General features: G+C 72.0%; 54 protein-coding genes (2 of these 54 cut by a window edge). 16 read left to right on the top strand and 38 right to left on the bottom strand.

Features of this window, described 5'->3' with window-relative positions:
* Together ACF1AG_RS00505 and hisI are read right to left on the bottom strand one after the other, a co-directional pair.
* Positions 1-905, bottom strand: the 5' portion of a protein-coding gene (locus ACF1AG_RS00505) for an anthranilate synthase component I (RefSeq protein ID WP_391809146.1). The gene continues 619 nt to the left of window position 1, outside the view; the window shows 905 of its 1,524 coding nt (coding positions 1-905); the start codon lies at positions 903-905; the stop codon falls past the left edge of the window.
* A gap of 11 nt (positions 906-916) precedes the next feature.
* Complete coding sequence (gene hisI, locus ACF1AG_RS00510) at positions 917-1,318, bottom strand: phosphoribosyl-AMP cyclohydrolase (protein ID WP_387794729.1); 402 nt, start codon at positions 1,316-1,318, stop codon at positions 917-919.
* 75 nt (positions 1,319-1,393) lie between these two features.
* Here hisI and ACF1AG_RS00515 point away from each other — a divergent pair, with 75 nt between their 5' ends.
* Both ACF1AG_RS00515 and ACF1AG_RS00520 read left to right on the top strand, forming a co-directional pair.
* On the top strand, positions 1,394-2,029 hold the full coding sequence (locus ACF1AG_RS00515) for a TIGR03085 family metal-binding protein (protein ID WP_359747481.1): 636 nt from the start codon (positions 1,394-1,396) through the stop codon (positions 2,027-2,029).
* Positions 2,030-2,057: 28 nt separating this feature from the next.
* Entirely contained in the window at positions 2,058-2,456 is a 399-nt protein-coding gene (locus ACF1AG_RS00520) for a VOC family protein (RefSeq protein ID WP_359601306.1), read from the top strand.
* A 3-nt stretch (positions 2,457-2,459) separates the two neighbouring features.
* Here ACF1AG_RS00520 and hisF read toward each other — a convergent pair whose 3' ends face one another.
* Genes hisF through hisD form a run of 8 tightly spaced genes read right to left on the bottom strand, consistent with a single transcriptional unit; the run spans position 2,460 to position 8,175 of the window.
* A complete protein-coding gene (gene hisF, locus ACF1AG_RS00525; protein ID WP_048456856.1) occupies positions 2,460-3,215 on the bottom strand; it encodes an imidazole glycerol phosphate synthase subunit HisF in 756 nt (251 codons plus the stop codon).
* A complete protein-coding gene (locus tag ACF1AG_RS00530; protein ID WP_359601307.1) occupies positions 3,212-3,616 on the bottom strand; it encodes a Rid family hydrolase in 405 nt (134 codons plus the stop codon). The genes hisF and ACF1AG_RS00530 overlap by 4 nt, the downstream gene beginning before the upstream one ends.
* Complete coding sequence (gene priA, locus ACF1AG_RS00535) at positions 3,613-4,338, bottom strand: bifunctional 1-(5-phosphoribosyl)-5-((5-phosphoribosylamino)methylideneamino)imidazole-4-carboxamide isomerase/phosphoribosylanthranilate isomerase PriA (RefSeq protein WP_359601308.1); 726 nt, start codon at positions 4,336-4,338, stop codon at positions 3,613-3,615. The genes ACF1AG_RS00530 and priA overlap by 4 nt, the downstream gene beginning before the upstream one ends.
* A 4-nt stretch (positions 4,339-4,342) precedes the next feature.
* Complete coding sequence (gene hisH, locus ACF1AG_RS00540) at positions 4,343-4,984, bottom strand: imidazole glycerol phosphate synthase subunit HisH (protein WP_359601309.1); 642 nt, start codon at positions 4,982-4,984, stop codon at positions 4,343-4,345.
* A gap of 4 nt (positions 4,985-4,988) precedes the next feature.
* On the bottom strand, positions 4,989-5,147 hold the full coding sequence (locus tag ACF1AG_RS00545; protein WP_033273033.1) for a hypothetical protein: 159 nt from the start codon (positions 5,145-5,147) through the stop codon (positions 4,989-4,991).
* A gap of 3 nt (positions 5,148-5,150) precedes the next feature.
* Positions 5,151-5,744, bottom strand: a complete 594-nt coding sequence (gene hisB, locus ACF1AG_RS00550; RefSeq protein ID WP_033273032.1) for an imidazoleglycerol-phosphate dehydratase HisB — start codon at positions 5,742-5,744, stop codon at positions 5,151-5,153.
* On the bottom strand, positions 5,741-6,853 hold the full coding sequence (locus tag ACF1AG_RS00555) for a histidinol-phosphate transaminase (protein WP_359747485.1): 1,113 nt from the start codon (positions 6,851-6,853) through the stop codon (positions 5,741-5,743). Before ACF1AG_RS00555 ends, hisB begins: the two co-directional genes overlap by 4 nt.
* The gene (hisD, locus tag ACF1AG_RS00560; RefSeq protein ID WP_359601311.1) at positions 6,850-8,175 is read right to left on the bottom strand and encodes a histidinol dehydrogenase; all 1,326 of its coding nucleotides are present in this window, start codon (positions 8,173-8,175) and stop codon (positions 6,850-6,852) included. Before hisD ends, ACF1AG_RS00555 begins: the two co-directional genes overlap by 4 nt.
* A gap of 192 nt (positions 8,176-8,367) precedes the next feature.
* On the opposite strand from hisD, the gene ACF1AG_RS00565 reads away from it, so the two are divergent.
* The 4 genes from ACF1AG_RS00565 (at position 8,368) to ybaK (ending at position 12,511) form a co-directional block, all read left to right on the top strand.
* Positions 8,368-9,945 carry an oxidoreductase gene (locus tag ACF1AG_RS00565; protein ID WP_359601312.1) on the top strand — a complete coding sequence of 526 codons (1,578 nt, stop codon included), beginning with the start codon at positions 8,368-8,370 and terminating at the stop codon, positions 9,943-9,945.
* A gap of 191 nt (positions 9,946-10,136) precedes the next feature.
* Positions 10,137-11,216, top strand: coding sequence for a hypothetical protein (locus tag ACF1AG_RS00570; RefSeq protein WP_359601313.1), 1,080 nt, complete (start codon positions 10,137-10,139; stop codon positions 11,214-11,216).
* Positions 11,217-11,227: 11 nt separating this feature from the next.
* On the top strand, positions 11,228-11,968 hold the full coding sequence (locus tag ACF1AG_RS00575; protein WP_359601314.1) for an LON peptidase substrate-binding domain-containing protein: 741 nt from the start codon (positions 11,228-11,230) through the stop codon (positions 11,966-11,968).
* Positions 11,969-12,010: 42 nt separating this feature from the next.
* On the top strand, positions 12,011-12,511 hold the full coding sequence (ybaK, locus tag ACF1AG_RS00580; protein WP_359601315.1) for a Cys-tRNA(Pro) deacylase: 501 nt from the start codon (positions 12,011-12,013) through the stop codon (positions 12,509-12,511).
* A 154-nt stretch (positions 12,512-12,665) separates the two neighbouring features.
* On the opposite strand, the gene ACF1AG_RS00585 is transcribed toward ybaK, so the two are convergent.
* From ACF1AG_RS00585 to ACF1AG_RS00595, 3 genes are all read right to left on the bottom strand, one after another.
* The gene (locus ACF1AG_RS00585) at positions 12,666-13,367 is read right to left on the bottom strand and encodes an AAA family ATPase (protein ID WP_359601316.1); all 702 of its coding nucleotides are present in this window, start codon (positions 13,365-13,367) and stop codon (positions 12,666-12,668) included.
* 34 nt (positions 13,368-13,401) lie between these two features.
* Positions 13,402-14,226, bottom strand: a complete 825-nt coding sequence (locus tag ACF1AG_RS00590) for an ABC transporter permease (protein ID WP_359601317.1) — start codon at positions 14,224-14,226, stop codon at positions 13,402-13,404.
* 86 nt (positions 14,227-14,312) lie between these two features.
* Positions 14,313-15,287, bottom strand: a complete 975-nt coding sequence (locus tag ACF1AG_RS00595; protein ID WP_391809147.1) for an ABC transporter ATP-binding protein — start codon at positions 15,285-15,287, stop codon at positions 14,313-14,315.
* A gap of 473 nt (positions 15,288-15,760) precedes the next feature.
* On the opposite strand from ACF1AG_RS00595, the gene ACF1AG_RS00600 reads away from it, so the two are divergent.
* Positions 15,761-16,165: a VOC family protein gene (locus tag ACF1AG_RS00600; protein WP_359601681.1), complete on the top strand. Its 405-nt coding sequence runs from the start codon at positions 15,761-15,763 to the stop codon at positions 16,163-16,165.
* Between the two features lie 181 nt (positions 16,166-16,346).
* On the opposite strand, the gene ACF1AG_RS00605 is transcribed toward ACF1AG_RS00600, so the two are convergent.
* Positions 16,347-17,552: an NYN domain-containing protein gene (locus ACF1AG_RS00605; protein ID WP_359601680.1), complete on the bottom strand. Its 1,206-nt coding sequence runs from the start codon at positions 17,550-17,552 to the stop codon at positions 16,347-16,349.
* Between the two features lie 220 nt (positions 17,553-17,772).
* Between ACF1AG_RS00605 and ACF1AG_RS00610 the strand changes: the two genes are divergently transcribed.
* Positions 17,773-17,940: a hypothetical protein gene (locus tag ACF1AG_RS00610; protein ID WP_191880940.1), complete on the top strand. Its 168-nt coding sequence runs from the start codon at positions 17,773-17,775 to the stop codon at positions 17,938-17,940.
* Between the two features lie 92 nt (positions 17,941-18,032).
* Here the strand turns inward: ACF1AG_RS00610 and dnaE are convergent, their stop codons facing one another.
* Positions 18,033-21,572 (bottom strand): DNA polymerase III subunit alpha, encoded by a 3,540-nt coding sequence (gene dnaE / locus ACF1AG_RS00615; RefSeq protein WP_359601679.1) that lies wholly within the window; start codon positions 21,570-21,572, stop codon positions 18,033-18,035.
* A 203-nt stretch (positions 21,573-21,775) separates the two neighbouring features.
* Between dnaE and ACF1AG_RS00620 the strand changes: the two genes are divergently transcribed.
* From ACF1AG_RS00620 to ACF1AG_RS00635, 4 genes are all read left to right on the top strand, one after another.
* Positions 21,776-23,122 (top strand): DUF2252 domain-containing protein, encoded by a 1,347-nt coding sequence (locus ACF1AG_RS00620; protein ID WP_359601678.1) that lies wholly within the window; start codon positions 21,776-21,778, stop codon positions 23,120-23,122.
* Between the two features lie 68 nt (positions 23,123-23,190).
* A complete protein-coding gene (locus ACF1AG_RS00625; RefSeq protein ID WP_359601677.1) occupies positions 23,191-23,898 on the top strand; it encodes a hypothetical protein in 708 nt (235 codons plus the stop codon).
* A gap of 94 nt (positions 23,899-23,992) precedes the next feature.
* Positions 23,993-24,805, top strand: a complete 813-nt coding sequence (locus ACF1AG_RS00630; protein ID WP_359601676.1) for a thioredoxin domain-containing protein — start codon at positions 23,993-23,995, stop codon at positions 24,803-24,805.
* A gap of 99 nt (positions 24,806-24,904) precedes the next feature.
* A complete protein-coding gene (locus tag ACF1AG_RS00635) occupies positions 24,905-26,587 on the top strand; it encodes an alkaline phosphatase D family protein (protein WP_391809148.1) in 1,683 nt (560 codons plus the stop codon).
* A 34-nt stretch (positions 26,588-26,621) separates the two neighbouring features.
* Here ACF1AG_RS00635 and ACF1AG_RS00640 read toward each other — a convergent pair whose 3' ends face one another.
* Positions 26,622-27,206, bottom strand: coding sequence for a dienelactone hydrolase family protein (locus tag ACF1AG_RS00640; protein ID WP_359601674.1), 585 nt, complete (start codon positions 27,204-27,206; stop codon positions 26,622-26,624).
* Positions 27,207-27,313: 107 nt separating this feature from the next.
* Between ACF1AG_RS00640 and ACF1AG_RS00645 the strand changes: the two genes are divergently transcribed.
* Entirely contained in the window at positions 27,314-28,438 is a 1,125-nt protein-coding gene (locus ACF1AG_RS00645) for a mechanosensitive ion channel domain-containing protein (protein WP_359601673.1), read from the top strand.
* A gap of 7 nt (positions 28,439-28,445) precedes the next feature.
* Here ACF1AG_RS00645 and ACF1AG_RS00650 read toward each other — a convergent pair whose 3' ends face one another.
* The 6 genes from ACF1AG_RS00650 to ACF1AG_RS00675 all read right to left on the bottom strand — a co-directional run bounded on the left by ACF1AG_RS00650 (position 28,446) and on the right by ACF1AG_RS00675 (position 33,931).
* Positions 28,446-29,189 (bottom strand): SDR family NAD(P)-dependent oxidoreductase, encoded by a 744-nt coding sequence (locus ACF1AG_RS00650; protein ID WP_387794725.1) that lies wholly within the window; start codon positions 29,187-29,189, stop codon positions 28,446-28,448.
* Positions 29,190-29,240: 51 nt separating this feature from the next.
* Positions 29,241-30,833, bottom strand: coding sequence for a Na+/H+ antiporter (locus tag ACF1AG_RS00655; protein ID WP_359601671.1), 1,593 nt, complete (start codon positions 30,831-30,833; stop codon positions 29,241-29,243).
* Between the two features lie 78 nt (positions 30,834-30,911).
* The gene (locus tag ACF1AG_RS00660) at positions 30,912-31,379 is read right to left on the bottom strand and encodes a GNAT family N-acetyltransferase (RefSeq protein ID WP_359601670.1); all 468 of its coding nucleotides are present in this window, start codon (positions 31,377-31,379) and stop codon (positions 30,912-30,914) included.
* A complete protein-coding gene (locus ACF1AG_RS00665) occupies positions 31,376-32,320 on the bottom strand; it encodes an RluA family pseudouridine synthase (protein ID WP_163085185.1) in 945 nt (314 codons plus the stop codon). The genes ACF1AG_RS00660 and ACF1AG_RS00665 overlap by 4 nt, the downstream gene beginning before the upstream one ends.
* Positions 32,321-32,417: 97 nt before the next feature.
* Positions 32,418-33,059 (bottom strand): signal peptidase II, encoded by a 642-nt coding sequence (gene lspA, locus ACF1AG_RS00670; RefSeq protein WP_359601669.1) that lies wholly within the window; start codon positions 33,057-33,059, stop codon positions 32,418-32,420.
* Positions 33,060-33,124: 65 nt separating this feature from the next.
* Positions 33,125-33,931, bottom strand: a complete 807-nt coding sequence (locus ACF1AG_RS00675) for a TraR/DksA C4-type zinc finger protein (RefSeq protein WP_359601668.1) — start codon at positions 33,929-33,931, stop codon at positions 33,125-33,127.
* A gap of 576 nt (positions 33,932-34,507) precedes the next feature.
* Here ACF1AG_RS00675 and ileS point away from each other — a divergent pair.
* The gene (ileS, locus tag ACF1AG_RS00680) at positions 34,508-37,657 is read left to right on the top strand and encodes an isoleucine--tRNA ligase (protein WP_387794724.1); all 3,150 of its coding nucleotides are present in this window, start codon (positions 34,508-34,510) and stop codon (positions 37,655-37,657) included.
* 227 nt (positions 37,658-37,884) lie between these two features.
* Here the strand turns inward: ileS and ACF1AG_RS00685 are convergent, their stop codons facing one another.
* The 16 genes from ACF1AG_RS00685 to rsmH form a co-directional block, all read right to left on the bottom strand.
* Positions 37,885-39,033 (bottom strand): DivIVA domain-containing protein, encoded by a 1,149-nt coding sequence (locus tag ACF1AG_RS00685; protein ID WP_387794723.1) that lies wholly within the window; start codon positions 39,031-39,033, stop codon positions 37,885-37,887.
* A gap of 55 nt (positions 39,034-39,088) precedes the next feature.
* The gene (locus ACF1AG_RS00690) at positions 39,089-39,376 is read right to left on the bottom strand and encodes a YggT family protein (RefSeq protein WP_033273006.1); all 288 of its coding nucleotides are present in this window, start codon (positions 39,374-39,376) and stop codon (positions 39,089-39,091) included.
* A 48-nt stretch (positions 39,377-39,424) separates the two neighbouring features.
* Positions 39,425-40,066, bottom strand: a complete 642-nt coding sequence (locus tag ACF1AG_RS00695; protein ID WP_387794722.1) for a cell division protein SepF — start codon at positions 40,064-40,066, stop codon at positions 39,425-39,427.
* Between the two features lie 128 nt (positions 40,067-40,194).
* A complete protein-coding gene (locus ACF1AG_RS00700) occupies positions 40,195-40,914 on the bottom strand; it encodes a YggS family pyridoxal phosphate-dependent enzyme (RefSeq protein WP_387794721.1) in 720 nt (239 codons plus the stop codon).
* A complete protein-coding gene (gene pgeF, locus ACF1AG_RS00705) occupies positions 40,911-41,648 on the bottom strand; it encodes a peptidoglycan editing factor PgeF (RefSeq protein WP_359601664.1) in 738 nt (245 codons plus the stop codon). Before pgeF ends, ACF1AG_RS00700 begins: the two co-directional genes overlap by 4 nt.
* Positions 41,645-42,841 carry a cell division protein FtsZ gene (gene ftsZ, locus ACF1AG_RS00710; RefSeq protein WP_387794720.1) on the bottom strand — a complete coding sequence of 399 codons (1,197 nt, stop codon included), beginning with the start codon at positions 42,839-42,841 and terminating at the stop codon, positions 41,645-41,647. The genes pgeF and ftsZ overlap by 4 nt, the downstream gene beginning before the upstream one ends.
* A gap of 289 nt (positions 42,842-43,130) precedes the next feature.
* Positions 43,131-43,925: a cell division protein FtsQ/DivIB gene (locus ACF1AG_RS00715; RefSeq protein ID WP_391809149.1), complete on the bottom strand. Its 795-nt coding sequence runs from the start codon at positions 43,923-43,925 to the stop codon at positions 43,131-43,133.
* Positions 43,926-43,950: 25 nt separating this feature from the next.
* The gene (murG, locus tag ACF1AG_RS00720) at positions 43,951-45,045 is read right to left on the bottom strand and encodes an undecaprenyldiphospho-muramoylpentapeptide beta-N-acetylglucosaminyltransferase (protein ID WP_359601661.1); all 1,095 of its coding nucleotides are present in this window, start codon (positions 45,043-45,045) and stop codon (positions 43,951-43,953) included.
* A gap of 6 nt (positions 45,046-45,051) precedes the next feature.
* Entirely contained in the window at positions 45,052-46,404 is a 1,353-nt protein-coding gene (gene ftsW, locus ACF1AG_RS00725; protein ID WP_391809150.1) for a putative lipid II flippase FtsW, read from the bottom strand.
* Between the two features lie 88 nt (positions 46,405-46,492).
* Positions 46,493-47,911, bottom strand: a complete 1,419-nt coding sequence (gene murD / locus ACF1AG_RS00730) for a UDP-N-acetylmuramoyl-L-alanine--D-glutamate ligase (protein ID WP_391809151.1) — start codon at positions 47,909-47,911, stop codon at positions 46,493-46,495.
* Positions 47,893-48,963 carry a phospho-N-acetylmuramoyl-pentapeptide-transferase gene (gene mraY, locus ACF1AG_RS00735; RefSeq protein ID WP_006131287.1) on the bottom strand — a complete coding sequence of 357 codons (1,071 nt, stop codon included), beginning with the start codon at positions 48,961-48,963 and terminating at the stop codon, positions 47,893-47,895. Before mraY ends, murD begins: the two co-directional genes overlap by 19 nt.
* Positions 48,963-50,393, bottom strand: a complete 1,431-nt coding sequence (gene murF / locus ACF1AG_RS00740; RefSeq protein WP_391809152.1) for a UDP-N-acetylmuramoyl-tripeptide--D-alanyl-D-alanine ligase — start codon at positions 50,391-50,393, stop codon at positions 48,963-48,965. Before murF ends, mraY begins: the two co-directional genes overlap by 1 nt.
* Before the next feature lie 4 nt (positions 50,394-50,397).
* Positions 50,398-51,918: a UDP-N-acetylmuramoyl-L-alanyl-D-glutamate--2,6-diaminopimelate ligase gene (locus ACF1AG_RS00745; RefSeq protein ID WP_359601657.1), complete on the bottom strand. Its 1,521-nt coding sequence runs from the start codon at positions 51,916-51,918 to the stop codon at positions 50,398-50,400.
* Between the two features lie 171 nt (positions 51,919-52,089).
* On the bottom strand, positions 52,090-54,048 hold the full coding sequence (locus ACF1AG_RS00750; RefSeq protein WP_359601656.1) for a penicillin-binding protein 2: 1,959 nt from the start codon (positions 54,046-54,048) through the stop codon (positions 52,090-52,092).
* 5 nt (positions 54,049-54,053) lie between these two features.
* Positions 54,054-54,560 carry a septum formation initiator family protein gene (locus ACF1AG_RS00755; protein WP_359601655.1) on the bottom strand — a complete coding sequence of 169 codons (507 nt, stop codon included), beginning with the start codon at positions 54,558-54,560 and terminating at the stop codon, positions 54,054-54,056.
* Positions 54,561-54,646: 86 nt separating this feature from the next.
* Positions 54,647-55,600 (bottom strand): 16S rRNA (cytosine(1402)-N(4))-methyltransferase RsmH, encoded by a 954-nt coding sequence (rsmH, locus tag ACF1AG_RS00760; protein ID WP_391809153.1) that lies wholly within the window; start codon positions 55,598-55,600, stop codon positions 54,647-54,649.
* Between the two features lie 413 nt (positions 55,601-56,013).
* Here rsmH and ACF1AG_RS00765 point away from each other — a divergent pair, with 413 nt between their 5' ends.
* Positions 56,014-56,562: a carbonic anhydrase gene (locus ACF1AG_RS00765; protein WP_359601653.1), complete on the top strand. Its 549-nt coding sequence runs from the start codon at positions 56,014-56,016 to the stop codon at positions 56,560-56,562.
* A 258-nt stretch (positions 56,563-56,820) separates the two neighbouring features.
* Positions 56,821-57,146 carry the 5' portion of a MoxR family ATPase gene (locus ACF1AG_RS00770; protein WP_359601652.1) on the top strand. The gene runs 742 nt beyond the window's last position, so the window shows 326 of its 1,068 coding nt (coding positions 1-326); it begins with the start codon at positions 56,821-56,823; its stop codon lies beyond the right edge, outside the window.

A 57,146-nucleotide genomic window follows, 5' to 3' on the forward strand; every position in this document is an offset into this window, starting at 1 on the left:
GAGCCGGCCACGTCGAACCCGTCGAACCGGAAGAGGTACATGTACGGCGACGGGTTGGTGGCGCGCAGCACCCGGTAGACGTCCAGGGCGCTCGCCGTGCAGGGCGTCTCGAACCGCTGGGAGGGCACCACCTGGAAGGCCTCGCCGGCGCGGATGCGCTCCTTGACGTCCTCGACGGCCTCCTGGAAGTCGGGGCCGCCCCACAGCGCGGTGTAGTCGGGCAGCTCGGACGGCGGCAGCGCGGCCGGGGGCTGGGCGACCGGGCGGGCGAGGTCGGCCTCCATGGCGTCGAGGCGGGCCACGGCGTCCGCGTAGGCCTCGTCGACGCCGGTCTCCAGGTCGTTGTGGTTGATCGCGTTGGCGATCAGCCAGACGGAGCCCTCCCAGTGGTCCATGACGGCGAGGTCGCTGGTGAGCAGCATGGTCAGCTCGGGCAGCTTCAGGTCGTCCCGCTCGCCGGGGCCGATCTTCTCCAGGCGGCGCACGACGTCGTAGCCGAGGTAGCCGACCAGGCCGCCGGTGAAGGGCGGCAGGCCGAGGTCCTGGGCGAGGTCGCGCGGGGTGTGCAGGGTCTGGAGGGTGGCGCGCAGCGCGGCGAGCGGGTCGCCGTCGACGGGGACGCCGACCGGCGGGGTGCCCTCCCAGTGGGCCTGCCCGTCGCGCTCGGTGAGGGTGGCGGCGGACCGGACGCCGACGAAGGAATAGCGGGACCAGGACCTGCCTCCCCCAGTGCTGAACGCCTGGGAGGTGCCCCCATCCGCGGACTCCAGCAGGAAGGTGCCGGGGCGCTCGGCGGCGAGCTTGCGGTAGAGCGCCACCGGGGTGTCGCCGTCGGCGAGGAGCTTGCGGGTGACCGGGATGACCCGGCGGTCGGTGGCGAGCTTGCGGAACGTCTCGAGGTCCATGGCGGCAGACCCTACTGATCGCCGGCGGGCACGCCGGTACCGGCGTCCTTCAGCAGCACGTCGGCGTCGAAGCAGGTGCGGTCGCCGGTGTGGCAGGCGGCGCCCACCTGGTCGACCTTGACCAGCACGGTGTCGGCGTCGCAGTCCAGGGCGACCGACTTCACCCACTGGAAGTGCCCGGAGGTGTCGCCCTTGACCCAGTACTCCTGGCGGCTGCGCGACCAGTAGGTGCAGCGGCCGGTGGTGAGGGTGCGGTGCAGCGCCTCGTCGTCCATCCAGCCCAGCATCAGCACCTCCCCGGTGTCGTACTGCTGGGCGATCGCGGGGAGGAGGCCGTCCGGGGTGCGCTTGAGGCGCGCGGCGATCTCGGGGTCGAGGCTGCTGGGCCGGGGCTGGCTGGTCATGGGAACCATTGTGCCGCGCGCCCCCGGTCCCCCTGCGCGGTCGTCCACTGTCCGGACGGGACGGCCCGCCGTAGGCTGGCTTGCATGTCGACCCATGCCAAGCGTGAACGGCTCCTCCTGGCCGACCTGCTGGAGACCGCGGGCCCGGAGGCCCCCACCCTCTGCGAGGGCTGGACCACCCGGGACCTGGCCGCGCACGTGGTGGTGCGCGAGCGCCGTCCGGACGCGGCGGGCGGCCTCCTGGTGAAGCAGCTGGCGTCGCGTCTGGAGCGGGTGACGGCGGAGTTCCTCGCGAAGCCGTACGACGAGCTGATCGGGCTGATCCGTACCGGACCGCCGCGCTTCTCGCCCTTCTCGCTCAAGCAGGTCGACGAGATGTCGAACGTGATCGAGTTCTACGTCCACGCCGAGGACGTGCGCCGGGCGCAGCCGGACTGGACGCCGCGCGAGCTGGACCCGGTGTTCCAGGACGCCCTCTGGTCGCGGCTCGAGCGCTCGGCGAGGCTGATGGGCCGCGGGGTGCCTACCGGTCTGGTGCTGCGCCGCCCGGACGGGCAGACGGCGGTGGCGCGCCGCGGGGCGCCGGTGGTGACGGTGACCGGGGAGCCGTCCGAGCTGGTGATGTTCGCGTACGGCCGGCAGGGCGCCGCGAAGGTGGAGCTGGAGGGCGACGAGAACGCGATCGCCCAGCTGCGCGCCACCAAGCAGCTCGGCATCTGATCGGCTCCGCTCCGGAAAGGCACGGCTCGTGATCAAGGTCGCCATGACGAGTGTGTACGTGGAGGACGTGGCCAAGGCGCACGCCTTCTACACCGGGGTGCTCGGCTTCGAGACCCGCACCCATGTGGACCCGGGCGGCGGCTCGCCGTTCGTCACGGTGGGGGCGCGCGAGGGCGCCCAGCCGGATCTGGAACTGCTGCTGGAGCCGGGCGACGGGCCGATCGCGGAGCCCTACCGCCGCGCGGTGCGCGAGGCGGGGCTGCCGTCGATCGTGTTCTCGGTGGACGACCTGCGCGCGGAGTTCGAGCGGCTGCGCGGGGAGGGCGTCCACTTCGTCCGGGAGCCGGAGAAGCAGGGCCCGGTGCTGACCGCGCTGCTGGACGACACGGTCGGCAACCTGATCCAGCTCACGCAGCCGCTCGGCTGAGGCTCACCGCACCGGGTGGCCGGCGTCCCTGAGGGTCTGCTTGACCTCGCCTATGCGCAGGTCGCCGAAGTGGAACACCGAGGCGGCCAGCACCGCGTCCGCGCCGGCTGCGACGGCGGGCGGGAAGTCGGCGAGCTTGCCGGCGCCTCCGGAGGCGATCACCGGGACCGTGACGTGCTTGCGCACGGCGGCGATCATCTCCAGGTCGTAGCCGTCCTTGGTGCCGTCGGCGTCCATGGAGTTCAGCAGGATCTCGCCGGCGCCCAGCTCGGCGGCGCGGTGCGCCCACTCGACGGCGTCGATGCCGGTGCCGCGGCGGCCGCCGTGCGTGGTGACCTCGAAGGTCCCGCCCTCGGTGCGCCGGGCGTCGACCGAGAGGACGAGCACCTGGCGGCCGAACCGCTCGGCGATCTCCCGGATGAGGTCGGGCCGGGCGATGGCGGCGGTGTTCACGCCCACCTTGTCGGCGCCGGCCCGCAGCAGCTTGTCGACGTCCTCGGCGGTGCGCACGCCGCCGCCCACGGTGAGCGGGATGAACACCTGCTCGGCGGTGCGGCGGACCACGTCGTAGGTGGTCTCGCGGTTGCCGGAGGACGCGGTGATGTCCAGGAACGTCAGCTCGTCGGCGCCCTCGGCGTCGTACACCTTCGCCATCTCGACGGGGTCGCCCGCGTCGCGCAGGTTCTGGAAGTTGACGCCCTTGACGACCCGGCCGCCGTCCACGTCCAGGCAGGGAATGACTCGGACCGCCAGGGTCATGAATCCACGGCTCCTCTGAATGCTTCGAGTTCCACTGAGACCAGTACGCGCGAGTCGACGAAGCCCTCGACCACCAGCAGCGTGGTGACCGGCCGGACCGCGTCGAACAGCTCCTTGTGCGCGCGGCAGGCCGCGTCGACGTCCCGCGCGTGGGCGAGATGGATACGGGTGCGGATCACGGACCCGGCGTCGAGCCCGAACTCCGCGACCGCCTCCAGCGCGCTTGTGAAGGCCGCCTTGGCCTGTTCGTACGGGTCGCCCTCCCCGTACAGCACGTCGCCCCGGAACGCGGTGGTGCCCCCGACCAGGACGAGGTCGCCGGCCGCGACGGCGCGCGCCGAGCCGAGGGTGTCCTCCCAGGGGTTCCCGCTCTGCACGCGCCGCACGGCTTCCGACGTCATCGGGACACAGCCTCCAGGGCCTCTTCCAGGGTGAACGCCTTGGCGTACAGGGCCTTGCCGACGATGGAGCCCTCGACGCCGAGCGGCACCAGCTCGGCGATCGCCCGCAGGTCGTCCAGCGAGGACACCCCGCCGGAGGCGACGACGGGGCGGTCGGTGGCGGCGCAGACGTTCTTCAGCAGCTCCAGGTTGGGGCCCTGCAGGGTGCCGTCCTTGGCGATGTCGGTGACGACGTAGCGGGCGCAGCCCTCCTTGTCGAGACGGTCCAGCGTCTCGTAGAGGTCGCCGCCGTCGCGGGTCCAGCCGCGGCCGCGCAGGGTGGTGCCGCGCACGTCGAGGCCGACGGCGATCTTGTCCCCGTGCTCGGCGATGACCTTGGCGACCCACTCGGGGGTCTCCAGGGCGGCCGTGCCGAGGTTGACGCGGGTGCAGCCGGTGGCGAGGGCGGCGGCGAGGGTGTCGTCGTCGCGGATGCCGCCGGACAGCTCCACCTTGATGTCCATCGCCCTGGTGACCTCCGCGATCAGCTCGCGGTTGTCGCCGGTGCCGAACGCGGCGTCCAGGTCGACCAGGTGCAGCCACTCGGCGCCGGAGCGCTGCCAGGCGAGCGCGGCCTCCAGCGGCGAGCCGTAGGAGGTCTCGGTGCCGGACTCGCCGTGCACGAGGCGGACGGCCTGGCCGTCGCGGACGTCGACGGCGGGGAGGAGTTCGAGGGTGGCCATGTCTCTACAGGGTTCCGATCCAGTTGGTGAGGAGCTGGGCGCCGGCGTCGCCGGACTTCTCGGGGTGGAACTGGGTGGCCCACAGGGAGCCGTTCTCCACGGCGGCCACGAAGGGCTTGCCGTGGGTGGTCCAGGTGACGAGCGGGGGCCGCATCGCCGCGTTGGTGACCTCGAACGACCAGTCGTGGACGGCGTAGGAGTGCACGAAGTAGAAGCGCGCGTCGTCGTCCAGGCCGGAGAACAGCCGGGAGTCCTCGGGGGCGTCCACCGTGTTCCAGCCCATGTGGGGGACGACGTCGGCCTGGAGCGGCTCGACGGAGCCGGGCCACTCGTCGAGGCCCTCCGCCTCGACGCCGTGCTCGATGCCGCGGGCGAAGAGGATCTGCATGCCGACGCAGATGCCCATGACGGGGCGGCCGCCGGCCAGACGGCGGTCGACGATCCAGTCGCCGCGGGCCTCCTTGAGGCCCTTCATGCAGGCGGCGAAGGCGCCGACGCCGGGCACCAGCAGCCCGTCGGCGTTCATCGCCGTGTCGAAGTCGCGGGTGATCTCGACGTCGGCCCCGGCGCGCGCGAGGGCGCGCTCGGCGGAGCGGACGTTGCCGAAGCCGTAGTCGAAGACCACGACCTTCCTGGTGGTGCTCAAGGTCTCACACCTCCATCTGCAGCAGGCCCGTGACGATGCACAGCGCGGCGCCGACGGACATCAGCGTGATCAGGCTCGTGGGCATCTTCTGCTTGACGAAGGAGATGATCCCTCCGACGAAGAACAGGCCGACGACGATCAGGACGGTGGACAGTCCGTTCATGGTCTACAGCGCGCCCTTCGTGGAGGGCAGGATGCCGGCCGCGCGCGGGTCGCGCTCGGAGGCGTAGCGCAGGGCCCGGGCGAGGGCCTTGAACTGGCACTCCACGATGTGGTGGGCGTTGCGCCCGTAGGGCACGTGCACGTGCAGGGCGATCTGCGCCTGGGCGACGAAGGACTCGAGGATGTGCCGGGTCATCGTCACGTCGTAGGAGCCGATCATCGGCGCCATGTTCTCGGGCTCGGTGTGCACGAGGTAGGGGCGGCCGGAGAGGTCGACGGTGACCTGGGCGAGGGACTCGTCCAGCGGGACCGTGCAGTTGCCGAAGCGGTAGATGCCCACCTTGTCGCCGAGCGCCTGCTTGAAGGCGGCGCCGAGCGCGAGGGCGGTGTCCTCGATGGTGTGGTGGGAGTCGATGTGGAGGTCGCCCTCGGTCTTCACCGTGAGGTCGAACAGACCGTGCCGGCCGAGCTGGTCGAGCATGTGGTCGTAGAAGCCGACCCCGGTGGAGATCTCGGTCTTCCCGGTGCCGTCGAGGTCGATCTCGACGAGCACGGAGGTTTCCTTGGTGGTGCGTTCCACGCGTCCTACGCGGGTCATGCGCTGTGCTCCTTCTTGATCTCACGTACCGCGTCGAGGAACGCGTCGTTCTCGGCCGGGGTGCCCGCGGTGACCCGCAGCCATCCCGGTACGCCGTTGTCCCGGACCAGGACGCCCCGGTCGAGGATCTGCCGCCATACGGCGTGGGAGTCCTGGAAGCGGCCGAACTGGACGAAGTTGGCGTCGGAGTCGGTCACCTCGTAGCCCAGGGAGCGCAGTGCGGCGACCAGCCGGTCGCGCTCCGCCTTCAGCTGCTCGACGTAGCCGAGCAGGGTGTCGGTGTGCTCCAGCGCGGCCAGCGCGGTCGCCTGGGTGACCGCCGACAGGTGGTACGGCAGCCGCACCAGCTGGACGGCGTCGACGACGGCGGGGTGCGCGGCCAGGTAGCCGAGGCGCAGTCCGGCGGCGCCGAACGCCTTGGACATGGTGCGGGAGACGACCAGGTGGGGGCGTCCGTCGAGCATGGGCAGCAGCGAGTCGCCGTGGCTGAACTCCACGTACGCCTCGTCGACGACCACGATGGACGGCTTCGCGGCCTGCGCGGCGTCGTACAGGGCGCGCACCGCGTCGGCGGGGACCGCGTTGCCGGTGGGGTTGTTGGGGGTGGTGACGAAGACGACGTCGGGCCGGTGCTCGGCGACCGCCTTCTCGGCGGCGGGCAGGTCGAGGGAGAAGTCGTCGCCCCGCGGGCCGGAGATCCAGCCGGTGCCGGTGCCGCGCGCGATCAGGCCGTGCATCGAGTACGACGGCTCGAAGCCGAGCGCGCTGCGGCCGGGTCCGCCGAAGGTCTGCAGCAGCTGCTGGATGACCTCGTTGGAGCCGTTGGCCGCCCACACGTTCTCCAGGGCGACCGGGTGGCCGGTGGTCTTCGTCAGGTATTCGGCCAGCCCGGTGCGCAGCTCGACCGCGTCCCGGTCGGGGTAGCGGTTGAGGTGCCGGGCGGCCTCGCGGACCCGCTCGGCGATCCGCTCGACCAGCGGCTCGGGCAGCGGGTAGGGGTTCTCGTTGGTGTTGAGCCGTACGGGGACGTCCAGCTGGGGCGCGCCGTAGGGGGACTTGCCGCGCAGCTCGTCCCGCACGGGGAGGTCGTCGATGCTCACGTCGCTCACTTGTTCTCGGGCACCTTCCAGCCGAACCTGGCCTTGATCGCCGCGCCGTGCGCGGGCAGGTCCTCCGCCTCCGCCAGCGTCACCACGGTGTGCGCGACCTCGGCCAGCGCGTCCTCGGTGTAGTCGACGATGTGGATGCCGCGCAGGAAGGACTGCACGGACAGGCCCGAGGAGTGGCAGGCGCAGCCGCCGGTGGGCAGCACGTGGTTGGATCCTGCCGCGTAGTCGCCGAGGGAGACCGGGGACCAGGGACCGACGAACACCGCGCCCGCGTTGCGCACCCGGCCGGCGACCGCGGCGGCGTCGGCGGTCTGGATCTCCAGGTGCTCGGCGCCGTAGGCGTCGACCACCCGCAGGCCCTCCTCGACGCCGTCGACCAGGACGATCGCGGACTGGCGGCCGGCGAGGGCCGGCGCGATCCGCTCCTCGACGTGCTTGCTGGCCTCGACCTGCGGCTTCAGCTCCTTCTCGACCGCGTCCGCGAGGTCCGCGGAGTCGGTGACGAGGACGGCGGCGGCCAGCGGGTCGTGCTCGGCCTGGCTGATCAGGTCGGCGGCGACGTGCACCGGGTCGGCCGTGGAGTCCGCGAGGATCGCGATCTCCGTCGGGCCTGCCTCGGCGTCGATGCCGATCTTCCCGGTGAAGTAGCGCTTGGCGGCGGCGACCCAGATGTTGCCGGGGCCGGTCACCATGTTCGCGGGCGGGCAGGACCCGGTGCCGTACGCGAACATCGCGACGGCGGTGGCGCCGCCGGCCGCGTACACCTCGTCGACGCCGAGCAGCGCGCACGCGGCGAGGATCGTCGGGTGCGGCAGCCCGCCGAACTCGGCCTGGGCCGGGGAGGCGAGCGCGACCGACGGGACGCCGGCCTCCTGGGCGGGCACCGCGTTCATGATCACGGAGGACGGGTAGACGGACCGGCCGCCGGGCGCGTACAGCCCGACGCGGTCGACGGGGACCCACTTCTCGGTGACCGTGCCACCGGGGACGACCTGCGTGGTGTGGGTGGTGCGGCGCTGCGCGCGGTGGACGAGGCGGGCCCGGCGGATCGACTCCTCCAGGGCGGCGCGCACGGCCGGGTCGAGCTCCTCCAGCGCGCGTTCCAGCGCGGCGGCGGGCACCCGGACCTGGTCGAGCTTCACACCGTCGAAGCGCTCGGCGAAGTCGATCAGCGCCGCGTCGCCCCGATGATGCACGTCCTCGCAGATGGGCCGCACCTTCTCCAGGGCGGCCGCGACGTCGAAGTCGGCACGGGGCAGCAGGTCACGCAGGGCGGGGCCCTCGGGGAGGGCGTCGCCGCGCAGGTCGATTCGCGAGATCACGTGCTCAATTCTCTCAGACCCGTCCCGGACCACGTCCGCCTGTTCCAGTGGCTGATACTTCACCCTTCTCGTGACGGTCCGCACTCGTTTTCAACATCTTCTTCACTTTCCGTGTTCAGCACGTCACCGTACCGGGCATGAACGGCTGTACGAAGCGATGAACCCGTGAGTAATGAGGAGGAGGGGAGTCCCGTGGCCGAGGGGGTGGGACCGCGCGACGGCGATCCGCCGGAGGACCTGACCGCCGCGGAGGCGGGCATGTGGCAGGCCTTCCGCAACGGCAGCGTGTACGACCTGAGCTGCGGCGACACGGTGGTCGACGACCCGCACGGAGGACACCCCTGGGGACCCGAGCGCACGGTGCGGGCCCGGGTGGTCTGCTGGCTGCTGCTGGACGGCCCGCCCGCGCTGGCCGGCCGCGTCTCCTCGCTGAAGCTGGTCGGGGTGCGGATCAGCGGCCCGCTGGACCTCGCCGGGGGCACGGTCGAGCCGTACGTGGAGATGCGCGGCTGCCGCTTCGAGCGGGACGTGCTGCTGCCGGAGGCGCGGTTCACGACGATGCGGCTGGTGGACTGCTCCGTACCCCGGCTGGAGGCCGCCCGGCTGCACACCGAGGGCGATCTGCACCTGCCTCGCTGCCGCTTCCTCGGCGGCATACGGCTCACCGACGCCCGGATCGGCACGGACCTGCTGCTCAACCAGGCGGTGGTGCACCGCGACCGCAGCGGCCGCTCCATAGCCGGGGACGGGATGAACGTCGGCCAGGACCTCCAGGCGGAGATGCTCGAGTCGTACGGCGAGCTGAGCCTGCGCGGCGCGACCATCGGCGTCTCGCTGAGCCTGCGCGGCGCACGGCTGGTCAACCCTCGCGCCCGGCTCGCGCTGAACGCGCCGCAGCTGACCGTGGAGCGCTCGCTGTACCTGACCCCGGCCGGGGTGGGGTCACAGGCCCGCAGCGGCATGACGCCCGCGCAGGGCACGCGCATCCAGCGGTTCGAGTGCGAGGGCGGGATCCGGCTGGACGACGGGCGGTTCGGGGACGCGGTCGACTTCGAGGGCGCCGAGTTCACCCTCACCGACGAGCAGGAGCTGACGCTGCGCCGGGTACAGACGCCGGAGCTGCGGTTCCTCGGGCAGCGGCCGGCGCGCGGCCGGGTGGTGCTGTCGGGGGCGCGCGTGGTGAACCTGATGGACCGGGCAGACAGCTGGCCGGGCCCGGGACGGCTGCACATGGGCGGCTTCACCTACGAGAACCTGGTGCCGCGCGGCCCGTTCCCGCTGGCGCTGCGGCTGCGCTGGGTGGACGCGGCGAGCGCCGAGTACACCCCGGAGCCGTACGAGCGGCTGGCCGCCGTCCTGCGGGAGAGCGGGGCGGACGAGGACGCCCGTGAGGTGTTGCTGGCCAAGCAGCGGCGGCGCCGCGAGAGCCTGCCGCTCGCCGCGAAGCTGTGGGGGTACGCGCAGGACTGGACGGTCGCCTACGGATACCGCCCGGGCCGGGCCGCGGTGTGGATGGCGGTGCTGTGGGCGGCCGGCTCGGTGGCCTTCGCGCGGGCGGACCACCCGCCGCTGAAGGCGGGCGAGCACCCGGACTGGAACCCGGCGCTGTTCGCGCTGGACCTGCTGCTCCCGGTGATCGACCTGGGCCAGGTGGGCTTCTGGCAGCTGCGCGGCGGCTGGCAGTGGCTGTCGGCGGCGTTCATCCTCCTGGGCTGGATCCTGGCGACCACGGTGGCAGCGGGCGCGACCCGCACCTTGCGCCGCACGTAGGCGCGGCATCCCCGGGTGGCGCGGGGAACTGCGCGACTCCGCCCGGGCACGGGGCCGGTGTGACAGGGGTGGCCCACGACACCCGACGCGCCCCGAGCGGCCCGCGTTTTTACCGCCCTTTGACCAACCCCCGTACAACTTTCCACAACTTCCGCGTGGACCCTGGCGCACCCATGACCTGCGGTCTTTCAATGGTCGACACCATGGCTCTGCTGCACGCGTTCACCCGCACGTCCCGGGCGCGGGGCAGGCGGACGGGCGCCCCTCCGCCCCCCGCCCAGGCCGTGCTGCCCGCCGACGACGAGGTCCTCCTCGACGCACCGGACGACGCCCTCGGGCGCGCCCTGGTGGGAGCCGCCGCCGGAGACCCCGCCCCGGCCGCCGAACTGCTCGTCGCCACCCGCCGCCGCGCCGCCTGGGAGCACCGCGACCGCTACGTACGCCGGCTCGCCGCGTTCGCGCGGTCGCGGCCCGGGTGGCTGGACGCCTGGCGCGCCCGCGCCCCGCGCGACCCGGACGCGCTCCTGGTGGACGCCCAGCGCGCGGTGGACCGGGTCTGGGACTCCCCGGCCCGCGCCGAGCTGCTCCGCGAGGTGAGCCCGCTGATCACCGCCGCCGCCCGCGCCGACCACCGCGACCCGGTGCCCTGGCGGCTGGCCCTGGACCACGCGCGCGGCGCGCGGGCCGGACACACGTACTTCGAGGAGCTGTGGGAGGCGGCGGTGCGCCGCGCCCCGCACCACCACGGCTGCCATGTGGCGGCCCTGCGCTATCTGGCGTCCTCCTGGCACGGCTCGCACCGTGAGTGCTTCGACTTCGCCGAGACGGCCGCGCAGGACGCTCCGGAGGGCTCGCTCACCCAGGCGCTGCCGCTGCGTGCGGCGTTCGGCTATCTCACCGACGGCTGCGGCCCGGCGGTCGAGCGGGCGCGGCTGGACGCGGCGGCCGACCGGGCGGCCGCCCTGTCCGCGCGGCTGCCGTCGGCCCAGCCGTGGCCGGCGGAGCTGCGCAACCTCCTCGCCCACGTCCTGGTCCGGCTCGGGCGGCGGCGGGACGCGCTGGAGCAGTTCCGGCTGACCGGCCCGTACGCCACCTCGTTCCCCTGGGACCGGGACGCCGACGACCCGCTCGGGCGCTTCCTGGAGGTCCGTCAGGAAGTGCTGCATACCGTCGCGTCGGGCTCCGAATCCCCCGGACCCGACGCCTCCGGCGCCCGGTCCGGGCGTCCGGGGAGCGAACGGCGCGGACGGCCGGAGCCCCGCGACCATTAGGCTCTTGCGACGTGACCACCGTCCGGCTTCCGCTCTTCCCCCTGAACACGGTGCTGTTCCCGGGGCTCGTGCTCCCGCTCAACATCTTCGAGGAGCGTTATCGCGCCATGATGCGCGAGCTGCTCAAGACCCCGGAGGACGAGCCACGGCAGTTCGCCGTGGTGGCGATCCGGGACGGCCACGAGGTGGCGCCGAGCGCCCCTGGGCTGCCCGACCCCACGGCCGTGCCCGAGCGGGGCCCTGCGGCCGGCTTCGGCGGGGACCCGCTGCAGGCGTTCCACAAGGTGGGGTGCATCGCCGACGCGGCGACGATCAGGGAGCGGCCCGACGGCACCTTCGAGGTACTGGCGACCGGCACGACCCGGGTGCGGCTGCTGTCGGTGGACGCCTCCGGTCCCTACCTCACGGCCGAGCTGGAGCCGCTGGAGGAGGACCCGGGCGACGAGGCGGGGCCGCTGGCGGAGGGTGTGCTGCGGGCGTTCCGGCAGTACCAGAAGCGGCTGGCGGGGGCCCGGGAGCGGTCGCTGACCTCGGACGCAGAGCTGCCGGACGAGCCCAGCGTGGTGTCGTACCTGGTCGCCGCCGCGATGATGCTGGACACGCCGACGCGGCAGCGGCTGCTCCAGGCGCCGGACACCGCGTCCCGGCTGCGCGACGAGCTGAAACTGCTTCGCACGGAGACGGCGATCATCCGTAGTCTTCCGTCGTTGCCCGCGTCGGAGCTGACGCGGGCGCCGACGAGTCTCAACTGACGCGTGCTCACGCGTACCGACGCTTGCGGAGCGACGACCGGCATGGCCAAGAAGTCCAGGAAGCAGCAGTCCAACGGCACTCCCGCCACGGTGGCGCTCACCGCCGCCGGGGTGCCGTTCACGGTCCACTCCTACGACCACGACCCCTCCCACCCGAGTTACGGCGAGGAGGCGGCCGAGGCGATGGGCGTCTCCCCCGACCGCGTCTTCAAGACGCTGGTGGCGGACGTGGACGGCGCGCTGACGGTGGCGGTGGTGCCGGTCGCGGGCCAGTTGGACCTCAAGGCGCTCGCCTCGGCGGCCGGCGGCAAGCGGGCGTCGATGGCCGACCCGGCGCTGGCGGAGCGCACCACCGGGTACGTGCGGGGCGGCATCTCGCCGCTCGGCCAGCGCAAGAAGCTGCCGACGGTGCTGGACGAGTCGGCGGCCCGCCACGACACGATCTGCGTCTCGGCCGGCCGCCGCGGCCTGGAGGTGGAGCTCGCCCCCGCCGACCTGGCGAACCTGACATCGGCGGTCCTGGCCCCGATCGGCCGGGGCTGACCCGGCCTGTTCCGTACCTCGACGGCTCCCGCGCCCTCGGCTATGTACGGAAGGCATGTCGAAGCGGACGCGCAAGCGCAGATGGCGGATCAGGAAGCGGCGGGCCAACCACGGGAGGCGCCCGGCCTGACCGGGGACGCGGCGCCCGGCGCCTTCACCGGGGCGGCTGCTGCTCGCCCGGCGGCAGCCACTCCTCCGGATCGCGCGGGCCGAACAGCGCCGTCAGGCCCAGGTGGAACACCAGCGCCGAGAACGTCCACGCCAGCAGCGCGCCCTTCGCGTTCAGCTTCAGCGGGGCGTCGAAGGTGACGCCCTTGCCGACGCTCTTCGCCTGCGCGACCACGTCCTGGGAGGGGCCGAGCCACACGCCGAGCCGCCAGGCCAGCAGCGAGCCGAGCAGCCCGCCGACCGCCAGCGCCACCACCAGCGGGACGCCGCCGCGCCGGCGGAAGAGGAAGACCGCCAGGGCGCTCAGCGCGCCGCAGCCCAGGGCCACGAGCGTGAACGTGCCGTCCACGCCGATGCTCTGCTCGCCCTCGGAATCCTTGAGGTAGACCACCCAGGCGTCACCGGACGCGTCACCCACCAGCGGCACCCGCGGCGCGAGCCACCACCACAGCACCCCGAGCAGCACCCCGCCGAGGGCCACCGCCACGGCCACCACGGCCGCCTCGCGGATCTCCTTCGCCAACCCCGGGCCGTCCTCGTCGTGCCACCAGCCGTGCCGCGGGTGAGCGGCGTGGCCGGGCTTCCCGTCGTAGCGGTGCGCGCCGCCGGCGGGGGCGCCGGAGGGCGGCTGCCACGGGTCGTGCGCGGACGGGTCGTGCGGTGGCGGGGGTGTCAGAGGTGCGCTCACCTTGCCATCGTGCCAGGCGTCGCTGTGGGCCGCGTCACCGGACTGCGGCCCTGCGGTACGCCCAGGTCGCCACGGCCAGCGAGATCACCCCGACCACGCCGCACACGGCGAGGTCGCCCAGGACATGGGCCCAGTCGGGGTGCGGGGCGAAGGTCCGCGCGAAGGCCTCGACGCCGTACGTGGACGGGAGCAGGTCACGGGCGAGACGGACCGCCTCCGGCATCCGCTCCGGCGGCAGCACGCCGAGCAGCAGCGCCGCCGACATGCCGAGCTGCCCGAGCAGGGTGGCCAGTTCGGGCCGGGGCGCGAGCAGCCCGAGGGCGGCGCCGAGCCCGGCGAGCGCGGCGCCCGCGAGGGGGATCACCGCGGCGAGGACCCACAGGTGGGCGAGCGGCAGCCCGAACAGGGCGCAGCCGACGACGGCCGTCACGACGGTGCCGGGGACGGTGAACGACGCGTAGGCTCCGGCCGCGCCCAGCACCACGGCCGCGGGCGGCACGGGCAGGGTGGCGTAGTGGTCGAGTCCGCCGCTGGCGCGGAGCTGGCCGAAGTACTGGGCGAGCAGGTTCAGCGCGACGAACGCGACGACCAGCACCGACGATCCGGCCACCACGGCGCGCGCCTCGCCGCCGCCGTCGACGACCCCCCGCATCAGGATCATGATCCCGACGGACTGGAAGGTCGCCACGAACAGCAGCGGGATCCGCGCCACCCGGGCCCGGGACAGCTGCGCCCGGTACACGGCCGCCAGGGACGGCAACAGCCGTGCGCGGGGGCCGAGCGCGGCGGGCCGCGGCGGGGCGGCCTCCTCCGCGGTCAGGACGCCGGCCGGCAGGGCGCCGGCGGGTACGACACTCACGTCGTGCTGCTCCCCTTCGCTCGGAGATCCGTCCGGAGCCGCTCCGGAGGTCGCCCCGTTCCGTACGGATGACACGGCCCGTGTGCTCACGCCTTCACCAGCCCCTGCCGCACGGCGCCGCCCAGCGCCAGGTACACGTCCTCCAGGCTCGGCGTGGCCAGCGTGAAGTCGTCGAGGGCCGCGAAGGCGGCGCCGCCGGTGACGGTCGCGACGACCGTGCGGGCCTCCTCGGGCGCCAGCCGCAGGGTCCAGCGGCGGCCGGACTCGACGGCCCGGTCGCGCAGCGCGGCCACCTCGGGCACGTGCAGCGGGGCGGCCTCGCGCCACACCAGCTCGACCCGGACCTCCCCGGCGACCTGCTCCTTCAGGCCGTTCGGGGTGTCGCAGGCGATGACCCGGCCGCGGTCGAGCACGGCGACCCGGTCGAGCACGGTCTCGGCCTCGATGACGTTGTGGGTGACCAGCAGCACCGTGGTGCCGTGCTCGGCGCGCCGCCGGTCGACGGCGGACCACACGGCGCGCCGGGCGACGGGGTCCATGCCGGTGGTGGGCTCGTCCAGCACCAGCAGGGGCCGCTCCCCCACCAGCGCGGCGGCGAAGCAGGCGAGCCGGCGCTGGCCGCCGGAGAGTCTGCGCAGCGGCCGGGAGGCGAGGGCGGAGAGCCCCAGCTCGTCGAGCACGTCGTCCCGTTCGGCGCGGGCCTGCCGGACGTCGAGCCCGCGCAGCCGGCCGGTGGTCTCGGCGGCCAGGGACACGGTCAGCTCGTCGAGGGCGCTGGACTCCTGCCCGAGGTAGGCCAGGATGCGGGAGGCCCGCTCGGGGTGGCGGACGATGTCGTGGCCGAGGATATCGACGCTGCCGCTGTCGGGCCGCATCAGGCCGGTCATCTGCCGGACGAGGGTGGACTTGCCGGCGCCGTTCGGCCCGAGCAGGCCGAAGATCTCACCGCGCCCGATGTCGAGCGCCACGTCGTCGGTGGCCCGGACCTCGGGCGTCGCCGGGACCCCGCGCCGTCCGCGCACCGCCGGATAGGTCTTGGTCAGCCCGCGTACCGCACACACGACGTCACCACCGTGCCGATGTGCCTGTGCCGCGCGCTTACTCACAAGGGACGAGCCTACGGGGTCGCCGCCGTCCCCCCGCTCCCGGGTCACCCTTCCGCCCGGCCCCGTCCCGGGGGGCATACCGAACACTGGAGGAGGGATCGGGCACCCTCCTCGGCAGGCCGGCGCCCGATTCGGGCTGAACTGTCGTCCGGCTCCGCAACTGACGGCGTGCCCGGCGCCGTGCGCGGACCCCAGGTACTCCGGCCTCGCGGGCCCCGTCCCGGCGGCCGTCCGCCGCGAGGACCCCCGGCCGCTGCGGCAACGCGCCGCGTCCACCCCTCGCCCGGACCGCGCAGGTCCGGGCGAGGGGCCGGCTTCCCGCGCGACTGGGCCGCCGTCGCTGCGACGCCCGGGAATCGGGCGACAGCGCAACGTGTTCGCACCCAGTACCGGACGATCTTCCGACGAGGCAACGGGACGGAGCTGCCATGACCGAGGAATCCGCCGTGAAAGAGCTGCGCCTGGTGGTGACGGCCGAGGACTACGACGCCGCGCTGCGGTTCTACCGGGATGTGCTGGGGCTGTCCGAACGGGCCGCCTTCACCTCGGACGGGGGGCGGGTCACGATCCTGGAGGCGGGGCGGGCGACGCTGGAGCTGACCGATCCGAACCACGCGGCGTTCATCGACGACGTCGAGGTGGGACGGCGGGTGGCGGGGCATGTCCGGGTCGCCTTCCAGGTGGACGACTCGGCGGCGACGACGGAGAGGCTGGCCGCCGCCGGGGCGGAGATCGTCGCCGAGCCGACCCGCACGCCGTGGAACTCCCTGAACTCCCGCCTGGAGGCGCCGGCCGCCCTCCAGCTCACACTGTTCACCGAACTGGGCGAGTAGACCCGCACGCGGGACACCCCGGGTCCGTTGCGGTTCTCCGCCCCCAGCCGGGCGCGGGGAACCGCGCGGCCGGCCCGCCGCGACCGCCGGCCGTGCCGACCGGCCCCGCCCGCGCAAGGGACGCGGGGGCTTGCGGGAACGGGTGCCGTCGCCGCCCCCGGCCGTGAAGCCGGCGCGTCCCTCAGTCCCCCACGGACGACCGCTCCGTCCCCGTCCGCGTGTCCAGTTCCCGCCAGAACCCCGCCCGAATGGCGTATCGGTCCCGCTCGTCGATCTGGTCGTCCTTGTGCGCGAGCAACCCGAACCGCGCCGCGTACCGCAGCAGCTCACCGTCGATGCGGTGCGGAATCCGCGGATACATCCCGGACAGCTTCCGCACATGACTGTGGTCGCCCAGCCGCTCCAGCCATCGCCGGGCGAAGACCTGCCCCACCTCGAAAGGGTCGCCGCCGACGGTGGTGATGTCCTCCTCCCGGTCCGCCCACCGCTGCTCCGCCGTGGTGAGCTGCGCCAGCGTCGGCATGGACGCGGCCTCCGGCGGCTCTGCGGCCGGCCGGTCCACCCACCCCTTGTCGGAGGACCACCGCAGGGTCGCGGAAGCGGGCTGCTGCGGCTGGTGCAGGCCGGGGTGGCGCAGTGCGGCCAGGTCCTTCGGGGTCGGGACGCCCTTCGCCGCGGGCGCACGCTCCACGGTGCCGTTGTGCGCGGCGGCCGGATGGCGCGGCTCCGCCGGGGCCCGCTCGGCGGCCGGGGCGAGCGCGGAGTCGGGCAGCGGCGCGGAGAGGATCGCGGCGATCTCGGGCCGGGGCACGGGCGGCGGTGCACACACCCCGCCGGTCTCCTTGGCGCGTACGGCCTGCGTGATCCACGCCCGGTCCAGGACCCGGCGCTCGTCGGCCTCCGCGACCAGGTCCTCGGACTGGTTGTAGTCGCCGTCGGCGGCCTGCACGGCCCACAGGTGCACGGCGACCCCGTGCTCCTTGGCGGCCATCATGCCCGGCAGCAGGTCCCCGTCGCCGGTGACCAGCACGATGTCGGAGCAGGCGCGGTTACGGGCGAGTTCGGTCAGCTCGGCGTGCATCGCCGCGTCCACGCCCTTCTGCGCCCAGCGCCCGTCGCTGCGGGTCAGCGCGCCGAGCCGGACGGTGACCCGGGGCATCACGCGCAGCCGGCGGTGCTCGGGCTGCGGCACGCGGTCGGGGGCGCCGTCGAACCAGTAGATGCGCAGCAGCGGCTGACGCGTGTCGTTCTCGGCGCGGTCACGCAGTCCCTGGATCAGGGCGGCGTGGTCCACGGTGATCCGGGACCGCGAGGGCTCCCCGGCGAGGAGACTCGCGGCGGCCCCCAGCAGATACCCGGCGTCCACCAGGACGATGCAGCGGTCCACGCGATCCACCCTCTTTCCGGGAGGTTTGGCTTCGGGCTTCCTTCGAGTCTGCCCGACCCCGCCGGTGTTAACGGCCCGAACTCGATCTTCGGCGTGGCGTTTCCACACTTCCTCCCCCGACCGCCCCACTACGGACGGTAATTGTCCGACATGCGTGTGTTATCGGCTTATGTGAATCTGAATTCGGCCCTGGCCCCTAGTCCCCACAGGAGGCAACACCATGGCCAAGAACAAGAACCGTGACCGTAAGCAGCCCCAGGCCGAGCGCACCCCGCGCGCCGCGCAGACGTCCACCATCGAGACCCCGGACGAGCAGCGCACCACGCAGGTGGTGCCCGGCGAGGTCGGCCCCGGCAAGGGCCGGCAGAAGCGCTTCGGCCACAACTGACACCGGTGTGAAGGGCCGTTGCGGCCCGGCAGCACGGGAAGAGGGGCGCACCCGTCACGGGTGCGCCCCTCCGGCGCGTCGGGGTCCGGTGTCTAACCGGCCAGGCAGGACGGGCCGAGCAGCACCTTCAGGTCGCCGAACAGGGCCGGGTCGGGCTTGACCCGGTGCCGGTCGAGCCGCAGCACCGTCGTCCTGGTCGGCCCCTGCAGCTTGATGCGGACCTCGCTCTCCCCCTTGTGGTGGGTGAGGATCTCGCCGAGCCGGCTGACCATGGGCGGGGTCACGCGCGTCGCCGGGATGGTGAGCACGACGGGCGCGTTGGTGCCCGCGTTGGACAGGTCGGGGACCTGGAGCTCCATCGCCACCAGACGCGGCACGTCCTCCCGCTTGTCGAGCCGGCCCTTGACGAACACCACGGCGTCCTCGACGAGTTGCGTCGAGACGAGCTGGTAGGTCGCCGGGAAGAACATGCACTCGATGGAGCCCGCGAGGTCCTCCACGGTGGCGATCGCCCAGGCGTTGCCCTGCTTGGTCATCTTGCGCTGGAGGCCGGAGATGATGCCGCCGATGGTGACCACCGCGCCGTCGCCGAAGTCACCGCCGGTGAGCTGGGAGATGCCGGCGTCGGCCTTGTCGGACAGCACGTGCTCCAGGCCGAACAGCGGGTGGTCGGAGACGTACAGGCCGAGCATCTCGCGCTCCTGCGCGAGCAGGTAGGTCTTGTCCCACTCGTCGTCGGTGAACTGCACGTCCAGGCCGAAGCCGGGCTCGCTGCTCTCCTCCTCGCCCATGCCGCCGAAGAGGTCGAACTGCCCCTCGGCCTCCTTGCGCTTGACCGCCACCACGTTGTCGATCATCGGCTCGTACTGGGCGGTGAGGCCCTTGCGGGTGTGGCCCAGGGAGTCGAAGGCGCCGGCCTTGATCAGCGACTCGGTGGTGCGCTTGTTGCAGACGACCGCGTCGACCTTGTCGAGGTAGTCCGGGAAGGACGTGTACTTCCCCTTGGCCTTGCGGCACTTGATGATCGACTCCACGACGTTGGTGCCGACGTTGCGCACCGCGGAGAGGCCGAAGAGGATCACGTCGTCGCCCTGCGCGGCGAAGTTGGACTCGGACTCGTTCACGTTGGGCGGGAGCACCCGGATGCCCATGCGACGGCACTCGTTGAGGTAGACCGCCGACTTGTCCTTGTCGTCCTTCACCGAGGTGAGCAGCGCCGCCATGTACTCGGCGGGGTGGTTGGCCTTGAGGTAGGCGGTCCAGTACGACACCAGGCCGTACGCGGCGGAGTGCGCCTTGTTGAAGGCGTAGCCGGCGAACGGCACCAGCACGTCCCAGAGCGCCTGGATGGCCTCGTCGCTGTAGCCGTTCTTCCGGGCGCCGGCCTGGAAGATGGTGAAGTTCTTCGCCAGTTCCTCGGGCTTCTTCTTGCCCATCACGCGGCGGAGGATGTCGGCCTCGCCGAGCGAGTAGCCGGCGATGATCTGGGCGGCCTTCTGCACCTGCTCCTGATAGACGATCAGGCCGTGGGTGACGTCCAGGACCTCCCTGAGCGGCTCCTCCAGCTCGGGGTGGATCGGGGTGATCTCCTGCTGGCCGTTCTTGCGCAGGGCGTAGTTGGTGTGCGAGTTCATGCCCATCGGACCCGGCCGGTACAGGGCCGAGACGGCGGAGATGTCCTCGAAGTTGTCCGGCTTCATCAGCCGGAGCAGGGAGCGCATGGGGCCGCCGTCGAACTGGAACACGCCGAGGGTGTCGCCGCGCTGGAGCAGCTCGAAGGTCGTGGGGTCGTCCAGGGGCAGCGACAGCAGGTCGATGTCGATGCCCTTGTTGGCCTTCACCATCTTGACGGCGTCGTCCATGATGGTGAGGTTGCGCAGGCCCAGGAAGTCCATCTTCAGCAGGCCGAGCGACTCGCAGCTCGGGTAGTCCCACTGCGTGATGGTCACGCCGTCGGTGTGCCGGACCCAGACCGGGACGTGGTCGGTGATGGTCTCGCTGGACATGATCACGCCGGCCGCGTGCACGCCCATCTGCCGCACCAGGCCCTCGACGCCCTTGGCGGTGTCGATGACCTTCTTCACGTCCGGCTCGTTCTCGTACATCGACCGGACCTCGCCCGCCTCCGAGTAGCGGGGGTGGTCCGGGTCGGTGATGCCGGACAGCGGGATGCCCTTGCCGAGGACGTCGGCGGGCATCGCCTTGGTGATGCGGTCGCCCATCGCGTACGGGTAGCCCAGCACGCGCGCGGAGTCCTTGATGGCGTTCTTCGCCTTGATCGTGCCGTACGTGCCGATCATGGCGACCTTGTCGGCGCCGTACTTCTCCGTCACGTAGCGGATCACCTCGACGCGCCGGCGCTCGTCGAAGTCGATGTCGACGTCGGGCATGGAGATGCGCTCGGGGTTGAGGAACCGCTCGAAGATCAGGCCGTGCGGGATCGGGTCGAGGTCGGTGATGCCGAGGGCGTAGGCCACGATCGAGCCGGCCGCGGAGCCTCGGCCGGGGCCGACCGCGATGCCCTGCTTCTTGGCCCACATGATGAAGTCGGCGACCACGAGGAAGTAGCCCGGGAAGCCCATCGAGATGATGGTGTCCATCTCGTACTCGACCTGCTTCATGCGGTCGTCCGGGATGCCGTCCGGGAAGCGGCGGTTCATGCCGCGCAGGACTTCCTCGCGGAACCAGCTGACCTCGGTGTACCCCTCCGGGATGTCGAACTTCGGCATCAGGTCGCGCTTCTCGAACATGCCCGTGGTGTCGACCATCTCGGCGATCAGCCGCGTGTTGGCGCAGCCCTGCTGCCAGGCGTCCGAGGAGTCGATGGCGTACATCTCGTCCGTGGACTTCAGGTAGTAGCCGGTGCCGTCGAACTTGAAGCGGTCGGGGTCGGAGAGGTTCTTGCCGGTCTGGATGCACAGCAGCGCGTCGTGCGCCGTCGCCTCGTGCGCGTACGTGTAGTGCGAGTCGTTGGTGACCAGGGGCGGGATGCCGAGCTTCTTGCCGATCTCCAGCAGGCCGTCGCGGACCCGGTGCTCGATGTCGATGCCGTGGTCCATCAGCTCCAGGAAGTACCGGTCCTTGCCGAAGATGTCCTGGTAGTCGGCGGCGGCCTTCAGGGCCTCGTCGAAGTGGCCGAGGCGCAGCCGGGTCTGCACCTCGCCGGAGGGGCAGCCGGTCGAGGCGACGATGCCCTCGGACCACTTCGCGATGGTCTCCTTGTCCATCCGGGGCCACTTCTGCAGCCAGCCCTCGGCGTAGGCGTCGGAGGAGAGCCGGAAGAGGTTGTGCAGACCGGTGCTGTTCACCGCCCACATCGTCTTGTGGGTGTAACCGCCGGAGCCGGAGACGTCGTCGCGCTTCTGGTGCGGCTGGCCCCACTGGATCTTGCGCTTGTTGCGCCGGGACTCGGGGGCGACGTAGGCCTCGATCCCGATGATCGGGGTGACGCCGGCCTTCTGCGCGGTGTGGAAGAAGTCGTACGCCCCGTGCAGGTTGCCGTGGTCGGACATGGCGATGTGCGTCATGCCCATCTCGTTGCAGGCGTTGAACATGTCCTTCAGCCGCGCGGCACCGTCCAGCAGCGAGTACTGGGTGTGGACGTGCAGGTGCGTGAACGGCGGCTTCGACACGGTGCGGCCTCCAGGGAGATCTCATCGGCTGCGGGTGGACGGGTCCCGGGGGACAGCGTCGAAGTCTATGCCCCGGCACTGACACCCGGAGCCCTTCCCCGCGTACCTTCGGCCGGGGCGCCGGGCACTCCCGCGCGCCTCCGCACGTTAGGCAGGCGACGGCACGCCCGTCCCCGAGATCCCGCACCAGGAGGCACCCAGCGATGTCGGTCCCGCAGCTCAACGACGAGCACCGCGGCGAGGAGATCCTCGCCGTCCTCGACACCGCCTTCGGCGAGCTCCTGGCCGCCGACCCGGCCGCGTTCCGGGTGAAGTTCCGGAAGATGGCGGCGTCGGCGTTCGCGTTCTACCGCGGCACCGCGAGCCTCTTCTACCACGACCTGTCCGCCGAGCACGCCGGGCGCGGCGGCGGCGCCCACAGCGGGCCGTACCTGGACGAGCGCACCTCGCGCGTGTGGATCCACGGCGATCTCCACGCGGAGAACTTCGGCACGTACATGGACGCGGGCGGCCGCCTCGTGTTCAACGTCAACGACTTCGACGAGGCGTACGTCGGCCCCTTCCTGTGGGACCTGAAGCGCTTCGCGGCGTCGGTGGCCCTGATCGGCTACGCGAAGGCGCTCAGCGACGAGCAGATCACCGACCTCGTGTCGGTGTACGCGGCCGCCTACCGGGAGCGGATCCACGCCCTGGCGACCGGCGCGAAGGACGACGAGGTGCCGCCGTTCACCCTGGACACGGCGCAGGGGCCGCTGCTGGACGTGCTGCGGGACGCCCGGTCGCTGACCCGGTTCTCGCTGCTGGACTCGATGACGGAGATCCGCGACTTCGAGCGCCGCTTCGCGCCCGGCGGCGGCGCGGTCGAGCTGGACGCCGCCACGCGCTACAAGGTGCTTGCCGCCTTCGACGGCTACCTGGAGACGCTGCCGGACTCCTCGCTGGCCCGCCCGGACTCCTACCGCGTGAAGGACGTCGTGGGCCGCCGGGGCATCGGCATCGGCTCGGCCGGGCTGCCGTCGTACAACATCCTGCTGGAGGGGCACAGCGACGCCCTGGAGAACGACGTCGTGATCTACGTCAAGCAGGCGCAGACCCCCGCCGTCTCGCGGCACATCACGGACCCGGCGGTGCGGGAGTACTTCCTGCACGAGGGGCACCGCACGGTGATCTCCCAGCGCGCCCTCCAGGCGCACGCCGACCCGTGGCTGGGCTGGACCGAGCTGGACGGCGCCGGGCAGCTCGTCGCCGAGGTCTCGCCGTACGCGGTGGACCTGGACTGGAGCGACCTCGACGACCCGGAGGAGATGGCGCTGGTGGTCGCCGACCTGGGCCGGGCGACGGCGGCGATGCACGCGGCGGCGGACGACACCTCCGGCGAGTCGCTGGTGCCGTTCTCCACGGAGCGGGCCATCGACGCGGCGATCGCGGCCGACGAGGACGGGCTGGTGCCGCTGCTGGTGGACTTCGCCCACGACTACGGGGCGCGGGCCCGCCGGGACCACCAGACCTTCCTCGACCTGTTCCGCAACGGCCGGATTCCGGGGCTGTAACCTTCCGCACATTCACAGGCCCCCTTTAGGGATCCCTTAACGGAGCACGTGCCACACTCGTAGCCGCCATGGACATATCCGGACCCCAGCTCAGAGCCGTTCGCGCGGCGCTGTTCACGGCTGTCGTCGTGACGCTCAGCACCGCGTCGCACGTGCTGCTGTCCGGGGCCCCGCTGCCGCTCAACACGGTGGCCGCGATCGGCGCCGCCGTGTTCGGCCTGGCCTACGCACTGGCGGGGCGGGAGCGTTCCTTCGGGCGGATCGCCGCCCTGCTGATCCCGCTGGAGCTGGCCGCCGACACGGTCTTCACCACCGGCCAGCACGTCTGCTACGGCCGCATGGGCGGCCCGGTCGCCGGTCCGCTGCGCTCCGTCGGGTTCGACGTGCTGTGCGGCGACGGCACCGGTGTGGGCGCGCCGCTGGCCCGGGTCACCGGGCACACCGCTCAGGGCGGCGACCAGGTGACGGCGGTGCTGGCCGAGGCAGGACCGGCGACCGCCTGGCTGCTGCTGGGCGCCCACATCGGGGTCGGCCTGTTCGCCGCCGCCTGGCTGCGCCGCGGTGAGCGGGCGCTGGCCCAGCTGCTGAGCGCGGTCGCGGCGACGGCGTCGACGGCGGTCCGTCCGCTGCTGCTGGCCGTCGCGGTGGTCACCGTGCGCCGGGCGCCGAGGACGGGCCGACCGGCCCGCACGCCGCACCGCGCGACCGTGGCGCGCACCTTGCTCCTCGCGCACTCCCTGGGACGGCGCGGGCCGCCGTGCTCCCTCGCCGCCTGAGGCGGATCACGCCCCGGGCGGTCGCCCGAGCACCAGCAGTCCCCCCTTACGAACTCCGCACACGACCGTGTGCGTCCCCTGTGGAGACATCATCATGAGCAAGCGGAACAGCCAGGCGGCCAAGTCGGCGGCGCGCGAGCGTCTGCGCCAGGAGCGGGAGCGCCAGGCGAAGAAGGCGAAGGTCAGGCGGCAGCTGGTCGTCGCCGCGTCGGTGGTCGGCGTGCTGGCCGCGGCCGGCGGCATCGGCTACGCGGTGGTCCAGGCGAACAAGCCGGACCACTGGGAGGCCGCGAAGGACGCCAAGCTGGTCAAGCCCGCCAACACCAGCGGCAAGGACGGCACGACCGTCGTCATCGGCAAGGCCGACGCGAAGAAGACCCTCGAGGTCTACGAGGACCCGCGCTGCCCGATCTGCGCCTCCTTCGAGCAGGCCGTCGGCGGGACGATCGAGAAGGACGTCGAGGCCGGCAAGTACAAGGTGCAGTTCATAGGCGCCTCGTTCCTGGACCGCAACCTCACCGGCGAGGGCTCGAAGAACGCGCTGAGCGCCCTGGGCGCCGCGCTGGACGTCAGCCCCGAGGCCTTCATGGCGTACAAGTCGGCGCTGTACTCCTCGGAGTTCCACCCCGAGGAGACGGACGACAAGTTCAAGGACGACGCCTACCTGATCAAGATCGCCGACACGGTGGACGCCCTGAAGAACAACAAGGAGTTCCAGGCGGACGTGAAGGACGGCACCTTCGACCGCTGGGCGCTGGAGATGTCGGACAAGTTCGACGGCAGCGACGTCCAGGGCACGCCGACGGTGAAGATGGACGGCGAGAAGCTGACCGGCTCCGACGGGCAGAACGCGCCCATGACGGCGGCCGAGTTCAGCACGGCGGTCGACAAGGCGCTCAAGGGCTGACGCCCCGCCGGCGCGCGGTTGAAGAGCGGGCGAACTTTCCCGGGTTCGCCCGCTCCGGCGGCTACACGAGGCATGTACACGTCAGTAACCTGAGCGGCTGTGACCAGTCGACACGGAAGAACCGAGAGCGCCGTCTCCGCCACCGCGGACACCGCCTCCCTCACCCCGCGCCGCCGGACGGTCGTCAAGGCGGCCGCCGCCACCGCGGCGCTGGCCGGACCGCTCGCCGCCGCGCTGCCCGCACGCGCCGTCCAGCAGGCCCCCGCCTTCCTGCACGGCGTCGCCTCCGGCGACCCGCTGCCGGACGGCGTGCTGCTGTGGACCCGCGTGACACCCACCCCGGACGCCCTCCCGGGCTCCGGCGCCGGACCCGGCACCGAGGTGCGCTGGACCGTCGCCCGCGACCGGACGTTCACCGACGTCGTCGCCCAGGGCACGGTCCTCGCCACCGCCGCCTCCGACCACACCGTCAAGGCGGACGTCCGGGGTCTCAGGCCCGCCACCGACTACTGGTTCCGCTTCTCCGCCGGAGGCTCCGACTCCCCCGCGGCCCGCACCCGCACCGCGCCCGCCGCCGACGCGTCCGTGGCGGGGCTGCGCCTCGGGGTGGTCTCCTGCGCCAACTGGGAGGCGGGCCACTTCGCGGCGTACCGCCACCTCGCGGCCCGCGGTGACCTGGACGCCTGGCTGCACCTGGGCGACTACATCTACGAGTACGGCACCGGCGACTACGGCACCCGCGGCACGGTCGTCCGCCCGCACTCCCCCGCCCACGAGATCGTCACCCTCGCCGACTACCGGGCCCGGCACGCCCGCTACAAGACCGACCCGGATCTCCAGGCGCTGCACGCCACCGCGCCCGTGATCGCCATGTGGGACGACCACGAGTTCGCCAACGACACCTGGTCCGGGGGCGCGGAGAACCACACCGAGGGCGCGGAGGGCGCCTGGGCCGCCCGGCAGGCCGCCGCGAAGCAGGCGTACTTCGAGTGGATGCCGGTCCGCCCGGCGGTCGAGGGCACCACCTACCGGCGGCTGCGCTTCGGCAGGCTGGCCGACCTGTCTCTGCTGGACCTGCGCTCCTTCCGCTCGCAGCAGGTCTCGCTCGGCGACGGCGACGTGGACGACCCCGGCCGCACCCTGACCGGCCGCGCCCAGCTCGACTGGCTGAAGGCGGGCCTGTCGGCGTCGGACACGACCTGGCGGCTGGTCGGCACCTCGGTGATGATCTCGCCGTTCGCGCTGGGCTCCCTGCCCGCGGCCCTCCTGAAGCCGCTCGCGAAGCTCCTCGGCCTGCCGCAGGAGGGGCTCGCCCTCAACACCGACCAGTGGGACGGCTACACCGCCGACCGACGCGAGCTGCTGGCCCATCTGCGCGGCAACGCCATCCGCAACACGGTGTTCCTCACCGGCGACATCCACATGGCGTGGGCGAACGACGTACCGGTGAACGCCGGCACCTACCCGCTGTCCGCGTCCGCCGCCACGGAGTTCGTGGTCACGTCGGTCACCTCCGACAACCTCGACGACATCCTCAAGGTCGGCGAGGGCACGGTCGACGCCGTCGCCTCCCCGCTGATCCGGGCCGCCAACCGGCACGTGCACTGGGTGGACACCGACCGGCACGGCTTCGGTGTGCTGGACCTCACGGCCGAACGGGCGCAGATGGACTACTACGTGCTGTCCGACCGCACCGAGGCGGGCGCCACCGCGGCCTGGGCACGCTCCTACCGCACCCGCAGCGGCACCCAGCGGATCGAGCGGGCGGACGGCCCCGTCTGATCACGGGCGGCACCGGGGACGCGGAGCAGGCGGATCAGTCCGCGTGCTCCTCCAGCGAGTCCAGGAAGCCGAGCGCCACCCGCCAGGTGGCCTCGGCGGCCTCCTCGTCGAAGTCCGGCAGGCCGGGGTCGGTGTAGAGGTGTCCTGCGCCCGCGTACCGGTAGACCTCCACATCGGCACCGGCCCGGCCCATCCCCAGGTACCAGGCGGTGAGCCAGTCGTCGGTCTCGAACGGGTCCGGCTCGGCGACGTGCAGCTGCACCGGCAGCCCGTCGGCCGCGGCGTTCTCCGCGATGTCGGAGGTGCCGTGCAGGAGCAGCAGCCCCCTGGCCTTCTCGTCGCCCAGGGCCAGCGTCTGCGCCACCGAGGCGCCGAACGAGAACCCCGCGTACACCAGGCCGCGCTCCGAGTAGGGCGCCGCCGCCAGGACGGCCCGCTTCAGCAGCTCGTCCTTGCCCACCTCGTCCTTGTGCTCCATGCCCTCCTCGACGGTGTCGAACGTGCGGCCCTCGAAGAGGTCCGGCGTCCACACCTCGTGTCCGGCCGCGCGCAGCCGGTCCGCGGCCCGGTGCACGGCGGGGCGCAGTCCGTAGGTCGAGTGAAAGAGCATGATGTTCATGGAGCCCATGGTGCCAGCCGGGTGTGGCGTGTCTCGCGGACGGCACTACCCGGAACCGGACGGAAGTCACATGTTCATGCCGGGGCGGGCCGGTTAGGTTCGGGGACATGGATGACGTGCTGCGCCCGCTGATCGTGGTCGGCGGCTCGGTGGTGCTGGGGCTGCTGCTCGGCTGGGCCACCGACCGGCTGCTGCGGAAGGCCGACGAACGCCACCACGAGACGCCGCTGTGGGGCCTGCTGCGCCGGGCCCGTGTCCCGTACCAGCTGCTGCTCTGCGCGGTCCTGCTCAGGGCCTCCTACGACGAGACACGGCTGCTGACCTCGCACGACGTCGCCGTCGGCCGGGTGCTCACCCTGGTGCTGATCGGGTCGGCCGCCTGGCTGACGATCCGGATCGCCGCCGCCGTCGTGGAGACCTCCTACACCCGGTACGCCAGCAACCACAGGGAGCGCGACCCGGCCCGGGTGCGCCGGGTGCGCACCCAGGTGACCCTGATCCGCCGCGTGGTGTCGGCGGCGGTCGGCGTGGTCGCGGTGGCCGCGATGCTGCTGACGTTCCCCGCGATGCGCGCGGCCGGCGCCTCACTGCTGGCCTCGGCGGGCATCCTCGGCATCGTCGCCGGTGTCGCAGCCCAGTCGACGCTGAGCAACATGTTCGCCGGGCTGCAGATCGCGTTCGGCGACATGGTGCGCATCGGCGACACCGTGGTGGTGGACGGCGAGTGGGGCACGGTCGAGGAGATCACCCTCACCTTCCTGACCGTGCGCACCTGGGACGAGCGCCGGATCACCATGCCGGTGTCGTACTTCACCTCCAAGCCGTTCGAGAACTGGTCGCGCGGCACCCCGCAGATGACCGGCACCGTCTTCTGGCACGTGGACCACAGCGCGCCGCTGGACGCCATGCGCGAGAAACTGCGCGACATCCTGCGGGAGTGCCCGGCGTGGGACGGCCGCGCCTTCAACCTGACCGTCACGGACAGCACCCCGAGCACTCTGGAGGTGCGGGCGCTGGTGACGGCGAAGGACGCGGACGACATCTGGACGGTCCGGGTCACGGTCCGCGAGCAGATGATGCGCTTCCTGACCGACGAGCACCCCTACGCGCTGCCCCGGGTCAACACGGCCGACGCGGTGCTGCCGCCAGGGACCGCCCGGGAGAGCACGCCCGCCGACGGCGTCCCCGCGGCGCGCCGGCTGCACACCCATCCGCCCCGGCAGCCGCGCTGAGCGGACCTCAGCAGCCGCGTTCGGCGCCGCCGTTCACCTGGACGATCTGCGAGGTGATGTGGGCGGCGCCGTGCGAGGCGAGCCAGTGCAGGGTCGCGGCGACGTCACCGGGCCGGCCGGCGCGTTTGTCGGACGTCTCGGCGACCAGCCTGGCCCGCCGCTCCTCGTCCGGGCCGTCACCGCCGAAGAACGCCGTGTCCTCGATGTAGCCGGGCGCGACGACGTTCACGGTGATGCCGTGCGGCCCCAGGTCCCGGGCCAGGGCGTGGGCGTACGGGTGCAGACCGGCCTTGGCCGCCGCGTACGACACCCGTCCCGAGCCGCGCCTGGCGGCGATGGAGCTCAGGAACAGCACCCGGCCGCCGGGCACGGCGAGCCGGTGCCGCAGCGCCTCGGTGAGCAGCACGGCGGTCAGCACGTTGAGCCGGAAGTTGACCGTCCAGTCACGGGCGACGGCGTCGAGCGGGTCGTCGCCGCCCACCGGGGGTTCGAGCATCCCGTTGCCCCCGGCGGAGTGGATCAGGACGTCCACGGCGCCGAACTCTCGTCCCACGAACCCGGACACGCCCCGCACGGCCTCCGGGTCGGCCAGATCGGCGGCGTAGGTCAGCGCACCGGGCACCTCGGCCCGCTCCAGGACGTCACCGCGCCGCCCGATGAGCAGGACGCGGTCCCCGTCGGCGGCGAACGTCTGCGCGGTGGCGAGCCCGATGCCGGTGCCGCCGCCACTGATCACAACATTGCGTGTCATGCCCCGACCCTACGGAGCGGGCGCTGGCGGACGGCGGCAACGCGGCGGCGCTCACCGCAGACTGCGCACGTCCAGATGACGCAGCACCCGGTCCACCACCTCGGGGTCGGCGCCCGGCTCGCTGCGCGCGGTGAGCACCTCGTGCCGGGCGGCGCTCAGCATCTCCTGCTCGATGCGCCGGATCCGCTTCAGCCGCTTGGAGCGCTGCCGGACCGCCTCGCGCCGCTCGTCGTCCACGATGTCCGGGCTGATCCGCGCACCCATGTCGAACGCCCGGCGCATCATCTGCTCGGACAGGTCCTCCGGCAGTTCCTCGACGTCCTCGATCTCCCGCAGCCTGCGCTTGGCGGCCTTCGCGGCCCGGACGGCGAGCCGGCGCTCCAGTTCCTTCTCCCGGCCGGTGTCGCCGCGCACCCCGAGCTTCCCCACCAGCCAGGGCAGGGTGAGACCCTGCACCAGGAGTGTGCCCAGCACCACGCCGAACGCGATGAAGACGATCTCGGCGCGGGCGGGGAAGTCGCCGCCCGCGTCTGTCTCCAGCGGGATGGCGAGGGCCAGCGCGACGGACGCCACGCCGCGCATCCCGGACCACCACATCACCACGGTCTCGCGCCAGCTCAGCGGGATCTCCTCGCCGACGTCCCGTTCGCTGTGCAGCCGCTTGGTCAGCCAGGTCGCCGGCAGCAGCCACGCCAGCCGGACGAGGACGACCACGCCGACGACCGCCGCCGCCCAGCCCAGCAGCTCGCCCCAGTGGCCGGCCGCCGTGTTCACCGCGTTGTGCAGCTCCAGGCCGACCAGACCGAACGCCACCCCGGTGACCAGGGTGTCCACGATGTCCCAGAAGGTGTGCCCGGCCAGCCGAGCCATCACGTCGTCGGCGTCGGTGGCGTACTCCACCAGGAACAGCGCGGTGACCAGCACCCCGAGGACGCCCGAGCCGTGGAGCTCCTCGGCGAGGACGTACGCGGCGAACGGGACCAGCAGGGTCAGCGCGACCTGGAGGGTGGGGTCGCCGAGCAGGTCCATCGCCTTGTTGGTGGCCCAGCCGAGCACCAGTCCCACCGCGACCGCCACCACCGCCGACAGGATCAGGTCGAGCCCGGCCGCCCAGGGCGAGAAGGTGCCGCTCACGGCGGCGGCCACGGCCACGTGGTACAGCACGATCGCCGTGACGTCGTTGAAGAGGCCCTCGCCCTCCAGGATCGACACCAGCCGGCGGGGCAGTCCCAGCTTGCCCGCCACGGCCGTCGCCGCGACCGGGTCGGGCGGGGCGACCAGCGCGCCGAGGGCCACGGCGGCGGCCAGCGGCAGCCCCGGCACGACCGCGTGGGCGACGACGGCGACGCAGAAGGTGGTGACGAAGACCAGCGCCACGGCCAGCAGCAGGATCGGCCGGACGTTGGCCGCGAACTGGCGCCAGGAGGTGCGGCGCACGGCCGCGTAGAGCAGGGGCGGCAACAGCAGCGGCAGGATCAGTTCCGGCGGGACGTCGACGTTCGGCACGAACTCCAGCAGTGCCAGGACGATCCCGAACACCGTCATCAGCACCGGCGCCGGCAGCCTCAGCCGCTCCCCCACGGGGACGCTCACGACCGCCCCGAGCAAGAGGGCGAACAGCAGGGCCAACTGATCCACGGTCACCGCTCCCGGAGGTCGGACGGGTCGGGCGGTGTCCAGCCTGCCATGCACCGCGCGACCGGGACGGTCACGCGGGTCCGGTCAGAGCGCGCGCCGCATGGCCCGGTGCGGCATGCCCGCGTCCGGGAACCGAGGACCGTAGGCCTCGTAGCCGAGCCGCTCGTAGAAGCCGAGGGCGTGGGTCTGCGCGTGCAGGTCGACGCCGGTGAGCCCGCGCTCCCGGGCCGCCTCCTCGACGGCCCGCACGAGCGCCGCGCCGACGCCCAGGCCGCGCGCCCGCTTCAGCACCGCCAGCCGTCCGAGGGAGCCGACCGACGGGTCGCCGCCGTTCTTCGCCGCGGCGGCGGCACCGAGCAGCAGCCGGGCGGTGCCGAGCGGGGTGCCGTCGCCGGCGACCGCGAGCAGGTGCACGGCGTCCGCGTCGTACGCGTCGTACTCGATGTCCTCGGGGACGCCCTGCTCGGCGACGAAGACCTCCTTGCGGACGCCGAAGCAGGCCTCGCGGTCGGCGGGGTCCTCCGCCACCCGCACCGTGACGGCCGGGCTCATGCGTACGTCTCCTCGCGGACCTGGTCGAGCGCCTGCTGGAGGTCGTCCGGGTAGTCGCAGGAGAACTCCACCCACTGTCCGTCGCCGGGGTGCTCGAAGCCGAGGCGCACGGCGTGCAGCCACTGCCGGGTCAGCTTCAGCCGCTTGGCGAGCGTGGGGTCGGCGCCGTAGGTGAGGTCGCCGACGCAGGGGTGGCGGTGGGCGGCCATGTGCACGCGGATCTGGTGCGTGCGGCCGGTCTCCAGTTTCACGTCGAGCAGGGACGCCGCGCGGAACGCCTCGATCAGGTCGTAGTGCGTGACGGACGGCTTGCCCTCGGCGGTGACCGCCCACTTGTAGTCGTGGTGCGGGTGGCGGCCGATGGGGGCGTCGATGGTGCCGCTGGTCGGGTCGGGGTGGCCCTGGACGAGCGTGTGGTAGCGCTTGTCGACCGTGCGCTCCTTGAACTGGCGCTTCAGCGACGTGTACGCGTACTCGGACTTGGCGACCACCATGAGGCCGGAGGTGCCGACGTCGAGGCGGTGCACGATGCCCTGGCGCTCGGCGGCGCCGGAGGTCGAGATGCGGTAGCCGGCGGCGGCCAGACCGCCGATCACGGTCGGCCCCGTCCAGCCCGGGGAGGGATGGGCGGCGACGCCGACGGGCTTGACGATCACGACCACGTCGTCGTCGTCGTGCACGATCTCCATGCCCTCGACCGGCTCGGCGACGACCTGCACCGGGGCGGGCGCCTGCGGCATCTCCACCTCGAGCCAGGCGCCCCCGCTGACCCGCTCGGACTTTCCGACCACCGACCCGTCGACCGTGACCTTCCCCGCGGCGGCGAGCTCGGCCGCCTTGGTACGGGAGAAGCCGAACATGCGGGAGATGGCGGCGTCGACGCGCTCGCCCTCCAGGCCGTCGGGCACGGGCAGGGTACGGATCTCGGGAATCGTGCTCACCCGTCGAGTATGCCGGACGGGTGCGTCACTCCCGCACCGGAGTGACGGGACCCTCGGTCCGCGGGGCCCGCGCCGTCAGTCCTTGTGGCCCGCGCCGTCAGTCCTTGTGGACCGTGCCGTCCGGGTCGAGGCCGCGGAAGGACAGCAGCACGATCAGGATGCCGCCGCACACGATGGCCGAGTCGGCCAGGTTGAACACGGCGAAGTGCTTGGGCGCGATGAAGTCGACGACCGCGCCCTCGAAGACGCCCGGCGAGCGGAAGATCCGGTCGGTGAGGTTGCCCAGGGCGCCGCCGAGCAGCAGGCCGAGCGCGATCGCCCAGGGCACGCTGTAGAGCTTGCGGGCCAGGCGGAAGATCACCACGATCACCGCCGCCGCGATGACCGTGAAGATCACGGTGAAGGCCTCGCCGAAGCCGAAGGCCGCGCCCGCGTTGCGGATCGCCTCGAAGCGCAGCCAGTCGCCGACGACCTCGATCGGCTCGTGGTGCTCCAGCTCGGCGACCACGATCATCTTGCTGACCAGGTCGAGGAGGTAGGCGAAGGCGGCGACGGCGAACAGGACGGCGATCCGCCGCCTGCCGCGGGGCCGCTCCGCCTCCTCCGTCGTACCGTCGGCGCCGGCCGGCTCCCGACCGTCCCGGTCCCGCAGGTCCCGGTCCTCGATGTCCCGGTCCTGCCCGTCCCGGTCCGCGTCCGGGGTGTCCGGCGTACCGATGATGCGCTCCGCCTCTGCCACGTGAGTCCCTCAGCCTAGGTCCTTGACTGAGGACGAGGGTACGGCACGGCCTGCGAGGCCGCTCCTCAGTACCGGCGCTCCTGCTTCTGCTTGCACTCGACGCAGAGGGTGGCCCTCGGGAAGGCCTGCATACGGGCCTTCCCGATGGGTTTGCCGCAGTTCTCGCACAGGCCGTAGGTGCCCGCGTCGAGCCGCTGGAGCGCCCGCTCGAACTGGTCGAGCATCTCGCGCGCGTTCGCCGCGAGGGCCAGTTCGTGCTCGCGCGTGATGTTCTTGGTGCCGGTGTCGGCGTCGTCGTCGCCGGCTCCGTCGCCGGAGTCCCGCATCAGGCCGGCCAGCGACCGCTCCGAGGAGCTGATCTCCTCGCGCAGCCGCAGCACCTCCGACATCAGCTCGGCCCGGGCCTCCTCGGCCTCTGCGTCGGTCCACGGCTCCTCGCCGGGACGCACCGCCAGCTCGCCGGGCTCCACCGCGCCGTGCCGGGCCTTGGGCACGGCGGTCGCCGCCGCTGCGGCCGCCGGACCAGGGGTCTTCTTCGCACCCACCGTCGTCACTCCCGTCTGCGCCGCGGCCTCGGCCGCGTCCGCGTCGTCGGCCGCGCTGTGCCCGGCCCCGTCCTGAGCGGACCCGCTGGTCCTGGCCGCACCTTTCCCCTCGGGGGCGCCCTCACGGCCGCCCCCACCCCGACCCGCGGCGGCCGCCTTCCCGGCGGTCCCCCGTGCCGGCTTCTTGCCGGCGAGCTTCTTCGCCGTGGCCTTCCGGCCTCCGGCCTTCGCGGTGGCACCCTTCGACGCCGTCGTCCCCGACGCGGCCTCGGCCGCACCGGCCTTCGTCTCGGCGGCCTCGGCCGCCGCACCCTTCTTCGCCACCATGGCCGAGGCCCCTTCACATATTGTGATCTTGCGCGCGAATCGTGCTGGGACGATAAATCGACTCGAGCCCTGCGGCAACGGGGCGCACCGCACGGTCACCTCGCCCGCGCACCCCGCGCGGCGACCTGCATGCGTTGTGCCCAGCTACCCGCCGGGTATGCCGCCCGCACGGACGTCCCGGCGCTCCGAACAGACGTACCACTCCATTCGGGGCATTCCCGGGCACACCGTCGCGGGAAATGCGGTCGGCCGCCCGTCCCGCCGCGCCGTACACTGGGCGGAGCGAGAAGCGTGGATGGGGACGAGTAGCGGCGTACGCAGCCCAGAGCGACCCGGGGACGGTGTGAGCCCGGGGGTCAGCGCGACGTGAAGATCACCCCGGAGCCGCCGGAAGAAAGCCGCAGCCGCGGCGAGTAGAACCGGCATCGCGACCCGAATGAGGGGGCTCACCGGAGCGCACGGCGCTTCGGAGGGCCAAGGAGGGTGGTACCGCGGGAGCGCGCCGACGGCGGCGCAAGGACACAGCTCTCGTCCCTCCGGTCGGAAGGCAGCAAGTCCGCCGGAGGAAGCCCGCTGATGACAACGCCGACGTACCGCCCGGTACCCGCCCAGGTCGACCTGCCCGCCCTCGAGCACACGGTGCTCAGGTTCTGGGACGAGCAGAAGATCTTCGCCAAGAGCCTGGAGCAGTCCGAGGGCCGCCCCGAGTGGGTGTTCTACGAGGGCCCGCCCACCGCCAACGGCATGCCCGGCGCCCACCACATCGAGGCCCGCGTCTTCAAGGACGTCTTCCCCCGCTTCCGGACCATGCGCGGCTACCACGTGGCCCGCAAGGCCGGCTGGGACTGCCACGGCCTCCCGGTGGAGCTGGCGGTGGAGAAGGAGCTGGGCTTCTCCGGCAAGCAGGACATCGAGGCGTACGGCATCGCCGAGTTCAACGCCAGGTGCCGCGAGTCGGTGACCCGGCACACGGACGCCTTCACCGAGCTGACGACCCGCATGGGCTACTGGGTCGACCTCGACGAGGCCTACCGCACGATGGACCCGGAGTACATCGAGTCCGTCTGGTGGTCGCTGAAGGAGATCTTCTCCAAGGGCCTGCTGGTCCAGGACCACCGAGTCGCCCCCTGGTGCCCGCGCTGCGGCACCGGCCTGTCCGACCACGAGCTGGCCCAGGGCTACGAGACGGTCGTCGACCCGTCGGTCTACGTCCGCTTCCCGCTGACCTCCGGCCCACTGGCGGGCGAGGCGGCCCTGCTGGTGTGGACGACCACCCCCTGGACCCTGGTGTCCAACACCGCGGTCGCCGCGCACCCCGACGTCACCTACGTCGTCGCGACGAACGGCGAGAGCACGGAGAAGCTGGTCGTGGCCGAGCCGCTGGTCGAGAAGGCGCTCGGCGAGGGCTGGGAGACCACCGGACAGACCTTCACCGGCGCCGAGATGGAGCGCTGGACGTACCGGCGCCCCTTCGAGCTGGTCGAGTTCCCCGAGCCCGCCCACTACGTGGTCAACGCCGAGTACGTCACCACCGAGGACGGCACGGGTCTGGTCCACCAGTCCCCCGCGTTCGGTGAGGACGACCTCAAGGTCTGCCGCGCCTACGGCCTGCCCGTGGTCAACCCGGTCCGCCCCGACGGCACCTTCGAGGAGGACCTGCCGCTGGTCGGCGGGGTCTTCTTCAAGAAGGCCGACGAGCAGCTCACCGAGGACCTCAAGCAGCGCGGCCTGCTCTTCAGGCACCTGCCGTACGAGCACAGCTACCCGCACTGCTGGCGCTGCCACACGGCGCTGCTCTACTACGCGCAGCCGTCGTGGTACATCCGCACCACCGCCGTCAAGGACCGGCTGCTCCAGGAGAACGAGAACACCAACTGGTTCCCGGACACGGTCAAGCACGGCCGCTACGGCGACTGGCTGAACAACAACATCGACTGGGCGCTGTCCCGCAACCGCTACTGGGGCACCCCGCTGCCCATCTGGCGCTGCGAGAACGACCACCTCACCTGCGTCGGCTCGCTGACCGAGCTGAGCGAGCTGACCGGCACCGACCAGTCGGGGCTCGACCCGCACCGCCCGTTCATCGACGAGGTCACCTTCGACTGCCCGCAGGACGGCTGCGGCGCCACGGCCACCCGCGTGCCCGAGGTCATCGACGCCTGGTACGACTCGGGCTCCATGCCGTTCGCGCAGTGGGGCTACCCGTACAAGAACAAGGAACTCTTCGAGTCCCGGTACCCCGCGCAGTTCATCTCCGAGGCCATCGACCAGACCCGCGGCTGGTTCTACACGCTGATGGCGGTCGGCACGCTGGTCTTCGACAAGTCCTCCTACGAGAACGTCGTCTGCCTCGGCCACATCCTCGCCGAGGACGGCCGCAAGATGTCCAAGCACCTGGGCAACATCCTGCAGCCGATCCCGCTGATGGACCAGCACGGCGCGGACGCGGTGCGCTGGTTCATGGCGGCCGGCGGCTCTCCGTGGGCGGCCCGCCGAGTGGGCCACGGCACCATCCAGGAGGTCGTCCGCAAGACGCTCCTCACGTACTGGAACACGGTCGCCTTCCAGGCCCTGTACGCCCGCACGTCGAACTGGGCGCCGAGCGAGGCCGACCCGGCCCCGGCCGAGCGTCCGGTGCTGGACCGCTGGCTGCTTTCCGAACTGCACGCCCTCACCGACCAGGTGACCCAGGCGCTGGAGAACTACGACACCCAGCGGGCCGGCAAGCTGCTGTCGGCGTTCGTCGACGACCTGTCCAACTGGTACGTCCGCCGCTCCCGCCGCCGCTTCTGGCAGGGCGACAAGGCCGCGCTGCGCACCCTGCACGAGGTCGTGGAGACGGTGACCAAGCTCATGGCCCCGCTCACCCCGTTCATCACCGAGCGGGTGTGGCAGGACCTGGTCGTCCCCGTCGCGCCGGGCGCGCCGGAGTCGGTGCACCTGTCCTCGTGGCCGGAGGCGGACCTGTCCGCCGTCGACCCGGAGCTGTCCCGCCGGATGGCGCTGGTGCGCCGCCTGGTGGAGCTGGGCCGCGCCACGCGCGCCGAGTCGGGCGTCAAGACCCGTCAGCCGCTGCGGCGGGCGCTGATCGCGGCGGCCGGCTTCGACACGCTCGACCCGGAGCTGCACGCCCAGATCACGGAGGAGCTGAACGTCGAGTCGCTGGCGCTGCTGTCCGAGGTCGGCGGCTCGCTGGTGGACACCACGGCCAAGGCCAACTTCCGCGCGCTGGGCAAGCGGTTCGGCAAGCGCGTCCAGGACGTGGCCAAGGCGGTCGCGAACGCGGACGCCGCGGCGCTGTCCCTGGGCCTGCGCGAGGGCACGGCCTCCGTGGAGGTCGACGGCGAGACGATCACCCTCTCCCCGGACGAGGTGATCATCACAGAAACGCCGCGCGAGGGCTGGTCGGTGGCGTCCGACGCGGGCGCCACGGTCGCCCTGGACCTGGAGATCACCGAGGAGCTGCGCCGCGCCGGTCTGGCCCGTGACGCGATCCGGCTGATCCAGGAGGCCCGCAAGAACAGCGGCCTGGACGTGGCCGACCGGATCGCCCTGCGCTGGACGTCGGAGGACGCCGCCACGGCGGCCGCGCTGACGGAGCACGCGGAGCTGATCGCCGACGAGGTGCTCGCCACGGACTTCGCACGGGGCGAGGCGGACGACGCCTACGGCGCCCCGTTCACGGACGAGGGCCTGTCCCTGACGTTCCGTCTGCGCAAGGCGTAACCACCGTCACACGCCGAAGGCCCGGCCCCCCGGGGGAAGTTGTCCGGGGGGCCGGGCCTTCGGCGTTGCGTCCGTCGGACATGTCCGTCGCATCCGAACAAACGGAACGAACCCGGGGAAACCAGCGGGAACACGCGTAGCACAAGGGCGGGGCCCCGGGTTGGTGAACCCGGGGCCCCGCCCTGAACGCTGCCGACTGCTACGCCGTACCTATGGCCACAGGGCCGTCAGTTGTCGTCCTCGTCGATCAGGAAGCCACGCATAGGCGAGGGAGCCTGACCCATCGGCGACGGGCCCTGCGGACGGACCGGAGCCATGGGCTGGGTCATCGCAGGCTGCATCTGCTGCTGGCCGCCGTAGGACGGGCCGGACTGGCCGCCGGGGCCACCGCCCATCGTCTGGTTGCCGCCGTAGGACGGGGCACCCGCGCCGGCCGGAGCCATCGAGGGCGCCGGGGACGGCGGCAGGGACGGAGCGGCGCTCGCGGGCTGACGCGGCGGGGCGAGCGAGTCGTCCGCCTGGGTCTCCAGCTGGCGCAGCTGCGACTCCAGGTAGGACTTCAGCCGCGTGCGGTACTCGCGCTCGAAGCCGCGCAGGTCCTCGACCTTGCGCTCCAGCGTGGCGCGGGCGGACTCCAGGGAGCCCATCGCGACGCGGTGCTTCTCCTGCGCGTCCCGCTCCAGGGCGTCGGCCTTGGCACGGGCGTCACGCTCGAGACCCTCGGCACGCGAACGCGCCTCGCCCACGATCTTGTTGGCCTCGCTGCGGGCCTCCGCGATCGCCTGGTCGGCGGTCTGCTGGGCCAGCGACAGGACGCGCGCGGCGCTGTCGCCACCGGGACCCCCCTGACCGGGGAGACCGGGACCGCCCATGGGACCGCCCATCGGGCCGCCAGGGCCCATCTGCCCCTGCATCGGGCCGCCCTGGCCCATCGGCCCGGGACCCTGGCCCATGGGGCCGGGACCCTGCGGGCCGCCCTGTCCGCCGGGGCCGGCGGGCAGCTGAGGAGCACCGCTCGGCAGCTGGGGCGGGCCACCCATGGGGCCGCCCATCTGCTGCTGCGGCGGGCCCGATATGCCGGCGGGCACCGGAGCGCCGGGACCTCGCATGCCCTGCTGGGGCATGCCGGGAGGCGGACCCTGCTGTTGCTGCTGGTCCTGCTGTTCCGGAGGCTTGCGCATGTTCTGCTGGTTCTGCGCCGCGGCACGCGTGGCGGCGGCCAGCTTGGCGCGCAGGTCCTCGTTCTCGCGCAGCAGGCGCGTCAGTTCGGCTTCGACCTCGTCGAGGAAGGCATCGACCTCGTCCTCGTCATAGCCTTCTCGGAGGCGGACGGTCGTGAACTGCTTGTTCCGCACGTCCTCGGGGGTCAACGGCATCTCTTCACCTCAACGTAGTCATCGGCAGTCGGCAAGACCGTATCGTCCAGCCTCATCACACAAACCTCTGTGCGACGGAGATGAGGATCCAGACGATGATCATCAGGACGAAGAAGGACAGGTCGAGCGCCACGCCCCCGAGACGCAGCGGCGGGATGAACCGCCGCAGAAGCTTCAGCGGTGGATCGGTGACAGTGTAGGTGGCCTCCAGAACGACCACCATCGCCTTGCCGGGTTGCCATGAGCGGGCGAACTGGAACACGTAATCCATGACCAAACGGAAGATCAGCACGATGAGGAACACCATCAGCGCGATGTAGATCACCTGCGCGAACACGCCCATGGTCTGCTTTTCCCTCTCCCCTGTACCGCTCTTGTCCGGTCCTGCGTCTCAGCTCTGGTTGAAGAACCCGCCCTCTGCGATGCGGGCCTTGTCCTCCGCCGTGACATCGACGTTAGCAGGCGACAACAGGAACACCTTCTGCGTCACCCGCTCGATACTGCCGTGAAGACCAAACACCAAACCCGCCGCAAAGTCGACAAGTCGCTTCGCGTCTGTGTCATCCATCTCAGTCAGATTCATGATCACCGGGGTGCCCTCACGGAAGTGTTCCCCGATGGTACGGGCCTCGTTGTAGGTCCGGGGGTGAAGCGTGGTGATCCGGTAAGGCTCTCGTTCCGACACGACCTTGGGCATGATCACCGGTGCGTTCTTCTCCAGGCTGGCGCGTTCTTGTGTGATGGATGCCACGGGCGCGATCCGCGCCGGGCGGGGTGATTCCGCGGGCAGCGAAGCGGACCGGGACACCGGTTCGCGAGGCGCGGGCGGATGGACGACTCGTACCTCTTCGCCCCTTTGCGGCTGGTGTGTTCCGTGGGATTGGTGCGACGGCTCGTGCCGCCGGTGGTCCCGCTCCGGCTCAGGGTCGAGTTCCGGTTCGAAATCGTCGTCTGGGTCGAATCCGCGGCCGTCGTACCCATCGTCCTCCACGAGGCCGAGGTAGACCGCCATCTTGCGCATCGCGCCGGCCATGCTCCGAGTCCTCCGCTCTGTGGTGGATCCGCTGACGACCGCCAAGTGCCCGCGATCCACTGGGTCCTTGTTCCGCCGTTGGGCGGAAATGACCATATTTTCTGCTGTGGTCCGACTTCTTGGCGACGTTACCCGAGCCTGGGGCGGACTCCGAGTACCGCACTGCCGACGCGCACATGTGTCGCTCCGGCGGCCACGGCCTGTTCGAGGTCCGCACTCATCCCTGCCGACACCATGTTCGCAGCCGGATGGTTCCGGCGCAGGTCGGTCGACAAATCCATCAACCGCTCGAACGCCGCCTGTTGGCGGCCGGCGTACTCCCCGGTGAGCGGCGCGACGGTCATCAGGCCGTCCAGCCGCAGCCCTTCGGCGCCGGCCACCAGGTCGGCCAGCTCCGCGACACCGGAGGGCGCCACGCCGCCGCGCTCGCCCCGGCCGTCCACGCCGGCGTCGAGCGCCACCTGGATGAGGCAGCCGACCTCACGCCCGGTCCGGACGGCCTCCTTGGAGAGCGCCGACACAAGACGGGCACGGTCGACAGACTGCACGACATCGGCATAACCGACCACCGAACGCACCTTGTTGGTCTGAAGTTGACCGACGAAATGCCACACAAGGGGCAGATCAGCGCAGGCCGCCGCCTTCGGGGCGGCGTCCTGGTCGCGGTTCTCGGCGACGTGCCGCACGCCGAGTCCGGAGAGGATCCGCACGTCGCTCGCGGGCCAGGTCTTGGTGACCACGATCAGCGTCACCTCGTCGCGTCCGCGACCGGCCGCGTCGCACGCGGCGGCGATCCGCTCCTCCACTCTCGCCAGATTCACGGCGAGTTCGTCCTTACGGTCCGTCATGTCCTCGGGTCCAGCCACACATAACTCGCGAGCCGCCCGGTGGTGCGGTCGCGACGGTACGAGAAGTGATCGTCCGACTCCCGTGTGCACACGGGCGAGCGCCCGGCGCCGGAGACGCCCAGCCGCTCGAGTTGCGCGTGCACACCCTCGACGACGTCGACCGCCGGGGTGCCCCAGCTCGTCTCCGCGTACGCCGCCGGCTCGACGGCGGCCACGTCGGCGCGCATGCCCTCCGGCACCTCGTAGCACCGGCCGCAGACGGCGGGTCCGGTGCGCGCGACGATCCGGGCGGGGTCGGCCCCGAGGTCGGTCATGGCCCGGACCGCGGCCGGGACGACCCCGGCGACCAGTCCGGGCCGGCCCGCGTGCGCCGCGGCGGCGACACCCGCGACGGGGTCGGCCAGCAGCACGGGCACGCAGTCGGCGGTGAGCACGGCGAGGGCGAGTCCGCGCCGCGCGGTGACGACCGCGTCCACCTCGGGCACCGGACGGTCGCCCCACGGCTCGTCGACGACGACCGCGTCCGCTCCGTGCACCTGGTTCATCCAGACCACGCGGGCCGGGTCCACGCCGAGCGCCCTGGCGGCCAGTTCGCGGTTGGTCCGCACGTTCCCGGGGTCGTCGCCGACCGCGCCCCCGAGGTTGAGCTCCTCATACGGAGCGGCGCTCACCCCGCCCCACCGGTCGGTGAAGCCGAAGTGCGCGCCGCTCACGCTCTCGCGCTGTCCTATCACTTCAGGAAGTCCGGGACATCCAGTTCCTCGGCCGCGCTGTCGTAGCTCCGGGACGGCGGGACGGGGGGCTGGACGGCCGGGATGTCGGCCACGGGCTCGGGGGCCGGGGCCGGCTCCGGGTCCTCCTTCGGCGTGACGCTGCCGAGCGAGCCGAAGGACGGGCGGCTCTCCGGGCGGCCCGTTGGGGCGGGCTCCTCGCGCTTGGCCGAGGAGGAGCCGAGGACGTTGTCCCGCTTGGCGGGCGGCTGGCCGCCGTCGAAGCCGGCGGCGATGACGGTGACCCGCACCTCGTCGCCGAGGGCGTCGTCGATCACGGCGCCGAAGATGATGTTGGCCTCCGGGTGTGCGGCCTCGCTGACCAGCTGGGCGGCCTCGTTGATCTCGAACAGGCCGAGGTCGGAGCCGCCGGAGATGGAGAGCAGGACGCCGCGGGCGCCGTCGATGGACGCCTCGAGCAGCGGGGAGGAGATGGCCATCTCGGCCGCGGCCACCGCGCGGTCGTCACCGCGGGCCGAGCCGATGCCCATGAGGGCCGAACCCGCCTCGGACATGACCGACTTGACGTCGGCGAAGTCGAGGTTGATGAGACCGGGGGTGGTGATGAGGTCGGTGATGCCCTGCACACCGGAGAGCAGGACCTGGTCGGCCGACTTGAAGGCGTCGAGAACCGACACCTGGCGGTCCGAGATGGACAGCAGCCGGTCGTTGGGGATCACGATGAGGGTGTCGACCTCTTCGCGGAGTTCCGCGATGCCGTCCTCGGCCTGGTTCGCGCGGCGCCGTCCCTCGAAGGTGAACGGGCGCGTGACCACACCGATGGTGAGGGCGCCGAGGGAGCGGGCGATGTTGGCCACGACGGGCGCGCCGCCGGTGCCGGTGCCGCCGCCTTCACCGGCCGTCACGAAGACCATGTCGGCCCCCTTGAGGACCTCCTCGATCTCCTCGCGGTGGTCCTCGGCGGCCTTGCGGCCGACGGCCGGGTTCGCTCCGGCGCCGAGTCCGCGGGTGAGTTCACGGCCGACGTCGAGCTTGACGTCGGCGTCGCTCATCAACAGCGCCTGCGCGTCGGTGTTGATGGCGATGAACTCGACGCCCTTGAGACCGACCTCGATCATCCGGTTGATGGCATTGACACCACCGCCGCCGACACCGATGACTTTGATGACTGCGAGGTAGTTCTGCGGTGCTGCCACGTCGAAGGCCTCTCGCCTCGAGTTACGTGTCGCCGGGGCGCCGGAGCAACTGCTGCCCCCGCGATCCGACGACTGATGCCGAATGGGACGGTCCGTATCGCCGACCCGAACCCTAACGTTGAAGTTTAGGGTTACCAGTGTGTCTGTTCCCTGGAGTCTTCTGAACAGGACACTAAGTCGACACGTGGCGCACGTTCAACGAACACGCCGAACCTCCCGTTTTTCTTTTCACCCTATGTGATCAGCCGTGTCGCTGCCCAACCAGGGTGCTGGCCTGCGCGGATGTGCGTCAACTCCCTGATGACGCCGGGGCGCTGGGAACACTGACGTCGAAGTGCCGTGCGTCCGGCTCCGCTTTCATCAGCGCGGTGAGGGCGCGCGCCTTTTGCGCCCCCTTCTCGCTGCTTCCCCAGTCGACCGTACGGCCGTCCGTGAGTTCCAGCGAGATGGCGTCGTAGGAACGGACCTTGACGCTGCGTGTTTCCGCCGCGAGGGACTCGGGGACGGCGCCGGCCACGCGTACCGCCTCCCGCACCAGACGGTCCTCGCCGAATCGGCGGTGGCTGGCCGCGGAGGACCCGGAACGGGAGAGATCCATTTCCAGCGCGGGCACCCCCTCGGGCGCTTTCTCGACGGTGGCGAACCGCACGCCGTCGTCGTCCACTTCGACGAACTTGCCGCCCTTGTGGACCAGGAGGACCGGGGTGCGCTCGGTGACCCGGAGCCTGATCCCGTCGGGCCAGGAACGGACCGCGTCGACGGTGTCGATGCGGGGCAGCGCCTCGGCGGCCCGCTTCTCGATGGCCCCGGTGTCGACCGAGACGAGCTGTTCCCCGAGGGGCACGTCGGCCGCCTCACGGACCTGGTCCGGCGTCAGGACGTCGGTCCCGGACACCGAGACGCGCTCCACGCGGACCAGATCGGAGCCGTACAGCAGCCAGAAGGCTCCGCTGCCGAGGAACAGGAAGGCGACCGCCGATGTGATGATCAGACGAAGACGCCGTCGCCGTACGGCTCGTACGGGCGGCGGGCCGGACGACTCCCGCTTGCGTTCACCGCGCTCGGCGGTCGTCGATCCGGCCACGCTCCCTGCCTTCCGTCACATGCCTCTACCTGTGGGCACGGGCGGCGACCGCCTCGTACACCATGCCGACGAGCAGCTCGTCGGCGTCCCGGCGGCCGAACTCGCTTGCGGCGCGGGACATCTCGTACAGCCGGTGCGGGTCGGCGAGCACGGGCAGCACGTTCTGCTGGACCCACTCCGGGGTCAGGTCCGCGTCGTCGACCAGCAGTCCGCCGCCGGCCTTCACCACCGGCTGGGCGTTCAGCCGCTGTTCGCCGTTGCCGATGGGCAGCGGGACGTAGGCGGCCGGGAGTCCGACGGCGGAGAGCTCGGCGACGGTCATCGCACCCGCGCGGCAGAGCATCATGTCCGCCGCCGCGTACGCGAGGTCCATCCGGTCCAGGTAACTTACCGGGATGTACGGGGGCATGCCCGGCATCTGCTGCACGTGCGGCAGTTCGTTCTTCGGGCCGACCGCGTGCAGGATCTGGATGCCGGCCTGCTGGAGCCACGGGGCGACCTGCTGGACGACCTCGTTGAGCCGGCGGGCGCCCTGCGAGCCGCCGGAGACCAGCAGCGTCGGCAGGTTGGGGTCGAGCCCGAACGCGGCGCGCGCCTCGGGGCGCACGGCGGCCCGGTCGAGAGTGGCGACGGTGTGCCGCAGCGGGATGCCGATGTAGCGCGAGTTGCGCAGCTTGCTGTCCGGGGTGGCGACGGCGACCTGGGCGGCGTAGCGGGAGCCGATCTTGTTGGCCAGGCCGGGGCGGGCGTTGGCCTCGTGGATGACGATCGGCACACCGAGGCGCTTGGCCGCGAGGTAGCCGGGCAGGGCGACGTAGCCGCCGAATCCGACCACGACGTCGGCCCGGGTCCGCTCCAGGATCTGCTCGGTCGCCTTGATGGTGCCGCGCAGCCGGCCCGGGACCGTGATCAGCTCGGGGGTCGGCTTGCGTGGCAGCGGGACGGCGGGGATCAGCGCCAGTTCGTACCCGCGCTCGGGTACGAGACGGGTCTCCAGGCCGCGCTCCGTGCCCAGGGCCGTGATGCCCACGGACGGGTCCTGCCTGCGCAGCGCGTCCGCGAGGGCGAGCGCGGGCTCGATGTGGCCCGCGGTTCCTCCGCCGGCGAGTACGACATGCACCGAAATTCACCGCTCTCCGGACGAACGCGCCCCCGGGGCACGCCGTCGCATCGTGTTCCATCTCCGGGGCCGCTGAGAACCCCCGATCCGCTTTTTACCAAAGCGGGGTTGCCGCATCGCAAGCGCCATCCGCGCAGCGGGGTCCTCACGCGCGAAGGCGATGAGCAGCCCGATGGCGAACATGGTCGGCAACAGGGCGGACCCGCCGTAGGAGAACAGCGGGAGCGGGACTCCGGCGATCGGCAGCAGACCGAGCACCGCACCGACGTTGATCACGGCCTGCGCCGTGATCCAGGTGGTCACGCCTCCCGCGGCATACCTGACGAAGGGGTCCTCCGTGCGTCCGGCCACGCGGATACCCGCATAGCCTAGAGCGGCGAACAGGGCGAGCACCGACAGCGTCCCCGCCAGGCCCAGTTCCTCACCGGTGACGGCGAAGATGAAGTCCGTGTGCGCTTCGGGCAGTTCACCCCATTTCTCCAGACTCGCACCGAGCCCGGAGCCGAAGATCCCGCCGGAGGCCAGGGCGTAGATGCCGTGCACGGCCTGCCAGCAGTCGACCGGACCGGTCTGCGGCTCGGTGGCACCGAGGCAGGCGAGCCGGGCCATGCGGTTCTCGCTGGTGCGGATGAGGATGGCGCCGAGCAGCGCGGCGACCGCCAGCACCCCGGCGAACAGCCGGGTCGGGGCGCCCGCCAGCCACAGCAGGCCGAAGAGGATCGCGGTGAGGATGATGGCGGTGCCCATGTCTCCGCCGAGCATGATCAGCCCGAGCAGCATGAACGCGGCAGGCACCAGCGGCACCAGCATGTGTTTCCACTGGGTCAGCAGCCGCTTGTCGTGTTTGCGGGCGAGCAGGTCGGCGCCCCACAGCACCAGCGCCAGCTTGCCGAACTCGCTGGGCTGGAGCTGGAAACTGCCGCCGAGCGCGATCCAGTTCTGGTTGCCGTTGACCGCGACTCCTATCCCCGGAACCTGCACCAGGGCCATCAGGAAGACGGCGCACGCGAGGATGGGGTAGGCGAGCGCACGGTGCAGCTTCAACGGCATCCGGGAGGCCACCAGCAGCAGCACGGCGCCGATCGCGGCGGCCAGCAGCTGCTTGCGGAAGAAGTACGAACCCGGCAGCGACATCTGCAGCGCCGTGATCTGGGAGGCCGAGTAGACCATCACCAGCCCCAGCACGGTGATCAGCAGACTGCCGCCGAGGATCACGTAGTACGCGGTCAGCGGCCGGTCCCAGGCCCTGCGCGCCCGGGTCACCAGGGTGCGCACGGGGTTCTCGCCCTGGGGGCGGGGCGCGACGGGGCGCCGGGCGGCCCGCTGGACGGGCGGACGGCCGGTACGGCTACTGGACATCGCGACCTCCGCGGTACGCCGGCCAACAGGTCTCGGACGGTCCCACGCGTCCCTCCCAGGGTCGCCCGGCGCGCCGGGGCGGCCGGGGTCAGGCGCCGAGCTCGCGCACCGCCTGTGCGAACGCGTCACCGCGCTTGTTGTAGTTGGCGAACATGTCCATCGAGGCGCAGGCCGGGGCCAGCAGCACCGTGTCACCGGGGCGTGCCAGCCGCCGCGCCTCCTGGACGGCCTGGAGCATCGCCCCAGTGTCGGTCCGCTCGAGGTCCACGACGGGTACTTCCGGCGCGTGTCGCGCGAGGGCTTCGCGGATCAGGGCCCGGTCCTTGCCGATCAGCACGGCGCCGCGCAGCCGCCCGGCCGCCCCGGCGACGAGTTCGTCGAAGGTGGCGCCCTTGGCGAGCCCGCCGGCGATCCACACGACGGAGTCGTACGCGGCCAACGAGGCCTGCGCGGCATGCGTGTTGGTGGCCTTGGAGTCGTCGACGTAGGCCACGCCGTCCACGTCCGCCACGTGCGCGATGCGGTGGGCGTCCGGACGGAAGTTCCGCAGGCCTTCCCGCACGGCACCGGCGGGCACCCCGTAGGCGCGGGCGAGGGCCGCCGCGGCAAGGGCGTTGGCGATGTTGTGCGGAGCGGCCGGCTTCACGTCGGCGACCTCGGCGAGCTCCTGGGCGTTCTTCTGCCGGTTCTCCACGAAGGCGCGGTCGACCAGGAGGCCCTCCACGACGCCGAGTTGGGAGGGGCCGGGGGTGCCGAGGGTGAAGCCGACGGCGCGGCAGCCCTCCTCGACGTCGGCCTCGCGGACGAGGTCCTCGGTTGCCTTGTCCGCCGTGTTGTAGACGCAGGCGATCCGGTTGCCCTCGTAGATGCGGCCCTTGTCCCTGGCGTACGCCTCCATGGAACCGTGCCAGTCGAGGTGGTCGGGCGCCAGGTTGAGGACGGCGGCGGAGTGGGCGCGCAGGGAGGGCGCCCAGTGGAGCTGGTAGCTGGACAGCTCCACGGCGAGCACGTCGTACTCCTCGTCGCCGAGCACCGCGTCGAGGAGCGAGACGCCGATGTTGCCCACGGCGGCGGTGCGCAGGCCCGCCGCCTCCAGGATGGAGGCGAGCATCTGCACGGTGGTGGTCTTGCCGTTGGTGCCGGTGACCGCGAGCCAGTCGGCCGCGCCGGGCTTCCTGAGCCGCCAGGCGAGTTCGACGTCGCCCCACACCGGCACGCCTGCCGCGTCCGCCGCCGCGAACAGCGGCTTGTCCGGCTTCCAGCCGGGCGCGGTGACGATCAGCTCGGTGGAGTCGGGCAGGGTGTCGCCGTCCCCGAGGCGGACCGTGACGCCGAGCGCCTCCAGTTCCGCGGCCTGCTCCCGGGCCCCGGCGTCGTCGCCGTCGTTGACGACGGTGACCCTCGCGTCGAGTCCGTGGAGTGCCTTGGCCGCCGGGACGCCGGAGACGCCGAGTCCCGCGACGGTGACGTGCTTGCCCTGCCAGTCGGTCACTTGTCCGCTGCCCATCCCGCGTAGAAGAGGCCGAGTCCGACGATCACACAGATGCCCTGGATGATCCAGAAGCGGACCACCACAAGGACTTCGGACCAGCCTTTGAGTTCGAAGTGATGCTGGAGCGGCGCCATCCGGAAGACCCGCTTACCGGTGAGCCGGAAGGAGCCGACCTGGATGACCACCGACATCGTGATGAGGACGAACAGGCCGCCGAGGATGGCGAGCAGCAGCTCGGTGCGGGAGCAGATCGCCAGACCCGCGAGCACACCGCCGAGCGCCAGGGAACCGGTGTCGCCCATGAAGATCTTGGCCGGGGAGGTGTTCCACCACAGGAAGCCCAGGCAGGAACCCATCAGCGCGGAGGCCACGACGGCGAGGTCCAGCGGGTCGCGCACCTCGTAGCAGGCGCCCGGGTTGGTCAGCGTCTCGCCGTTGGCGCAGGACTCCTGGAACTGCCAGACGCCGATGAAGGTGTAGGCGCCGAAGACGAGCACGGAGGCGCCGGTGGCCAGACCGTCCAGGCCGTCGGTGAGGTTCACGCCGTTCGACATGGCGAGGATCATGAACAGCGCCCAGATCACGAACAGCACCGGACCGATGGTCCAGCCGAAGTCCGTGATGAACGACAGCTTCGTGGAGGCGGGGGTCTGCCCGCGGGAGTCCGCGAACTGCAGGGACAGCACCGCGAAGGCGACGCCGACGATCAGCTGGCCGGCCATCTTCGCCTTGGCCCGCAGACCCAGCGAACGCCGCTTGACGATCTTGATGTAGTCGTCGAGGAAGCCGACCAGGCCCATGCCGACCATCAGGCCCAGCACCAGCACGCCGGAGTACCGCGGCGACTCGCCGCTGATCACCTTGGAGAGGAAGTAGGCGGCGACCGTCGACAGGATGAAGGCGATGCCGCCCATCGTCGGCGTACCGCGCTTGCTGGCGTGCTCGCGCGGGCCGTCGTCGCGGATGTACTGCCCGTATCCCTTGCGGGCGAGCAGCTTGATCAGCAGCGGCGTGCCGATCAGCGTCAGGAAGAGGCCAATGACTCCTGCGAACAGGACCTGATTCATCATCGGGCGGCGACCTCACCCTCGGCACCGGTCTCGAGCAGCGCCTGCGCCACGCTCTCGAGCCCGACCGAACGGGACGCCTTCACGAGTACGACATCCCCCGGGCGCAATTCGCTGCGCAACAGGTCGACCGCCGCCTGTGCGTCGGACACGTGCACCGACTCCTCACCCCACGAACCCTCGTTATATGCGCCCAGTTGCAGCCAGGCGGCTTCCCTGCCCCCGACCGCGACGAGCTTGCTGACGTTGAGCCGGACGGCGAGCCGTCCGACCGCGTCGTGCTCGGCGAGCGCTTCGTCCCCGAGCTCGGCCATCTTGCCGAGCACCGCCCACGTACGTCCCCCCTTTGCCCGTGAGGCTTCGCCCATCGCAGCCAGCGCACGCAGCGCGGCCTTCATGGACTCGGGGTTCGCGTTGTAGGCGTCGTTGACGACCGTCACGCCGTCCGGTCGCTCGGTGACCTCCATGCGCCAGCGGGAGAGGGAGCCCGCCTCGGAGAGCGCGCGGGCGATCTCGTCTGCGGACATGCCCAACTCGTGGGCGACGGCGGCCGCGGCGAGCGCGTTCGACACGTGATGCTCACCGTACAGGCGCATGGTCACATCGCTTGCACCGGAGGGTGTGTGAAGCCTGAAGGAAGGCTGTCCGCTGTCCGTGAGTCGCACGTTCTCGGCGGAGACGTCCGCTTCGCCGGACTCTCCGAAAAGGATCACCTTCGCCTTCGTACGGGAGGCCATGGCGCGGACGTAGGGGTCGTCCGCGTTGAGGATCGCGACGCCGCCCTCCTCGGCCGGCGGCAGCGACTCGACGAGCTCGCCCTTGGCCTGGGCGATCTGCTCGCGCCCGCCGAACTCGCCGATGTGCGCGGAGCCGACGTTCAGCACGAGGCCGATCCGCGGCGGCGTCAGACCGGTGAGGTAGCGGATGTGGCCGATGCCCCGCGCCCCCATCTCCAGCACGAGGAACCTGGTGTCCTCGGTGGCGGTGAGCGCGGTCAGCGGCAGCCCGATCTCGTTGTTGAGGGAGCCGGGCGTGAAGACGGTGGGGGCCTTGCTGCGCAGCACCTGGGCGACGAGGTCCTTGGTGCTGGTCTTGCCGGCCGACCCGGTGAGGGCGACGAGGGTGACGCCGAGCCGGGTCACGACGTGCCGGGCGAGAGCCCCGAGGGCGGCCTGGACGTCCTCCACGACGATCGCGGGCACCCCGACCGGCCGGGAGGCGAGCACGGCGACCGCGCCCGCCTCGACGACCTGGGCCGCGAAGTCGTGGCCGTCCACGCGCTCGCCGACGAAGGCGACGAAGAGGCTCCCCGGACCCGCCTCCCGGGAGTCCCGGACCACCTCGCCGGTGACCAGGACGGAGGGGTCCGGTATGTCGTGCGTCTGCCCGCCGACGACTTCTGCGATCTCGGCGAGGGAGAGGGCGATCACAAGTTCATCCCTGGGTCTTCTTGATGGCTTCGCGAAGCACCTGGCGGTCGTCGAAGGGACGCACCACCCCGGCGATGTCCTGTCCCAGCTCGTGGCCCTTGCCGGCGACCAGCACGGTGTCGCCGGGCTCGGCCCGGGCGACGGCGGCGGCGATCGCGGCGGCCCGGTCCTCGAAGACCGCGACCTCGCCGCGCTCGTGGGCGGGCACCGAGGCCGCGCCCTGGAGCATCGTGGCGAGGATCGCCAGCGGGTCCTCGGAGCGGGGGTTGTCGGAGGTCAGTACGGCGGTGTCGGCGAGCCGCGCGGCGGCCGCGCCCATCGGCTCCCGCTTGGTGACGTCACGGTCGCCGCCGCAGCCGAGCACGACGTGCACCCGGCCCTCGGTGACCTTGCGCAGGGCGCGCAGCACCGACTCCACGGCGTCCGTCTTGTGGGCGTAGTCCACGACCGCCAGGTACGGCTGGCCCACGTCGACGCGCTCCAGGCGGCCGGGCACGCCCGGCACGGCGGCGACGCCGTCGGCGGCGGACTGCGGGTCGAGTCCGGCCACGGCCAGCGCGACGATCGCGGCCAGGGAGTTGGCCACGTTGAACGGGCCCGGCAGCGGCGAACGGGCGGTGACGCGCTCGCCCTCGGGACCGACCACGGTGAACGCCGAGTCCAGCGGGCCGACCCGGACGTCCTCGGCGCGCCAGTCGGCGTCCGGGTGTCCCTCGGCGGAGTAGGTGACGACCGGGACGCCGGCCTCCTTCACCAGGCGGCGGCCGTACTCGTCGTCCACGTTGACCACGCCGAGCCGGCTGCGGGCGGGCGTGAACAGCTGCGCCTTGGCCTGGAAGTAGTCCTCCATCCCGGAGTGGAACTCCATGTGCTCCGGGCTGAGGTTGGTGAAGACGGCGATGTCGAAGACGCAGCCGTCGACCCGGCCGAGGACCAGGGCGTGGCTGGAGACCTCCATGGCCACGGCCTCGGTGCCGCGTTCGCGCATGACCGCGAACAGCGCCTGGAGGTCGGTGGCCTCGGGCGTGGTGCGCTCGGACTTGATGCGCTCGTCGCCGATGCGCATCTCGACCGTGCCGATCAGTCCCGTGCTGCGGACGGTCCGCAGACCGCCCTCGACGAGGTAGGCGGTGGTGGTCTTGCCGGAGGTGCCGGTGATGCCGATCTGGAGCAGATCGCGGCCGGGGTGGCCGTAGATGGTGGCGGCCAGTTCACCCATCCGGGCCCGCGGGTCGTCGACCACGAGGGCGGGCAGGCCGGTCGCGGCGACGCGTTCGGCGCCCGCCGGGTCGGTGAGCACGGCGGCGGCCCCGAGGCCCGCGGCCTGGGTGACGAAGTCCGCGCCGTGGACGCGGGCGCCCGGGAGGGCGGCGTACAGGTCCCCGGGCCGGACGGCGCGCGAGTCGTGGGTGATGCCCGTGACCTCGGCGGCCTGCGCGGGTGCGGGGACACCCAGCTGACCGGCGAGTTCCGCGAGGGGTGCGGCGGAGACCTGGTCCGGACGGGGCGGTCCCGGATATGTCACGGGGTGGCCCTTCTGGGTGGTTTGGGACTGATCAGCGTGTGGCACGGCGGTGAGCGTACCGGGCGTAGCGCTCGGCGGGCCAAGCGAGGGGCCGCGGCGGCTCTGGTTCCCGGGGTCGGGGGTGATCGTTGTCACGAGGTGGTTCCTGGTGGCTCGGTGCTCGGTACGGGATCAGGGCTTGAAGGTGACCGGCAGGGCGGCGGGGGCGGCTCCGGTGGGCGGGACCTGGAGGGTCTTCAGGGAGAACTCCATGACCTTCTTGAAGACGGGGCCGCAGATCTGCCCGCCGAAGTAGCTGCCCTGGGTGGCGTTCTGGATGACGCAGTAGACGGTGATCCGGGGCTTGTCGGCGGGGGCGAAGCCGGCGAAGGACGAGGTGTAGCCGTGGTACTTCCCGGTGGCCGGATCCACGCGGTTCGCCGTACCGGTCTTGCCGGCGACCCGGTACCCCGGAATGCGGGCCTTGGTGCCGGTGCCCTCCTCGTCGTCGACGACCGACTCCAGCATCTGCGCGAGGGTCTTCGCCGTCTTCTCGCTGACGACCCGTGTCTTCTCGGGCTCGGGGGCGGGGGTGAAGCGCCCGTCCGGTCCCTTGGAGCCGCGGACGAGGGTGGGCTCGACGCGGACGCCGCCGTTGGCGATGGTCGAGTAGACGGAGGCGGCCTGCATCGCGTTGATGGAGACGCCCTGGCCGAAAGGAATCGTGTACTGCTGCGAGGTGGACCACTGGTCCGGCGGGGCGAGGATGCCCTTGGTCTCGCCCGGGAAGCCCAGTCCGGTGTGGCTGCCGAGGCCGAACTTGCGCAGGTAGTCGTACAGCACCTTGTTGGCCTGGGACTGGGTCCTGCCCAGCTGGCCGGTGGCGAGGATGGTGCCGATGTTGCTGGACTTGGCGAGGACGCCGTTGAGCGTCAGGTACCAGGTCGGGTGGTCGATGTCGTCCTTGAACAACCGGTCGCCGCGGTGCAGCCGGTTGGGCACCACGACATGGGTGCCGGGGGTGGCGGCTTCCTCCTCCAGCACGGCCGCCATGGACAGCACCTTGGCCGTGGAGCCCGGTTCGAAGGCGTCCTGGAGGGCCGCGTTGCCGAGCGTCCTGGGGTCGGCGTCGGACAGGTCGTTCGGGTCGAAGCCGGGGGCGTTCGCCATGGCCAGGACCTCGCCGGTGCGGGTGTCCTGCACGATGACGTAGCCGCGGTCGGCGGCGGACTCCTCCACCTGCTTGCTGATGGCGTTCTGCGCCGCCCACTGGATGTCGCGGTCGATGGTGAGCTCGATGTCGTCGCCGGGCACGGCCGGGGTCTCCGTGGAGCCCGCGGTGGGCACCAGACGGCCGCCGGACTGGGCGTAGCGGATCTTGCCCTCCTCGCCGGCCAGCCGCTTCTCGAGCTGGAGCTCGACGCCGCCGCTGCCCTTGCCCTCGGCGTTGACCCAGCCCAGTATCCCGGCGGCGAGCTCGTTGTTCGGGTACACCCGCTTGCTGGTCGGCACGGAGAAGACGCCGGCCAGCACGTTGACCGTCGAGCTGTCCGTCTCGGACTTGGCGGCGAGGGCGGACCTGAGGTCCTTGATCTGCCTCCATACCTGCGGGGTCTGCCGCCCGGCCAGTTTCACGTAGCGCAGCGCCGGGTTGTCGGGCCGCAGCTTGCGGACCAGGTCCTCCTGGTCGGCGCCGAGGATCGGGGCGAGCAGCGCCGCGGCCTGCTCGGGCCCGTCGTCGATCTTCAGCTCGTCCGGGGCGAACATCGTGGGGTCGGCGGTGATGTCGTAGGCGTCCTCGCTGGTGGCCAGGGCCACGCCGTTGCGGTCGGTGATCTCGCCGCGTTCGGCGGCCAGCACCTGCCCCACGTAGCGGTTGCGCTCGGCCTTGCCGGCGTAGGTGCTCGCGTCGACGGCCTGGACCTGCACCAGGCGGACGACGAACGCGAGCATGACGAGGGTCAGGCCGACGCCGACCAGGCGCAGCCGGGGGCGCGGGCTGCCCAGCCGGATGGTCTTCGGGGCGCCGGGGCGCGGTCCGCCGGGCCCGCGGGCCGGGCGGGCGCCGGGGCCGGTGCGGCCGCGGGCGGCCGGACGGACGGGCCGGGCGGGTCCGGGCACCCGGCGGCGGGGCGGTTGCCTGTCGGACACTTCCGTCACCTGCCGGGGGTCGTGGCGTGCGGGGAACGGGGGGCGAACTGCGGCGACGGCGCTGACGACGGCGGCGGGGCCGTCGCCGTGGCCAGCGCCTCGGGCGCGAGGACCAGGGGCGCGCGGGCGGCGGAGGCCGCGCTGGGCACTCCCTTGACCTTGCCGTCGGGGCCGAGGAAGGCGGGGTCGCCGCCGGGCACCATGCCGAGCTCGCGGGCGCGGCGCTGGAGGGCGTCGGGGGCGGAGTAGGCGTCGATGTCGCGCTGCAGGGCCTGCTCCTCGTCGGTGAGCTCCTTGGTCTCCCGCTGGAGGTCGTCGAGGCGGAACGCGCCCTCGCTGAGCGCGGAGTTCAGCACCAGCAGGCCGATCAGACCGCCCCCGAGGAGCAGGACCACGAGAAGCACGAAAGGGGTGCGCGCCGCCTGGGCGCGGCCGGTGGGCAGGAGGTGCGCGAGCCTCGCCGCCCTCCCCCGCAGCTCGGGCCGCCCCTTCTGTTCGGGTTTCCTGGTCACTCACGCTCCCCTGAGTCCGCTCGTCCCGCCCGTTTCACCCGGCCGTCGTCCGCTTCCGGACCGGCCCGTGCCTCACCGGAGCCGCCTCACCCGACGTCCTCCCGGATGCGCTCCGCGCCGCGCAGCCGTGCGGGGGCCGCACGGCGGTTCTCGGCGATCTCCTCCTCGGTGGGAAGTTCGGCACCGCGCGTGAGCAGCTTGAGCCGCGGCTGGTACTGCTCGGGGACGACGGGGAGTCCGGGCGGGGCGGTGGTGGCGGCGCCCGCCGCGAACACCTGCTTGACCAGCCGGTCCTCCAGGGAGTGGTACGACAGCACGGCGATGCGGCCGCCGACGTCCAGGGACTTCACGGCCGCCGGGATCGCCCGCTCCAGCACCGACAGCTCGCCGTTGACCTCGATCCGCAGGGCCTGGAAGGTGCGCTTGGCCGGGTTGCCGCCGGTGCGCTTGGCGGCCTGCGGCAGCGCGTCGCGGATCAGCTCGACCAGGCGGGCGCTGGTGGTGAAGGGCTCCTTCTCGCGCTCCCGGACGATCGCGGCCACGATCCGCTTGGCCTGCTTCTCCTCGCCGTAGGCGCGCAGGATGCGGACCAGCTCGCCGGGCGGGTAGGTGTTGAGGACCTCGGCGGCGCTGACGCCGGTCGTCTGGTCCATGCGCATGTCGAGGGGGGAGTCCTGGGCGTAGGCGAAGCCGCGGCCGGCCTCGTCGAGCTGCATCGAGGACACCCCGAGGTCGAACAGGATCCCCTGCACGCGCGGGACGCCGAGGCGGTCGAGGACGTCGGGGAGCTCGTCGTAGACGGCGTGCACCAGGGTGGCCCGGTCGCCGAAGGGGGCGAGCCGCTCGCCGGACAGGCGCAGCGCCTCCTTGTCGCGGTCCAGGGCGACGAGCCGGGCCGCGGGGAAGCGGCTGAGCAGCGCCTCGCTGTGGCCCCCGAGGCCCAGCGTGCAGTCGACCACCACCGCTCCCGGCCGCTCCAGGGCGGGTGCCAACAGGTCCAGGCACCGCTGGAGCATCACCGGGACGTGTCGCTGGCTCAAGAGGCCCTCTCAATTCCGGCTCGGCGCTCACGCACTGCCGGGTTCCCGCCCTCCCCGGGTGAGGGGGCGGCCGGCGCCGGAGGCGTCGGCCGGGCGGCGGCGGGAGAAGGCCGAGCCGTACGTACGCGCCGCGCACGCGGGAGATCCCCTGGTCGGCGCCGGGGGATCCGGGGAAGTCAATGCAGCGGACGGTCTCACCTCCCGCTTCGCGTCACTTTAGTCCACGGTCCGGCCCGGTCAATCAACCGGACTGCGCGTCGCGGCCCGCGCGGGTCAAGAGGCGGATCGGGCACATCACCCGTAGGCAGGGGGTCACACCACTCCTGTGGGTTACCTCACACCAAGCATCGGTGACGTTCTTTGTCACCTCTCACAACGGGCTCGAGGCCCGCGTGACCATTACCGTCATGGGTATGACGACTTCTGCATCCGTGCCCGCAGGTTCCGGGAACGCCATCGCCGGCTCCGGCACCGTGACCGACCGACTGGTCGAGGCCAACGAGCGTTACGCCGCCGCGTTCACCGATCCGGGCATGGACGCGCGCCCGGTGCTCCACGTCGCCGTGGTGGCGTGCATGGACGCCCGCCTCGACCTGCACGACGCGCTCGGCCTGGCGCTGGGCGACTGTCACACCATCCGCAACGCCGGCGGTGTGGTCACCGACGACGTGATCCGCTCGCTGACCATCAGCCAGCGGGCGCTGGGCACCCGCAGCGTCGTCCTCATCCACCACACCAACTGCGGCCTGGAGTCCCTCACCGAGGAGTTCCGGCACGACCTCGAGATGGAGGTGGGACAGCGTCCGGCGTGGGCCGTCGAGGCCTTCCGGGACGTGGACCAGGACGTCCGCCAGTCGATGCAGCGCGTGCGGACCTCGCCGTTCCTGCTGCACACCGACGACGTGCGCGGGTTCGTCTTCGACGTGAAGACGGGTCTGCTGCGCGAGGTCGACCCCGCCTGACCGGCCGCCCGTCCTGGGCCGGCCGTACCCGGAGAGCCGTCGAACGTCGTAAGAGCTGACATATCGCTGTCAGTTGTCCACAGGCGAGTGACACGAAACGGTAACGGCGGCAAGAATGCGGAAGTGGTGTCACGCGGAACTGATTCCGCGTGGCGCCCGTGATTCGGGGTGGGCCGGTCCGCCGGGTACGGGATCGGCCGGCACATTTGGGGAACCCCCCGCTCATCGCTGAGCGTGGGTAAGGCCGAGGAGGGCCGGGTGACGACCTATGACGATCGTGCAAGCCATGGGGGCGCCCCCGACCGGGCATACGGGGCGGTCGGGGAGGACCTGACCGCCGTCGTGGAGCGCGTGCGCGGTTCGGTGGAAGGCGTGATCGAGGGGAAGCCCGAGGTCGTACGGCTCTCGCTGACCGTGCTGCTCGCCGAGGGACATCTGCTCATCGAGGACGTCCCGGGAGTAGGCAAGACGATGCTGGCGAAGGCACTGGCGCGGTCGATCGACTGCTCGGTGCGGCGCATCCAGTTCACACCGGACCTGCTGCCCTCGGACATCACCGGTGTGTCCATCTGGGACCAGCAGCG

It is taken from the genome of Streptomyces sp. NPDC014764, from assembly GCF_043082785.1.
GTDB lineage: Bacteria > Actinomycetota > Actinomycetes > Streptomycetales > Streptomycetaceae > Streptomyces > Streptomyces althioticus.

Coding starts and splice junctions, on each gene's coding strand:
- hisI (WP_387794729.1), bottom strand. CDS start 1,318: ATGGTTCCCATGACCAGCCAGCCCCGGCCCAGCAGCCTCGACCCCGAG.
- ACF1AG_RS00515 (WP_359747481.1), top strand. CDS start 1,394: ATGTCGACCCATGCCAAGCGTGAACGGCTCCTCCTGGCCGACCTGCTG.
- hisF (WP_048456856.1), bottom strand. CDS start 3,215: ATGACCCTGGCGGTCCGAGTCATTCCCTGCCTGGACGTGGACGGCGGC.
- ACF1AG_RS00530 (WP_359601307.1), bottom strand. CDS start 3,616: ATGACGTCGGAAGCCGTGCGGCGCGTGCAGAGCGGGAACCCCTGGGAG.
- priA (WP_359601308.1), bottom strand. CDS start 4,338: ATGGCCACCCTCGAACTCCTCCCCGCCGTCGACGTCCGCGACGGCCAG.
- ACF1AG_RS00545 (WP_033273033.1), bottom strand. CDS start 5,147: ATGAACGGACTGTCCACCGTCCTGATCGTCGTCGGCCTGTTCTTCGTC.
- hisB (WP_033273032.1), bottom strand. CDS start 5,744: ATGACCCGCGTAGGACGCGTGGAACGCACCACCAAGGAAACCTCCGTG.
- ACF1AG_RS00570 (WP_359601313.1), top strand. CDS start 10,137: ATGGTCGACACCATGGCTCTGCTGCACGCGTTCACCCGCACGTCCCGG.
- ybaK (WP_359601315.1), top strand. CDS start 12,011: ATGGCCAAGAAGTCCAGGAAGCAGCAGTCCAACGGCACTCCCGCCACG.
- ACF1AG_RS00600 (WP_359601681.1), top strand. CDS start 15,761: ATGACCGAGGAATCCGCCGTGAAAGAGCTGCGCCTGGTGGTGACGGCC.
- ACF1AG_RS00610 (WP_191880940.1), top strand. CDS start 17,773: ATGGCCAAGAACAAGAACCGTGACCGTAAGCAGCCCCAGGCCGAGCGC.
- ACF1AG_RS00620 (WP_359601678.1), top strand. CDS start 21,776: ATGTCGGTCCCGCAGCTCAACGACGAGCACCGCGGCGAGGAGATCCTC.
- ACF1AG_RS00625 (WP_359601677.1), top strand. CDS start 23,191: ATGGACATATCCGGACCCCAGCTCAGAGCCGTTCGCGCGGCGCTGTTC.
- ACF1AG_RS00630 (WP_359601676.1), top strand. CDS start 23,993: ATGAGCAAGCGGAACAGCCAGGCGGCCAAGTCGGCGGCGCGCGAGCGT.
- ACF1AG_RS00640 (WP_359601674.1), bottom strand. CDS start 27,206: ATGAACATCATGCTCTTTCACTCGACCTACGGACTGCGCCCCGCCGTG.
- ACF1AG_RS00645 (WP_359601673.1), top strand. CDS start 27,314: ATGGATGACGTGCTGCGCCCGCTGATCGTGGTCGGCGGCTCGGTGGTG.
- ACF1AG_RS00650 (WP_387794725.1), bottom strand. CDS start 29,189: ATGACACGCAATGTTGTGATCAGTGGCGGCGGCACCGGCATCGGGCTC.
- ACF1AG_RS00660 (WP_359601670.1), bottom strand. CDS start 31,379: ATGAGCCCGGCCGTCACGGTGCGGGTGGCGGAGGACCCCGCCGACCGC.
- ACF1AG_RS00675 (WP_359601668.1), bottom strand. CDS start 33,931: ATGGTGGCGAAGAAGGGTGCGGCGGCCGAGGCCGCCGAGACGAAGGCC.
- ileS (WP_387794724.1), top strand. CDS start 34,508: ATGACAACGCCGACGTACCGCCCGGTACCCGCCCAGGTCGACCTGCCC.
- ACF1AG_RS00685 (WP_387794723.1), bottom strand. CDS start 39,033: ATGCCGTTGACCCCCGAGGACGTGCGGAACAAGCAGTTCACGACCGTC.
- ACF1AG_RS00690 (WP_033273006.1), bottom strand. CDS start 39,376: ATGGGCGTGTTCGCGCAGGTGATCTACATCGCGCTGATGGTGTTCCTC.
- ACF1AG_RS00695 (WP_387794722.1), bottom strand. CDS start 40,066: ATGGCCGGCGCGATGCGCAAGATGGCGGTCTACCTCGGCCTCGTGGAG.
- ACF1AG_RS00700 (WP_387794721.1), bottom strand. CDS start 40,914: ATGACGGACCGTAAGGACGAACTCGCCGTGAATCTGGCGAGAGTGGAG.
- ftsW (WP_391809150.1), bottom strand. CDS start 46,404: ATGTCCAGTAGCCGTACCGGCCGTCCGCCCGTCCAGCGGGCCGCCCGG.
- murD (WP_391809151.1), bottom strand. CDS start 47,911: ATGGGCAGCGGACAAGTGACCGACTGGCAGGGCAAGCACGTCACCGTC.
- mraY (WP_006131287.1), bottom strand. CDS start 48,963: ATGAATCAGGTCCTGTTCGCAGGAGTCATTGGCCTCTTCCTGACGCTG.
- ACF1AG_RS00765 (WP_359601653.1), top strand. CDS start 56,014: ATGACGACTTCTGCATCCGTGCCCGCAGGTTCCGGGAACGCCATCGCC.